The following is a 52,821-nucleotide window of genomic DNA, read 5'->3' as shown; positions in this document are numbered from 1 at the left end:
GTTTAAGCTTTATAAAGAAATAGATACAAAGTTTGAAAATCCTATAGCAACAGCTATAAGTGATGAAAGTGGAAAAGTACAATTTGAAAATGTAGAGTATGGAGAGTACACTATAAAAGAATCAAAAGCTCCGGAAGGATATCTTCTTTCAAGCGAAATACTAACTGCTATCATAACTGAAGATGGAAAGGTAGTAAAAGCGAACCCTGAAAGTATATCTAATACAAAAATTAGAGGAAGTATAGAGTTTACTAAGCTAGACGAAGATAAAAACCCATTACAAGGAGCAGAATTCAAGATTTATAAAGAAGTTGATACAAAGTTTGAAAATCCTATAGCAACAGCTATAAGTGATGAAAATGGAAAAGTACAATTTGAAAATGTAGAGTATGGCAAGTACACTATAAAGGAAACAAAAGCTCCAGAGGGATATGTTATTCTAGAGGAAGTACTAACTGCTAATATAACTGAAAATGATAAAACTGTAAAAGCAAATCCTGAAAGTGTGTCTAACACAAGAATTAGAGCTTCGATTCAAGTTAAAAAATTAGATCAAGATAAGAAGCCTTTAAAAGGAGCAGAATTTACATTATACGATTCAGAGGGTAAAGAAATTAAAACTTTTGTATCAGGAGAAGATGGTACTGTGTTGTTTAAAGATATTCTTTATGGAGAATATACAATAAAAGAAACAAAAGTTCCTGAAGGATATTTAGCTTCAGAAGGCACAATAAAGGTATTTGTAGACAAAGATGGTGAGATATACAGCTATGAGGTGGTAAACAACAGAATTAAGGGCAGTATTGTAATTACTAAAACTGATATGAATGGAAAAGTGCTTCAAGGTGCAGAATTTACCTTATATGACAGAGTGGGCAAAGAAGTAACGACTGTAGTTTCTGATAAGGATGGTATTGCAGCTTTTAATGATGTGGATTATGGTAGTTATACTATTAAAGAAACTAAAGCTCCTAAGGGATATATTTTAAGTAAGGAAGAATTACAAGTTAAGGTTAATTCTACGGAAATACAAAAATTCACTGTTAAAAATGAAGCAGAAAAGATTGTTGATAAAATAATAAATGTTTTGCCAAAGACTGGTGGGGTATTTGATTATAAACTTATAATTGGAGCATTAGCAATTATAGGTGGCGTTAGTCTAGTATCAAAAAGGAAAAAATAAAAGTAATAAAATTAAAATATAAAAATAGATATCTAACATGAAAAGTAAGACATATATTTTAAATTCTATGTATATGTAAAGAAGGCTATTGTAAAATACAACAGCCTTTTTACTTTAAACAAAAATTGCCTATTTAAATTTATTAATTATTTCCTATACACATATTAGCTAAATCATTACCAAATGAAATGGAATCCTTTGGTACCCAAACTTCTTCAGTTTTCTTACCAAAGTTCATTTTTACTTTTTCAAATTCAAAAGTAGTTGATTTAACATCAGTTGAAGGAGTTAATGCATTAATATTTTCAATTATTTTTTTGATGAAAATTTCTGATACTTTAGTCATATCAGAAATTTGTTTGCTTTGTACTTCAGAAATAGTGTCATCACCAGCTTTAGTACTTGCTTCAACCATATTAACATATGTAGTTGATATTTTAACTTGAGATATTTCTTTATCACTAGAAACAACTTCTATAGTAGGTTTTAATTTTCTTAAAGCTTCTATTTGAACATTATATATTTGATCTAACTGCTCATCAGTAATAGGTAGACCAGCTTGTACAAAACCAGCTTTAGTAACTTCATTCATTGATTTTTTTTGAATTTCTGCCATAGATGTAATTTCATCATTTGTCACACCAAGTTTTTCAAATTCGGCGCTATCTTGTAAAATAACTAAGTCATAAAAAGCTTTTGCAGTTTGTTCAATAGGAATAGTCTTTTTACTGCATCCTAAAAAAATTGATGAAAGACTTAATAACATAACGATACAAAGAATACTAGGTTTTATAAATTTTTTCATATGTAATTCCCCTTTGTTTTTAAAATCTGTAAATTGTTTTTATTTAGATAATTCTTATTTAAAGCAATTATATAATATAATAAAATTTACCAAATATCAATTATTTTTGAAATAAAGTTTTTTGAAATACATATATAATTATATTAAAAGAATATGATAATAGAGAAATAAAAAACTTTGATTACATCATCATGGCTTAATAAATTAAGAAAAGAAAGTAAACTTCTCACAAGTAATTCAGGATGCTTTAAAAAAGATAGTATATATCTAAAAGATAAAATAGAATAAAATTAAAAGCTAGTAGGGAATAAATCCTTACTAGCATCTTTCTCTTTTGTATAACACATAGTTGGAGAATAAATCTAATTAGATTATAATAAAGAGGTGTTAGAATGAAAGATAATAACTTAAAGAGCAGAAGTACAGCTAGAGGATTTATAAAAAATAAAGCTACACTAGAAGACTTGGAAGAAATAGAAAAGCTAATAGCAGAAAGAAAGGAACAATTAAAGGGATGTTGTTAGGTATGTGATATTAGTATAATATGTAGCAGTAATTTTTGAAATTTAATGTAGGGGTAGGGTTTAAATATGGAAAATGTTATTGTAAGCGAAAGGAAACCTTCAATTGAAGAATATATTTATTTAAGAAATTCTGTTGGTTGGAGGGTATTACAACATGACAAAATAGAAAAAGGATTGAATAACTCGATCTACTGTGTTTGTATAGAAGACCAAGACAAGATAATTGGATTTGGAAGAATTGTTGGAGATGGTGGAACGGTTTTTTATATACAAGATATAATAGTTATACCGTCCTATCAAAAACAGAAGATTGGTACACTAATTATGGAAAAAATAATGGACTATATTGACAAAAACTGTATAGATGGTGCTATTATTGGTTTGATTGCAAATAATGGACTGGATAATTTCTATAAAAAATTTGATTTTACATATAATCAGAACAATTGGTTTTACAGGTTCAATGCTTAATCCCTGTGATAAAAGATTTTATTATATGATAGATACAGTTGATATAGAAATTTCATATTATCTCAATAACTCTTTTGAGTTGATTAAAGACTCCATTGAGGAAGGGGTAGTTTTAGATGATGAAAGAATTTGTTATGGATTCTGGGAAGATAAGGTTATAAAAATATTTAAGGGAGCTTATTTCAAAAAGCTCCCTTGGTTTAATTTATTTTCTTTCCTTAATTATACCTTTTCTATAGGCATTTAAAAGCATTTGAAGGTAATGAATTTGACTTATAAGCTCCGTACCTATATCAGTATCTCTAACCTTTAGCCTTCTAGAGTTAAATTCTAAAATGAAGTTGGTAGATATGATATCTTTCCCCTCATCAATGGCTGTTTGAGTTGATTCAAAAGGCTCATGCTGAACTAATTGAAGGCCATAGGAATTATAAATTAAAGTATAGCCTGCAATGCCTGTCTCAGGTTGGTAAGCCTTAGAAAATCCCCCATCTATAACTAAAAGTTTCCCATTAGCCTTTATAGGATTTTCACCTTTAATAGTTTTAACAGGTACGTGTCCATTAATTATATGAGAATGTTTAGGAGAAAGACCAAATTCTAATAATATATTATTACAAACCTCTTCATTATCTCTAAGATTGAAGTAAGGGCATTTATTTTCCTTATGAGTAATCTTATCATTTATAAAATATCTTTCAAAAGTAGCCATTTTATCTTTACCAAAGAGAGGTGAATCAGGGCCACACCATAAATACCACATGTAATCTAAAGCATAATGAGCATTTTTGCTATCACATTCATTAAAATATGCTTCTCTAGTAATTCTATCTACCCTATCTAAATATTCTTTACCGCAGAATTCCTTGTTTCCAAGCTTAACATTCTTAAAAGTGCCATCTTCATTTAAAGGAATGGAGGCATGATATAAAAGATTAGAATTGCTCTTTAAATAAAGGCTACCCTTAGAGTAAAGACATCTAACATGTTTCTCAAGTTTTTCACTATTTAAGAAAGAACTATGAAGCTTAGACATTAATTCTTTTTCTTCATCTGTCAGTTTATAAGGATTATTAATATCTATAGTAGGGAAGTTAGTATCATTTAATGCATATTCTTTACCACCTATAACAATTGTTCCTTTTTCATAATTAATTTTATCAAGAAGTCTTCTATCATCCATATTAAATTCAGGGTGTCTTTTAATAATTTCACCTTCTAATTTAAACTGTATAATAGAAATTGCCTTATGCATTTGAGCCATAAGTTTTAAGTCTTTTTCTTTAAAGTAATCATTAGTAACCTTTGGTTTAAAGGATTTACATGGATCATTAGAGTATACATCCATAGCAAAACGAGCTAGAGGTAAAATGTTTATACCATAGCCATCCTCTAAGGTTTCTAGATTAGCGTATCTAGTACAAATTCTAATAACATTACATATGCAACTATGATTTCCAGCTGCTGCACCCATCCAAAGTATATCATGGTTTCCCCATTGAATATCATAGGAATGATAATTACATAGAATATCCATAATTATGTGAGCTCCAGGACCTCTATCATAGATATCACCTACTATGTGAAGAGAATCTATAGTCAACCTTTGAATAACATTACAAATTGCAGTTATAAAATCGCTAGCTCTACCAATGGAAATAATGGTATCTAATATTCCATTAAAATAATCTTGTTTATTTGGTCTCGCTTCAGATTCGTGAAGTAGCTCCTCTATAATATAGGAAAAGTCTGCAGGAAGAGCTTTTCTAACCTTAGAACGAGTATATTTAGATGATACATTTCTACATACCTGAATCAATTGATTAAGAGTAATCTTATACCAATCATCGGGGTCATCTTCTTTAGCAAGGGCAATATCTATATACTGTTCAGGGTAATATATAAGAGTGCATAAAGCTTTTTTTTCAGATTCTCTAAGGGTATTGCCAAAGATATCATTAACTTTTCTTTTTATCACACCTGAAGCATTTTTAAGTACATGTTGGAAAGCTTCATGTTCACCATGAAGATCCGTTAAAAAGTGCTCCGTACCTTTAGGTAAATTTAATATTGCCTCCAAGTTTATAATTTCAGTACAAGCATCTGATATTGTAGGAAAATTATGAGAAAGAAGTTCTAGGTATTTTAAATCCTTTTCAATTATATCAGCACTTATTTCACAAGTTCCGCTCATGATTATCTCCTTCTTAGCAAATAACTATTCAGATAGTTAAAGGTAAAATAGTTATCTATAGATAGTTATTAAAAATTGCTATCTATATAGTTATTTGAAAAATTACTATCTATATAGTTATATGTAATATGCTATATTATAATTATTATATATATGATATTATACATGAAATTTATATAATTTACTAATATCATAGACAAATAGGTTATCACATATCTATATTAGAATTGAAAAGATATATTCTACATGATAGGATTAAAGAATAGTAACTATGAAAAATAAACAAACTATATATAAAATAAGATTAGGAGTGATAAACATGAATAAAATGCTTAACTTAAAACGCTGGGCTTTACTTGGGGCTACCACTGATACTACAAGATTTGGATACAAGATTTTTAGAGAACTAGAGGATAGAGGATACACTGTTTATGGAATAAACCCTAAATATGATTCTATAGATGGAATAAAGTTATATAAATCTATAGAAGAGTTACCAGAATTAATAGATGGAATAAATGTAATAGTTAATCCTAAAATTACTTTAGAAGCTCTTCCTAAAATAAAAGCAAAAGGAATCAAAAATGTATGGTTCCAACCAGGTTCTTTTAATGAAGAAGTTATAGAAGAAGCTAAAAAATTAGGTTTTAACATAGAACTAGAAGACTGTATGCATGTAGAATTATTGAAATCATAGTCCTTGTTTCATATAGAAAATGTTAAAAACAAATGTGTAATCTATGGATTAGAAAGATCTAACTAATAAATAAACAATAAATAAACTCCAATCTCATTTTTAAATTTGGGTTGGAGTTTATTTATAGGGTAAGACATGGGGGAAGTTCTTATGGGTGAAGCTTTAAATGAAATACTAGATAATATTTCACAAGGAGTTATTGTTATTGATACAGAGGGAATAATAACAACTTACAATAAAAAGGCTAAGGAGATATTTGGAATATTTGAATCTACAAAAATTAGTCATAAGTCAGATAGACTTAAAAAAGATGATTTGGTTTTTATTGTAGATAATAAAGTTGGTGAGGACGATGGGGAACTAGATTATAAGTCATTTGAGAAGATCGGTATCTATGATAAAAACCTTAAAAAGGGAGATTCAATTTTAGCCTTTGGTACATATAAAAGTTCTAATAATCATGTTAATGAGAATTACAAAATTATAGAAGTAAGTGATCAAAGTGGGGAAGTATATCTTGATGGAGTATATAGGGGATTAAAGTATAGGTTAAGTATAGACTATAGTAAAAAAATATTAGGAATAAATATAAATGACACAATATATAGTATGAATTATAGATATGCTGTTGGACATATGGTGATAATTAGAAATAATGAACTGGTATTTTATCAAAGTAAGGGCTATACAGCTAGAAATGAAAGTTTAAGATACATATTAGAAGAGAGAGTTTTTAGAGAAAAAGGTAAGAATGCACAGGCTATAAATCCTATTGGAGATTTCATTTTTAATGTTCATGAAAGAAATAATGAAATGGATAAATTCTATAGGTGTGCTACTAAAGAAGATAATATAGTTACAAATGAATTTATGAATATTAATGGTATAGCTACATTATCATCAATTATACCGTTATATTCAGAAGAAAATAAAATTGGGGCTATATTAAGAGTTGAAGATATAACAGAATTGAAAGAGGTAATAGAAGAAAGAAACGTTTTATTAAAGAATCTTAAAAAAACAGAAAAATTATTAGAAGATGAAAATATAGCAAGATGTTTCAAAAAGTTTCAAGGGGTAAGCACCCATATAAATGATATTAAGAAAATAGCTTATAAATCATCAAAAACAGATTCAACGGTATTAATACTAGGGGAAAGTGGAACGGGCAAAAGTACTTTAGCAGAAGAAATTCATAATATCAGCAATAGGAAAAATAATAAGTTTCTTCACATAAATTGTGCATCTTTACCAGAAAGTCTTTTGGAAAGTGAGCTTTTTGGATATGAAGGTGGATCATTTACTAATTCAAGAAAGTCAGGTAAACCAGGATTATTTGAATTGGCTAATAATGGTACTGTATTTTTAGATGAAATAGGAGAAATGCCATTAAAGATTCAAGGTAAACTACTTAATTTTTTACAAAATAAAACCTTTTATAGAATTGGAGGAATAGAAGAAATTAAGGTAGACACCAGAATTATATGTGCTACAAATAAAAATCTTGAACAATTAATAAAGGAAAAGGAATTTAGAGAAGATTTATATTATAGAATCAATATTATACCTATATACATTGAGCCTCTTAGAAATAGAATTGAAGATATACCCATATTGGTGGACAAGTTAATTAAAAATTTATCTAAGAAATTAAAAAAAGAACCCATTACTATGACTAGAGAAGCAATGAACAAATTAATGTGCTTATCTTGGTTAGGAAATATAAGGGAATTAGAAAATGTTCTCGAGAGAACAATAAGTTTAAATGATTCTAACGTAATTTATTCTAAAGATATATTAGTATACAATACAAAGAATGAAACAAAAGAAATAAATGAAAGTTTAAAAGTTGGTTTAGAAGAAGCAGAAAAGAAAATAATAATTAACTGTTTAAGAGCTTATAAAGGAAATATTAAAGCTTGTTTAAACATATTAGAAGTTGGAAAAACCAGCTTTTATGATAAATTAAAAAAATATAATATCAATATAAATGATTATAGATAAAATTAAATATAAATATTCCGTTAATGCGGAATGGCGTTCGTAAAAATGAACTGTTTTAAATTCTTACATATTGAGCAAAATCAAAGTTTTAGAAAACAATATTTAGAATAGTTCGAAAATATGGAAAAACATATAAACTATATTTAAACACTAATAAAAAATGGCTATTTTAAAGGGATTAATTTAGTAAATATCTTTTAAAAATGTGGCATAGATATTGCTTTACTATTAAAGTAAGAAATTTAGTAGGAGGCAATAGATATGTTACAAAATAGCATTAAAGAAGGAAACTTATATTTTTATGGATGTAATGTTCAGGAATTAGCACAAAAGTACGATACACCTTTATATGTAATATCTGAGGATTGCATAAGAAACAAGTGTAAAGAGTTAAAGGAAAGTTTCATAGAAAAGTATCCTAATACTAAGGCATTTTATGCAAGTAAAGCTTTTTTGACTTTAGAAATGTGTAAAATAATGAAAGAAGAAGGCATGGGAATAGATGTAGTATCAGGGGGGGAACTTTTTGTAGCAATTAGAGCTGGCATTGACCCAAAGGACATAATGTTTCATGGTAATAACAAGACAACAGCAGAATTAAAAATGGCCATAGAGTATAGTGTAGGAAGAATAGTGGTTGATAGTTTAGATGAATTACAAGTGCTTGATGACCTTGCCAATGAAGCAAATAAAGTTGTAGATATCTTATTTAGAATAACTCCAAATATAGATTGCAATACTCATAAGTATATAAGTACTGGTCAAAAGGATTCTAAATTTGGTATTCCATTAGATGATGAAATTATAAAGGAAGCTATAACTATAGCAACAACATCAAGAAATATAAATTTCAGAGGGATCCATTTCCATGTAGGCTCACAATTATTTGATAACTCCTCTCATCTGAAAGCTATAGAAAACGCAATTAGATTGATGAAAAAGCTAAAAAATGATTTAGATATAGAAATAGAAGAGTTAAATGTTGGAGGAGGCTTTGGCATAAAATATTTAGAAAGCGATAAGCCAAAATCTCTAAGCTATTTTATCGATGCAATAATGGAAGCAATTAAGAAAAAAACCTATGAAAATGGACTTAAAATGCCTAAGATTTTTATTGAGCCAGGAAGATGGATGGTTGGAGAAGCTGGTATAACTCTTTACACTGTGGGAACTATTAAGGATATTCCAGGAGTAAGAACCTATGTCTCCATAGATGGAGGATTACCAGACAATCCAAGAACCGCATTATATACAGCAAAGTATCAAGCATATTTAGCAAATAAAATGGATAATGAAAGAAATAAAACAGTTACAATAGCTGGAAAATGCTGCGAATCAGGAGATATACTAATATGGGATTTAATGGTGCCTCATTCTATAGAAAGAGGAGATATTCTTTCAGTTATGAGTACAGGTGCATATAATTACTCCATGGCTAGCAATTATAATAAAATTCCGAAGCCTGCTGTAGTGATGATAAAAGATGGACAAGAAAGAATTATTGTAAGACGTGAAAGCTACGAGGATTTAATTTCCATGGATGTAATTTAATAATTCTAGTTTAAATATGGGTGATATGAGATAATAACTACACATTATAAAATTTCGGGGGGATATAACGATGGAAGGATTTTTTAACTCCATAAATAAAATATTTGAATTTATAGTACCAGTGGCAGACTTTTTATGGGATTTTCCAACTAATTTTCAATGGTATTCTAATATTCCTATAATAGGAAAGTTTTCTTTAGCCATCTTACTTTTAGTAGGATCAGGTATTTATTTCACATTTAAAATGGGCTTTGTTCAATGTACTAAGTTTAAAAAAGGGATTAAAATACTTGCAGAGAAGAAATCTCATGAAGCTGGTATTAGTCCTTTAGCATCATTTCTACTAAGTTCAGCCATGAGAATAGGACCTGGGAATATAGTAGGAGTTACAGGAGCAATTAGTGTAGGAGGACCAGGAGCTATATTTTGGATGTGGGTTTCTGCCTTCTTTGGAATGGCTACAGCCTTTGTAGAAGCAGTTTTAGCTCAAATTTTTAAAGAGAAAAAGGACGATGAGTTTGTTGGAGGACTACCTTTTTATGGGATGAAGATTTTAGGAAATAAAAGAGCAATAGGAATAGTACTAGCTGTTTTATTTATTGTATATGCAATGTTCTGTATACCAGCTCAAACCTTTAATATTGTAACTAGTTTAAGTTCAGTAGTAGAAACAATTACAGGAACAGTTTATGAAAGACAATCATTACTATACTATGCAATTACTATATTATTAATAGCTTCAGTTGTAGTTACTGTATTTAAAGGAATAAATGGTGTTACCAAGGTTACAGATAAATTAGTGCCTATAATGGCTATAGTTTATGTAGGAATAACATTAGTAATAATTATATTTAACTTAGATAAAGTACCTGTATTTTTCACATCAGTATTTGCGGGTGCCTTTAAACCACAAGCCATCTTTGGTGGGGCCTTTGGTGTAGCACTTGCTCAAGGAATAAAAAGAGGTCTTATGTCAAATGAAGCTGGACAAGGTACTATAACTATGGCCGCAGCTACTGCAGATACTGATCATCCAGTAGAACAAGGATTAGTACAAGCTCTAGGCGTATTTTTAGATACTATGGTAATTGCCACAATGACAGGAATAGTTGTAGTTATGGCAAGCCTTTGGGCAGCTGAATCCGGAGTGGCTTGGGAGAGTATAAAAGGTTCTAAGCTAACAGTTTATTTAACCTCTGTACAATATTTAATTCCAGGTACAGCCTTTGACTCAATTGCTACTATAATAATATCTTTATGCTATGGATTATTTGCATTTACAACATTGCTTGGAATGATTCTATTTGCAGAGATATCAGGAAACTTTATATCAAAAAGTAAGAAATGTATTAATACCATAAGAAGTTTAGGTGCCTTTATATTTGTACCTTTTGGTTGTTTAACAGTTTTATCAGGACTAGAACTAGGGAACCTATGGTATATATCTGACTTAGTAAACATACTTGTTGTATATGCCAATGTACCTATATTACTATTAGGATGTAAAATTGTATTTAAAGCTTTAGATAATTATAATAGCACTAAAGGCGCAAAGTTTAACTCTCTAGATATAGGAATTGAAACTCCTTGCTGGGGAAACTATGGAATTGATGATTATAAAGAAGAGAAAGAAGTATCTATGTAAATATTTAAATTATATAAAAAATAGGATAATAATGTATACTAAAATATTACCCATATGATATAATAAATTATATAAGAAAAAATGGAGGAAACAACTGTGAGATATCTTAATATAAAAAAAGGATATACCCCAATGAGCAGCAGTTCTATGACTAAAACTGCAATATTGAAAACCAAGGGGTTACTGTATCTTTTTTTAAGATGATTTTGCAGGAATGATAGTCCTTCAACTTCAAAAGTAACTCCAAGACTTTATTATAAGATTAAATTCTTAATAATAGAGTCTTTTATTATGCTAATTAACAGAGTTCTTAGCTTCTATGAAGCTTTACTTATAGAAATCATTAGGGGGAGTTACAATGAATAACGTAAAAGAAAGTTTAAATATAAATAAAATTAATAAAGGGAAGAGCATAGATTACTTAGATAGGATAAAGAAAAATATAAAAATTGATTATATGTATAAGTTTTTATCTTCCATAGATATAAGTTCTGCCATTTGGGTATTATATTTAGCTCATAAAGGCATGTCTCTTATAGAAATAGGACTTTTAGAATCAGTTCACCATATAACCAGTTTAATATGTGAAGTTCCAACAGGAGCTATTGCTGATATTGTTGGAAGAAAGAATACTATAATACTTGGAAGGATAATGTCCGCAATTGGGGCAATCTTAATGCTGTTTTGCAATAGTTTTTTAGGGTTCGCCATTGCCTTTGTAATATCCGCCATATCTTATAATTTAAACTCAGGTTCAGAGGAAGCTTTGGTTTATGACTCCTTAAAGGTTACAGGAGAAGAGGAAAAATACCTAAAGATAAATGGAAATTTAAATTTTATAATTGAAGTAGCTCAAGGAATAGCTGTACTAGTTGGAGGAATATTATCAGATTACTCCTTTACATATAGCTATGGATTAGCAGCCATTGTAAGTATATGTGCACTAGGAATTTCCTTTGGATTTAAAGAACCAGAATTTCATGAAGAAGCAAAGGAAAGAGTGACTATAGTAGGCCATTTTAAAAGCTGTTATGAAGTAATGAAATCTAATAAAAAAATCATACTAATAATGATGTTTTTTGAATTAATATTTATGACCGGCACAACTACTCATTTTTATACTCAACAGTATTTTAGTGAAATGGGATACTCTAGAAGTTTCATAGCGATAATCTATGTAATATCAAGTATAGGCTGTGCCATAGGAGCAAAGTTCGCCTATAAAGTAGAAAGAAAATTAAAAAAAGCTATGCTTTATATAGTTCCGATGTTAGGAGGAGCGTGGCTTATAGTTCTTATTAGCAGTAAGAATTTAATTGCTATCATAGGATTTATTATGTTTTCTGTAAGTATAAATATCCTATATCCTGTTAGCTCTGACTATATAAATAAGCTTATCCCATCAGCTCAAAGAGCAACCTTAATATCTGTTCAAAGTATATGCTTCAGTATATTTATGATTATGATATTTCCATTATTAGGTGTCATAGGACAAGTAACTTCATTAAGGGTAGCTTTTATAGTACTTGCAGTGATTCTTTTCATAATAAGCTTTGGGAGCAGAAGAGTCTTAAAGGGGAATAATTGTTTCAAAGTTTTGTAAATTATGTTAAGATTAATTATATTAGGTGGTGTAGAATAAATATGAAGATTCAAAACAAAAAGACAGGTATAGCAGTGCTTATTTTAGTAGCAATAGAGCAGGCTATTAAAATGGTAATTAATAATAATTTTCTTGACAAAAAACTTCCTATATTGCCTCCTTTATTATACTTTAAGCCTATGTTCAATAGGGACTATTCATGGTTTAATTCTATGTTGCAATTAGGTATCGGTAAATGGATTCATATTTCAATAGTAGCAACTATGAGTATATTAATATATCTGTTTTATAAATATCTAAATAAGCAATTTGGACCTAACAAAACTATTAATATTATGTATGCTTTCATATTTTCTGGTGCCATGTGTTCATTAATTGACAAGATTTTTTGGAATGGTAGTTTAGACTATATATTAGTAAATGGGTTTTTTACATTTGACTTAAAAGATGTATATATAAATATTTTTATGGGGTTGCTAATCTTAGCATTGCTCTTTAAAAACAAAGTTTTAAACCAAATTGATGATGATATAGTAAAAGATTTTACTAAACATATTTTACGAAAGTTATAAATATAAATTTAATCATCGAAAGAATAAGAATTAACGGTTGCAGTTAAGTAACATTGTTCTAAAATTATTTGCCAACTTCTAAATAAATAATGGAAACAAGAAAAGCCGCATGTGGAATTAATATTCAACATGTGGCTTATTTTTATATGGATGTAGGTTGTATCTATTCAATTAAATTTTTTTTATATTCGTGGACATAAGTATTGTAGAAGTTATATATCAATTAAAAGAGGTTAACACTATAAAGATATAAAATTTGTTATTTAATAAAATATATGATAATATAGTAAAAAATATACTAAAGAATTTATAAGAATTGAAGGTGAGATTTTGAAAAATAAACTTATAAAGATTGAATTGAGTAGAGCAATTAAAAGTAAAACTATGGCTCTTGTACTTTTTTAGGACTATTAATTACAGTGTCACAAATATTTACATATGTTATCCCAATAGCCAATTTTAATGAAAGGGTTGTGGTGGATAATTATCCAATGGCGTTCTCAACCACCGTATTTCAGGCGTGGATTGGTAATATTAATATACTTTCACAGAGATATATATTTTTTACTTATTCGGGGAGGATATTTCATGAAAGAAAGGCTTAAAATAATAAAATATTTTATAATTGCTCTATTAATTTTAATACCAGGAATAAAATTGTTTCTTGATTTACAATTTCGAATTACACTATTGAATGATGACAAAATCATTTATACATACATTGCTATCTATTCTATTTTAGCAATAGTTTCAATATTTATGATGAAAAAATTTTTTTACATGGTGATAGCAATTATATTTTTGTTCATTTATGTATTTACATTACATATTGGTAATGGTTTAGATGATAGATTTCGTACTTCAGAAGAATATACCTCACCAAATAATGAAAATATATTAATAGTAAATATTCAAACTTCATGGTACCCAAGTGCTAATGTAAGATTTTATAAAAAAGTAGGCTCTTTCTTTAAAAAAACAATTAAGGCACCTAAAATAGAAGGCGAGTTTAATGATGATCGCGTTATAAGAATGGACATTTCATGGGAAGATGATAATACTGCGGTAATAAGTGGATTTATTGTTAAAAGAAATAGGGATAAACTTGAAAAGATTAAGGGAAATTTTCCAGATAAATGTGACTATGAAATAATAGATAACAATCTGTATTTAAAATTGGAATAATTAAGGAACTCCACAGAAGTTATTCTATGGAGTTCCTTAGTGTTTATATTATTTTCTTTATAGAAGTCTTCTTAATTTACTTATAAAAGTAAATGGTATAAACTGAATTTATTTGAATGTTATAGCTTTATATGATTATATATTTTACTAGTTATATCTTATTTTAGTTAATTATACTCATCATTAAGTGGCTCTGCTGCTTTAGATTCTCTTATACAAACGATATATTGAAAAAAATCTAACATGTTTGCTTCTAGTTCTTCTCCATTATAAGTATAATACATTGGTGTTTCAGAAAAAGGTGAATCCTCACCTGTTAATTTATAAATATTCAAATTGCCTTCTAATAAATCATTAGTTTCCTTAACTTGTGGATAAACAACTGCGAACTTATGTGGGGAATATCTACCATTCCCTGATATATTAATTTTCTCACAATTATCATAGTTATATATTACTGTCAAAAGCTTATCTTTAAATATTGAGTCATCAGAATTTAGATAGGCAGCAAACCACATTTTATCTTTTTCTTTACTTTGAAATGTATGGTTAAGTCCCCATTGTCCATAATACTTTCCCTTAGGCAATTCCTTTTGAAGAATTTTAAAGTTTTCATATATCATTTTATCTCTAGTGTTATCCCAATCAATATGATTATCCTTATGCTTATAAGCTTCTATTCGATTTAATACGTTAAAATTTACAAGGTTAAAACTAGTGAATTTTTCTCCAAGATACTTTCTATATATATCTTCCTTCTTTTCTATATCCTCTTGCAATTCCTTTGAACATTGAGCAGAAGTTTCATCAAATTTATCTGAATCCATAATGGCTAAATCTTTAAATTCACTTTCATCTTCTAAATCTATAGAACTATAGTTTTCTTTTAAATACTCTTGCATGATTTTTTTATTCTCAGGTGATTGTTCTAAAATTTTATCAGAGAATTCAATTGAATGTTCCTCTTTCTATATAATAAGCTATATCAATAGTTCATTTACGTTCATTTGGCAATATTATATTTTGAAAATAATTTATATATTTTACAATTTAAGTTTCTTTTATAAATTAGCTATTAAAGTAAGTTTCACTTAAATTTACTTCTAAAAGTCTAAATAATTTTAAAATAAGAAACTTAAGTTAAGATTTAGACTTTTCAAGTATCTTTTATTTAATTAAAAGTTTATTTTGATATACTTTAAAGGTAACCATTTTAATATTTGCTTTCTGTAAGCAAACAAATAAATATGTATAAATTGACAGAAGTTAACGCTATAAATATATTAAATTTGTTATTTAATGAAAAATATAATAATATAGTAAAAAATATACTAAAGTGATTTATTAGAATTGAAGGTGAGATTTTGAAAAATAAACTTATAAAGATTGAATTGAGTAGAGCGATTAAAAGTAAAACTATGGCTCTTGTACTTTTTTTAGGGCTATTAATTACAGTGTCACAAATTTTTACATATGTTATCCCAATAGCCAATTTTAATGAAAGGGTTGTGGTGGATAATTATCCAATGGCGTCCCCAACCACCGTATTTCAGGCGTGGATTGGTAATATTAATATACTTCCACAGAGCTATATATTTTTTGCCTTATTGCCATTGTTAGCGGCAATACCATTTGCAGATACCTTTTTTACTGACAGAAAAAGTGGATATATAAAAAATGTTCTTATTAGAACGAAAAAGAAGGATTATTTTTTAGCAAAATATATAGCTACCTTCATTTCAGGTGGATTAGCTATAACTATACCACTACTTGTTAATTTGATTATTGCAGCTATGTTTTTACCCTCATTTGTACCTCAAGTAACTCAAAGCTTTGCAATAGGACCAACACATTTATGGAGTAAATTATTTTTTACACATCCTTATATATATTTAATTGGATTTTTAATGATAGATTTTATTTTTAGTGGATTGATAGCTACTATTGGGTTATCAGTGAGTTTCTTCATTGAATATAGGTTCATGGCGTTAATTACACCATTTATAGTATATATATTTGTTTACACAGTACTAGGTTCTTTTAATTTAGCTAAATATATTCCCTTCTATTTTTTGCAGCCAGGATTTGAAGTATGTAATGGATATGTAGTTTTAGGAGAAATTATTGGATTATCAATCATTACATTTGGTATGTTTTTCTTCAAGGGAGTGAAAGATGATATATACTAATTTAAAAAATTGGACAAAAGAGTTTTTAAGAAATATAAAATGTAACTATCTAATAATCATAGGATATATGATTATTTTAGCTATTATAATTTTATTTCATATTAGAAGTGGAGTGTTTACTCATAATGTTCAAAGTGTGGCAGATGCATTTATATACGTATCAGCATATTGGTTTTTTGGAATTGAAATTATGATTTTAGCAAATTTTATGCTTTTTAACATTATTAAAGATGACCTAAGGATAAATAGTATTATAAAACAAAAAAGTAGGACTTTATTATGGATAAAACAGGTATATAAAATAAGCTTATTATCTATATTTTCTTCAATATGGATTTCCCTTTGCACTTATTTCTTTGGGGGATTAATGACTACACACTTTATAAACTGGAATAATGTGAATAGTATTTACTTTAAAATAAATAAAACTGTATGTAGCTCTATAAGTTTAAACTATGTAATTACAATGTTTTTATTATGTTCCTTTATCAGAATTGTTCTAATATTAACTATTTCATTATTAATATATTGGATAACAAATAAGAAGATTATAAGCTGGTTGTTTGTTGTAACCTTGGGATTTTTAGAAATTTCAGTACCAATTGTATGTAAAGTGATAAATATTGATTACACAGCAATTAATAGCATCTATAAATTAATTATTGGGTTTTCATATGGCATAGTTCTTATATTAATAGCAATAATATTAGGAGTTATTCTGGGAAAAAGAAAGGAATTTTATTATGAATAATATAAAATTTGGTGATGAAAAGAAAAAAGGAAGTTTCTTTTTACAGATTAAACATGATTTTTATAAAGGTACTATAGAGGGATGGAAAAGATATGCAATAGCCCTATGTATATTTATATTTTTATGTTTTGTATTTCAAATAAGAGCTGAAAAAATTATACAATTTAATAAGATTAGTAAAGAAATCTCTTTTTCAGATTTTATATTATTTATGTTTAGAGGAATGAATGTTTTTGATGGAAATGCAGTTGAACTACAAGATAAGCTGCCTCAATGGTTTTTAGTAAATATATATTTAAGCATTATCATTGGATATTTTCCATTGAAGGATTTAAGTGAATCAGGAATTCAGGTATTAATTAGAACTAAAAGCAGAGTTTCATGGTGGCTTTCTAAGTGTCTATGGGTCATATATAATGTTCTAATCTATTATACGATTTTTATCATTGTCATAACAGTTTTTTCACTTTTCCACGGAGGATTATCACTGGAACTATCAAAGGAGCTAAATCTGATATTATCAAATCTAGACATTTCAAAGTTTAATTTTAAAGGAATACTCGTAGTCGGAATAATACTTCCACTTATTACATCCATTACTTTTTCATTAATACAATTATTAATTTCACTCTTTACTAATTCAATTATAAGTAACATGTTTATCATTACTGTTTTAACTCTAACACCTTTTTATTGTAATTCATTTTTTATAGGTAATTATTTAATGATATTACGTAGTAATTTAAACATTGGAGACAGTGGAGTAAGTATAGTATATGGAATAGTTATATGTGTAGTATTATCAATAGCAACCATATTTATAGGAGCAAATAAAATTAAAAGGTATGATATTTTAGAAAAGTAATTATTTAAATGAGAAAATAAGGAGCATGAATATGGAGATAGAAGTAAGAAACTTAACAAAAAGAATTTCAGGAAATTTAATTCTTGATAATATAAATATAAAAATGACCAATGGTAAAATATATGGATTAAAAGGAAAAAATGGTTCAGGGAAAACTATGTTAATGCGAGCTATTTGTGGTCTTATTTTACCAACTGAAGGTGAAGTTATAATTGATGGACAAGTTCTTGGAAAGGATATTTCTTTTCCAAACAGTTTGGGAGCCTTAATTGAAAGTCCAGGTTTTATTTCTAATTATTCCGGATTTAAAAATCTTAAAATATTATCAGAAATACAAGGTAAGATAGATGATAATAAAATTAATGAAGTATTAACTATGGTTGGACTTGATCCAAAGGAAAAAAAGAAGTTTAAAAAGTATTCATTAGGTATGAAACAAAAACTAGGAATAGCAGCTGCAATAATGGAAGAGCCTGAGATAATTATTCTAGATGAACCAACTAATGCCCTTGATGAAAGTAGTGTAATATCTTTAAGAAAAACATTACAAAAATATCGTGATGCAGGAGCATTAATAATTATTTCATGTCATGATAGTGAGGAACTAGAATTTTTATCTGATGAAATTTTCTTTATGGAAAATGGAAGGTTAAAACCATATAATAAACGCCAAAAGGAAGGTGATAGTTATGAAGAAGAAAAGTAAAGTAATATCACTGGCTATTATTTTTATTTTAGTTATAGTAATTGGACTAAGATATAATTACATAAACAATAAGTATCCTCAGGCACCTGTAGAAGCTTATAACCTAGGGGATACCTTTGAATATAGAGGAATTACAGTAAAGGTAGAAAAAGCTAAGTTTATATCTGACAATGAAATAAAAAATATGAATCTAGAAGAATCTACTTTTTTTGAGAATGATGAAAGAAAAGCTATTGTAGCAACAGTTAACTTCAAGAATACAAGTAGTAAAGAGCAAAGCATAGAATGTGATTTTTTTGAAGCGGAATCTATTGATTGGCATAATGGTTTAAATTATGAAATGTTTATTACAATTAATGGAGAAGAGGCAAGTCCAAGCTTAACTTTAGCCCCAAATGAAGAAATCACATTAGATTTACCCTATGAAATGTTTGATTTTCAATATGATAAAAGTAGTTGGAAAAGAATTGAGGAAGTAAAATTTCGTTTAACATTAGATATATATCCAATAAAAAAGTATGTTAAACTTGAGATTTAATAATATATAAGCTCTAAGTAGTTATTGTTAAAGTTAATAACAAAAAAACTAGGGGAGTTATCTTTGTAAATACTTTACGTATATAAGGTAAAATTTTCAAGATATAATAAAATGCATAGAACTTAAAATGATTAATCAAATTATATTTTAAAAGTTTAAGATAGGGTTAACGTACCCTATTAAATAAGGGGGAAGACAATTGAAAATTAAAAAAAATATTTTTAAAGGAATTATGTTAGGAATGACGCTTATGACCATTATGTCAGCTAAATTAACTATCGCAGAAGCAAATAACTATACAGACACTGGATTTGGAGGTTTTTACTCAGGATATAATACTGTGAATACGGAGTACAGACCTAAGGAAGATGACTCTTCGTCATATATAAATAATTCAGGGTCACCTTGTGGTGTTTATGTTGATGTATGGGGTGCTAGAGGTAAGTTTGAAATTGCTAGAGATGGCAGAGGAATGGTTTTTTATAAATATGACGGACAAGAAGCTTCTTGTAATGTTAGTCAGAATAATGTATTAGTAGGAAAAGGACAAGCTAAAAAGTTACCTAACTATGTAAATGAAAGAAATTATAATGCTGGATCACTTAGAATGACAGGAACTCAATTAAGGGTAAATTTATCAGGGTTATGGAGTCCAGATAGTATATAATAAAATATCGAAAATAAAATAGTATACTTATGATTTGATTAATTGTTTGAGTTATATTTATAAAAATTTATCAAGATAGGATTAAAGGACATCCTATTCTTAGAGGGGGAAGACAATTGAAAATTAAAAATAATATTTTTAAAGGAATTATGTTAGGAATGGTACTCATGACAATAATGACAGTAAAAGTACCTATTGCTGAAGCAAATAACTATGTAGATACTGATTTTAAAGAGTTTTATTCTGGATACAATATAGTGGAAACAAAATATAGATATAAGTCAGATGACTCATCAGCATATATATTTAATTTAGGTTCACCTTGTAGTGTTTACGTTGATGTATGGGGGGGCTATGCTGTCTTCGACGATGCTGGTAATGCTTCTGTTAGACCAACTCAGCAAGAATGCTGCAATTACAATGGAAATGTATTAGTAGGTAAGGGACAAGCTAAAAAGTTACTTAATAATGTAAATGAAAAAGGTTATAATGCTGCACAACTTCGTATGACAGGAAATCAATTAAGGGTATATTTATCTGGAAAATGGAGTCCAGATAGCATATAATTTAAGGATAAATTTAAGAAAGAAGATTGTAGGATATATATTTGTATTTTACAATCTTTTTTAACGAAAATCTTAAAAGTGTTCAAGTTGAAGGTTTTTAGTATACATTTTGACATGTTCAATATTATAAAAAAATATAATTTTATATTAGTATTGTGTTGGGAGATTAAAAAATGAAAGAAAAAATGGGGAGATTAATTTTAAAAATTATTATAGCAACCATGTTTATTTGCAGTGTCTATATACTTATAGTTAAAGGTATGCCTATTCCAGGAAAAAATGTTTGGAATAATGAAGAAGTAGCAGAGGAAGATGTAGGAAATCTTGAAAAAGAAGAAAGTGAATTAAGGCTATATGAAATAGGAGAAGAGATTACATTTGGACCCTATACATATAAAGTTAATTCGGCAATGGAATCAAAAGAAAAAGGAAACTTTCCTGCACCTACAGATTATTCAAAAAGATATACATTTGATGAAAATGGCAACATAACTGGAGATAATTCTTATGTAGTAGTCAATTTAACTATTGTGAATAATACAAAAGAAGTTAAGGTACTCTACTTAAACAGCATGGGATTAGCGGTATATAAAAATAATAATACTAATGAATGTGATTATAGTGAATGTTTATCTTCAAGTAAACTAGAAGGTTATGGAAGAAAAGATTATTTTAGTACACAGCTTGAGCCATCAGTAGAATATACCTATGATCTTGTATTTATAATTCCAGATGAATCATTAAAAACCAATGAAGGTCAGCTTGTAATTAGAAGACAAGATGCCTCAACAGAAAAAGAATATGAAGATAAGATGAGATGTGTAGAAGTAAAATTTCATTAAATGAATATTCATATAAGGAGGTAAAAAGTGAAAGGAAAAATGGGTAAAGTAATTTGCATAATAATTATAGCAGGAATGTTTATTTGCAGTATCTATATACTTATAGTTAAAGGTATGCCTATTCCAGGAGAAAATGTTTGGAAGAATGAAGAAGTAGCAGAAGATGAAGGAAATCTTGAAAAAGAAGAAGCAAAAGAAGAAAGTGAAAAAAGGATTTTTCAAGTAGGAGAAGAGTTTACCTTTGGACCTTATACATATAAGGTGAATTCAGCAATGGAATCAAAAGAAAAAGGAAACTTTCCTGCACCTACAAATTGGAGTGAACGATATACATTTGATGAAAGTGGAAACATAACTGGAGAGAATTCTTATGTAGTAGTTAATTTAACTATTGTGAATAATACAAAAGAAGTTAAGGAGCTCTACTTAAATAGTATGGGATTAGTAGTATATAAAAATAATAGTACTAATGAATGTGATTATAGTGAATGCGTCTCTTCAAGTAAATTAGATGGTTTTGAGAGAAAAGATTATTTTAGAACAGAGTTTGAGCCATCAGTAGAATATACTTATGATCTTATATTCATAATTCAAGATCAATCATTAAAAACTAATAAAGGGCGGCTTGTAATTGAAAGGCAAGATGCCACAACCAGAAAAGAAGACGAAGATAAGAAAAGACTTGTAGAAGTAAATTTTTAATTTTATTATTAAGCTTTAGAATAGAAAGATAAGAAAAGAAATCCAATGTTGAATTATTTATCAAATATTGTATAGTCAACTATATCAGGAGGTGATTTATATAGAATTTATTACAAAGTTTTTTTTGAAGTTCCAGCAGCTATAAATCTTTTAGTAATTAACATATTTTATATAGTTGGTAGCTTAGTGGCATTTCCTTTGATACAAAAGAGTAGCATGTTAGAAAAAGAAAAAAAATTAGCTACTATTTTAGATACAGTATTTTTGATTCTAAATATGTTTGCCTTATTTGCATTATTTGCAATAAGTATATTTTTTTCTACTTTTATTTTTGACTCTGTTTTAAAATAGTGTTGATAATATATTATAGGTATGTAATATATTTAATTTAAAAGTGCAGTGATTCGAAATCACTGGACTTTAGTTCGTAATAGTTTAAGGTTGTAAGCTTATTTTTGAGCCGAAAAATCTGATACTTTTAAATCTATTTAATTTTACTATGATTAATTCAGGTAATATTAAAGCAGATATTTTTTATGTTCAAGATCAAAATCTCTATTCATATTTTTACAATGCTTTTTTATGAAGCTTCTGAAAATTCCTCAGGTGTAATCCCGAAGCACATCAATGCATCGTTGTAGAACATCATAACATCAACCATTTCTTCAACAAAAGCAGCTCTAACTGTTTCATCATTCATAATATCATTTTCTCCACGTTTTTCAATTATCGCTATTACTTCTCCCATCTCTTCTATCATCCATAACAAGCTGTTACGACCATTCTCTGCACAAAGAGGAGTCCATTTTTCTTTATATTTTTCCTGTAGTTCCTTTTGCATGGCCATAATTTCTGAAAATTTTAAATCTGCCATTTTTCTACCTCCAATAGTTAATTTATAATTATTTGCTTATTAGACATATTATATCACGATATCTATTTTGTATTTACTTTTATTGGTGTACAATTAATTTATAATAATGAGGCTACAAAATAGGGCATGAAATATCGAGTGTAAATATATTTATAAAGATACTATTAAATTGGGAGTGAGAAGAATGGATTGGATAAAAAATTTAAATGAGTCTATAAATTATATAGAAGAAAACCTTCATGGGGAAATATCCTATGAAACTATTTCAAAAATTGCTGGATGTTCTGTCTACAATTTTCAAAGAATGTTCTCATATATAGCGGACAAGCCTTTATCGGAGTATATAAGAAACAGACGATTAACAATGGCAGTCTTTGATTTATTAAATAGCACAGAAAGAATAATTGATATTTCTTTAAAGTATGGATATGAATCTCAAGATTCATTTACCAGGGCATTTAAAAAGTTTCATGGAGTACTACCCTCAAGTGTTAGAAATGAAACTGTACAGTTGAAATCCTGTCCTAAGCTTTCCTTTCAAATTTCAATAAAAGGAGAAAATCATATGAATTATCAAATTGAACAATGGCCTGAATTTAGAGTAATGGGAGTATCACATAAAGTAAAAACAACCCAGGCCTTTGAAGTAATTCCTCAGATTTGGGAAAACTCATGGAAGGATGGAACTATGAAAATGTTCCTTGACAACTTTCCCGACTATAGACCTGCAGGTTTTTTAGGAATTGCTCAAGGAGGACAATGGGGAGAGTCGGAAGAAATGGAATACATCATAGCTGTGACAAATCATGTTGATGTACCAAATTGCAAACATGTTCCAGTACTTGAAGGAATGAAGGAGTTTACTTACCCTGCTGCAACATGGGCAATTTTTGAAGCTAATGGAGAACTGCCAGATGCGACTCAAAAGGTTTATAAGCAATTTTATAGTGAATGGCTTCCTAATTCAGGATATGAATTAGCTGATCTTCCTGTAGTTGAATGCTATATGCAAGAAAATCATCAAGAAGTTTGGATTGCTATTATTAAAAAGTAGAAAATATTAAATAATTGCAACTTATTAGAAAAACTTCTAAAATACTCTTGTAATTGACGTAGCGTCAAATGATATTATTTTCTTATGAGGACCTCATAGATTGAAAAAGGAGGTGGTTAAATGAGCCATTTTGAACCAATTCACCAGGTATCGGAACAATTTGGATTAACCAGTCGTACACTTCGTCACTGGGAAGACAAGGGGCTTTTCTATAGTACCCGAGATCCACAATCAGGCTGGCGTATGTACAATAGTGAAGCACTACAGAGAATACGTCTTGTAATATTGCTTAGGGAACTGGATATTCCTTTGAAATTTGTAAAAGTCATCATTGACAGTGCAGACACTAAAGTTACTTCAAAGATTATTAGAAATCAAATTAATAAGCTAAGTGAAGAAAATATTGTGATTACTAATCGAAAAAACTTGTTAAGTAAATGTCTTTCAATTATAAACTCCATGGAGCTTCCATCCAATGAGTCAGAATACCTTGTGAATATGGAAGAAACATTGGCACTTCAAATCATTTCTACAAATAATATGATAGAGCAATGGGAGGATATTATTATGACAAATAACGCAATTACTTCAGGAGCATTACGAATTGTTAGTTTACCTGATATGAGGGTAGCAGTATGTAATGTGATAAGCACTTCTCCAGAGGATGAAGCACTAAAAAAAGTATTGGATTGGGCAGAATCAGAACATTTAATGGGTACTGCTAGAATTTTTGGTTTTAATACCACAGCATATAGTCCAGGTTGTACAGAGTATGGATGGACAGCTTCTATTACTGTACCAGAACAGGTTGTAATTCCAGAATGTTTTGAAGAAAAAAGGTTGCCAGGTGGTCTATATGCATCACTAAATAGTACTAATGAAGTATACGATTCATGGCAAACATTAATGCGATTATTGAAAGATAATAATGCATATGCTGTTGATGAAAGCCGTTCATGTCTTGAGGAACACATACCTAGTGGTGAAGGAAATGATTTTTATTTAAATCTGCTTGAGCCAATAACTAAAAAATAACTTTTAGAATCATTAGCATTTATATAACTAGCTATGTCATCTTAGTTTAAAGTTTAATTTATTCAAAACGCTGCACATTCAGAAATGAATATGCAGTGTTTTTTAGCAATTTGAGGATATAAAATATTTAGATTATAAGTCAATGCAGAAATGCTAGTGTAAATCATCAGGATAATTACTAAGGTTGTCTATGGTAAAATTATTTTAAATTTACTTTTATTAGTGTATAATTAATTTTAGAGTTAATAATTAACTTTAAGAAAAAATATCAAAGGAGTATGCACAATTGAAGAAAATAAAAATATTATTAACTATTCTAGTTATTATTGTAGCTATATTAAACATTACAGGTAAGTGGAACAATATTCCTATTATGCTTTTACTAGTTGCCTTAATAAATATTTTTAATGGAATACAAAGTTATAAAGATAATAGAAAAATTGAAGCAGTTATGTTATTTATAGCTGTAATTTTTACAGGGGGAGTAGCTATTTATATGTTATTTTTATAATCAATAACATTTATAGAGGTGAAGTGCTTGATAAAAAATAAAAGAAGTAACAAGATATACACTCCAGGTATTTTTGCTCTTTTTGGAATGTCAATAGGATATTACATAGATAGAACCTTTTCTTCATACTCTTGGCGTGGATCGATAGGAGTGTGTTCTGGTCTTATTATTGGGTTTGCATTGGGGAAGCTAGTAGATTATGTAGCTACTAAAAAGGTAAAACACTAAATTAATTTTAGAGTTGATAATTAATTATAAACCATAGGGAACAAATAAAGGGGAGTATATTAAGTGGATTTAAAATCATGGAACGATGATATTAAGGAATTAAGAAAGATAATATTGAAACCAGATAAAATTCAAGAAAGTAAAAGCTTGGCTTTAAGTTTGCATTCAATGGTCCATTTATCCATTATGTCAGGAGTAGATAAAAAAACTTTTGAAGATGAATTATGGGAAGGGTTAGATGAAAATACATTTAGAACTTCACAAAATCAAAAGGGACGTACTATCGCCTATGGCATTTGGCATTGTACTAGGATAGAGGATATAACAATGAATTTATTAGTTGCAGGCGATAAACAGATATTTAATAGGGGAAAATGGCAAGAAAAAATCAACTCCAATATCACAGATACTGGTAATGCAATGTCAGAAGATAATATTATGGAATTTAGTAAAAATATAAATATGGAAGAATTAAAAAATTATAGAATTGAAGTAGGAAGAAGGACAAGAGACATAGTAGAGAATCTTTCCACTCAGGATATGAAAAGAAACTTTGATAAACATAGATTGCAACGTATATTAGATGAGAGAGCAGTATTGGATGTAAAGGCATCAAATTGGCTTATTGATTTTTGGGGCAGAAAGAATGTAGCGGGAATTATATTAATGCCAATGACTAGACATCAAGTGATACACATAAATGAATCTTTAAGTGCAAAAAAGAAGTCCAAATCAAAGGCTTTATAACAGGAGGATATAAATGAAGATTAATGATATTATTATTTCAGTGCTTCTTATTTTAATAATACTAAAGCAACTAAAATATATAAAAGCCTTAATAATACCAATAAGAAAAAGGCTTATAGAGATTGTTGTTGTATTGTTTGGTATTATTATTCTCATAGGCATTATGTATTTTTATGCTAATACTTGGATTCATTATGTAATAGGAATGTTATGTATTTTTACGTTTATAAGCAGCTGGATTAAGGGAGGAATTAGCTCCCAAGGCTTTATATCAATGTATAGATATAAAGAGATTATATTGTGGAATGAGATTGAGAAAATTCAACTAACTAATTCAAAGGATGTAAAAGTTAAACTATTTGGTGGTTTTATGGAGCAAACCTTTCATTTTAAAACCAGTGATTACCAGAAAGTTATTAATATTTTAAAGGAAAAATTACCTGTGGAAGTAGAGTTAGAAATAAATAATTATAAATAATTATGTAAAAATAAAAATACCTCATTATTCTATTTTGGATAATGGGGTATTTTGCAAGTAATCACTTAATTTTGATTATTACACCTTAATTTACTTATATATGCATTATGATTAATATCTGAAATTATAAATAATGTCATCCTTTATTTCTGGTTCCTCTGCTCCAATACTACTATATAATTTACATGCTGGTGAGTTGCTTATATTTGTTGGAATCCATATTTTCATTGAATTATTTAATTTTCCATCTTCAATAATTTTATTAATTAATCTTTTGCCAATACCATTTTTTCTACAGGACTTTAATGTACCTATTTCATATAAGCAAATCATACTTTGGGTGGTATCCAGACGACTTTGAACATAAGCAATTGCATATGAAACAACTTTTTCATCCATTGCTGCAACATAAAACAAATTATCGTCATTGGATAAAAATTTTTCTATAGCTTTCTTGTTAAAACAACATGGATCTTCTTCGCTTTTAACATTAATAATGGCATCTTTAATATATGAAATTTCATTGATACCGCATCTAAACATGTTTAAATTCATTTAGAATTCCTCCACAATATTTTATAAATAATTGTTGCTCATAGTATAATGCTAGAGGTAATACAAGTAAATTATAACATATAATACAAAATATCAATGAGTATTTTATATTTCATATTCTATAGGTTACTTATCTTTATATATTTCTAAATACTTTTTATAATTATAGTCCACTATATCAACATAATTTGCAGTTTCCTTATAAGGGATGTTATTTAGTGTTGCTCCATCACTTGAATAATTACTATCCTGTAACCATTCAGTGGTAATATTCATTCCCGCATTATAGGCTGCAACTACAGTATTTTGCTCAGAAAAGTTTTTCTGAAGGATAGAAATGAAAAACACACCATATCGAATATTAGTATCTGCATCAAACAAATCATCATAGGTGGTAGAACTTTCTCCTAACTGAGGTTTTAGCCAGTTAAAGGTATCTTCTGTTAGCTGCATTAAACCTCTTGCTTTAGCTGAAGAAATAGCCTGGTTATTAAAATTGCTTTCCTGTTTTATCATTGCATACACCAAATATTTATCAACATCAAACTCTTTACAATATTTATTTATAGAATCTTTATACTCAATCTGAAAGGTTTCTTGTTCATGAGGATTTTTACTGTTAAAAGAATAAATAAATAACATACCCCAACCAATAATAATTAAAATAAATAAAAGTTTTTTAAAACTAAATCTTTTTTTCTTCAAAAAAGTTCCTCCTCAAAGCTTATTTACCATAGGCGAAATAGTTATAGCCTTTTTTATATTTTAAAACTTATCTATAACTAGCTTATTTAATTTAATTATAGATTAAAACACTTAAGGAATTCATTACAAATTTCTTAAGTGTTTAATATATTTATATTATTTAATTTACATTTAAGGAAAGTGTGAAATATACATAAATATTTATGCACAATTATTAAACAGATGTAGCAAACTTACATATCCTCGTATACTGGTTCTCCTTCAATAAAAGTAGAAACAAGCCCAAACCTTTCAAAGTAAGTACACATCTTTTGACATGCAAATTTTTCAGTAGAATAATGGGTTCCACCCAAAACATTAATATGATTTTTTTGTTCAAGCTCATGAACTTCTAAATAATTTTTGTTATTCACTGAAATACCTGTAATAAGAACATCCACCTTATTTTCAATCATTTCAGAAGCAGTAGCTATATTATTACCTCCACCTGCTACAATGGCTACTCTCCCATCTTTTATATTATTATTTCCATATAAATAGCATTTTTTATATTGCATGTTTACTTATATGTCGCAGTGTGATATAGTTTTAATATGATATATCACACCGTGACATATAGACATATAGAAAAATAGTAATACTAGAAAGAAGGTATTTTAATGAGTGAGGATAAAATTTTAAAAGCATTCATGCCTATGACAGAAACAGCTTTCTACATTCTTCTTTCACTTACAGAACCAAGACATGGTTATGGAATAATACAACATGTAGATAAAATTACTAATGGAAGAATAAAGTTAGGTTCTGGTACAGTTTATGGAACATTAGGTAAAATGGAAAAAAGTCAAATTATATCAATTTACTCTGATGAAAATAGGAAAACAATATATGAAATTACAGAACTGGGGAAGAGATTAATAAAAGCAGATATAGAGAGGATTAAAGAATTACATGATAATGCAATAAAATATGAGGGGGATTTTTCATGAGAATTTTTAAACCATTTTGGAGCTTAAATATTAAAAATATAGAAAACTGGTTAAGTAAAAAAGCTTTAGAGGGTTATATTTTGAAAGATGTTAACCTTCTTCTAAAACTATTTATCTTTGAAAAGGGAGAAGAAAGCAATATTAACTATAGAATTTCATTTGAGAAAAGGGGGATTACAGAGTTACAACCTTCTTTAATAAAAAATGGATGGTACAAAGCTTGTAGAAAAGGTAGATGGTTTTTCTTAGCAAATGAAAAGAATCTAGAAGATATAAAAGCTGAGCCATCTCGAGAGCCTTTACTAAGTAGATTTAAAATAGCTCAAATTCTTTTATCATTAATTCCAATTTATCTTGCTGCAAATATTGGCATTTTCCTAATATTTTTGATTCCAATGATAATTTTTTATTTTTTAGGTATTGGAGATATCACCTTCATAAAAGAAGTGTCTCCTGAGAAAATACAACATATAGAAACTTCTTATTTTACTTTGTTAGATATTTTAAATGTTGTAAAAGCGCTAGGTATTATAGCTCTGTTCATATATCCACTATATAGATTAAGGAAGAATGAATCGCAGATAAAAGAGGAATTAGGCTCTGATTATGTTAAATTTGATGGGGAATATGTATCTGAAAAGGAAGGTTCACTACAAGAACATAGGAAGTTAATAGAGAAAAGATGCCCTAGTTTTTTAGAACCAGATAAATTAGAAAAATGGTTAGAAGATATGGAAGCAAAAGGCTTTAATCTTTATAAAGTTAAAAAAGGGAATATGAAATTTTATTTTACTAAGGGAGCTCCTAGAAAAATTAGATATATATTAGATTTTCAAAATAACCCTACAGCTGCATATTATGAAATATTTAAACTGGATCAATGGGAACTTGCATATACTGTTGGAACATTACCAGTTAAATGGAGTCTATGGAGTAAAGAATACACAGGCGAAAGACCTAATATATATACAAATAGGGAGGAACAAGCTTCTAATGCTAAGAAAATGGCTTTAACTTATTCAGCATTTTACCTACCTATTATAGCTATTATTTCTTATAGCATTATAAAAGTATTTATTCTTTTAATTAATGATATTTCAAGGACAATAGAAGTTTTACCATATATGATTTTCATAGTATTATTTCTTGTGTCTATATTATTCTTATTTTGTTTCCCTTATTCAAAAATAATTTCATTCTATATTAGGGCCAAAGTGAGGGAATACTAGTATTATAAGGTGAATTATTTCATTGCATTCCCTCTCAATGAACATATTAGGTCTAAGCCAATATTTTTATAAGGTCGTAATGCTATGTTGAAAAAACATAGCATTTTTATATTATATGAATTAAGATGCTACAATCTTAACTTTTACTTCATCAAAGCCGCAATTCAAGAAAATGTTTTTAAGAAGGTCTATAGTGTCCACAGTAACCTTATCAAGGAAGCCGTTTTTTATTACCTTTTCTTCAGTCTTAGATTTTTCTGCTACAATTTCACTTAACATATCATCCATAGTTAATTTATTAAATATGGAGTTTTTTTCATCAAATATAAAAACCTCATCTTCATTTACATTATGAGTAAGGATAGAACAAGGTGGAATAGTTATGGTAAGTATATTTTTATCTATAGAAAAAGTAGCAGCACTAAAATCTAATCCAGCAGTAATATAGCCATTATATTTAATTACAAAGGATTTTTCAGTAAAAGGAATAGTAATATCCTTAAAACTTAAGCTATTCTTCACAGAAATCACATTAGAGTAATCATAACGGGAAGTAGCCAGCTCGGATATGGATATAAGTTTTTCAGATACAAAATCACTCTTTTTCTCTAAATTATTTTTAGTAGTTAAAGAATTTATAAATAAACAAGCAACAATTATAGCTATTATAAAAATCATAATCTTAATCTTCTTAAAAAAGGAAAAGAACTTTTTAATCTTGGATTTTTTCAAAATAATCACTCCGCAAAATTATCTTTTTAATGTTTATGCTATGGGAGTATATATTATGAATGTAATGAGATATAATGGTATAAAGTAAAATATTATCCAGGGGGTCAGACCCCGTGACAAAATTTGGGATAGTACAAAGTAGGGGGAAAAGGCATGGGAGTTATAGGTATTTTAGGTACAATTCATGGAGATGATGATTTTAGACAGGAAAAGGGATACACATTAGAAATGATAAAAGAAGCAATAGTGGGATTTAAACCTGATATTATATGTGGGGAAGTACGACCAGAGGATTGGTCCCAATATTGTGATGATAATACATATTCAGGGTATCTTGGACCAAGTGAATATAGAAGATTGATTATACCTTACTGTAAGAGTGAAGGAATTGAATTTAAACCAGTAGATTGGTTTGAAGATGATTTGGTTGATTTTGATTATCTACAAAGCTATAGTGAAACTGAAAAAGAAGCCATTATTAAAGAGTTAGATAAAAAATATGAAAAAATATGGGAAGTTGGAAAAAAAAGCATATTGCCACTTAATTCATTTGAATTAGATGCATTAATAATGCAAAAGCAAGAATGGTTAAATACAATAGACCCTATAGTTTATAATGTAAATTGGATAGCTAGAAATCAAATAATGGTAGAACGTATTAGAAAAGTCATAGAGAAAAATAGTGATAAAAGAATTTTATGTACAGTTGGTGCTGAGCATAACTATTATTATTATAAGGAATTGAAAAAATTAAACTTGAATTTAGTATATCCTTTGAAATAAGTATAAAATATCCAGGGGGTCAGACCCCGTGACAAAATTTGGGATATAATCTCCCTTAAAAAAGAAAGGAAGTTTAGTATGTTTGAGTATATTAATGAAGAACTTATAGCTACTAAGGAAAAAGTGTGGAGAAAAGAGAAGTTTGAGGGTATGATTAGGCATACAGAAGAAGCTCTTGAAAAAGAAGTGAATAGAAAGATAGAACTTGAAAAAGCTCTTAAAGATGAGGATAAAGATGTAAAAAAGCTTGAATCATTAAGTATTGCTAACATATTTTATTCTATACTTGGAAGTAAGGATCAGCAGCTTGATAAAGAGAGACAAGAGTTCCTTGCTGCAAAGTTAAAGTATGATGAATGTTGCAACTCAGTTCTTATGTTAGAAAAGGATCTTGAATCCTATAAAGTGTCATTTAACAATTTACTTGATGCAGAGGCTGAATATGAAGCAGTATTAAAGAAAAAAGAAGCGTTTATATTAGGTTTAAATAATGAGAACTCTAAAAAGTTACTTGAAATTATGGACAAGATTCCTTCTATTGAAGCTCAGAAGAAAGAGTTACAGGAAGCAATAGCTGCTGGTGATGCTGCTAGAAATGAACTTCAATTTGTAGTAGATTCTCTTGAAAGTGCTGATGGATGGGGAACCTGGGATATACTAGGGGGAGGCCTTTTAGCTACAGCAGCCAAACACTCTGAAATTGATAAAGCTAAAGAGTATGCACAGAATACAAAAATTGCACTGATGAAATTTCAAAATGAATTAGCAGATGTGGATTTAGCAATGGATATAGATATAAATATTGGTTCTTTTGAAACCTTTGCAGATTACTTTTTTGATGGATTAATATCTGACTGGATTGTACAATCAAAAATCAGTGATTCTTTAAAAAGTGTATGCAACGTTGTATATAATGTAGAGGACATAATAAAATCCCTTAGATCAAAGCTTACTACTGTAGAAAATGAATTATCTTCAATAAAAGAGAATATGAAATCACTTATTGAAGAAGTGTAAATATTTGTAATGGGGTCAGACCCCGAGGAAAAAATTTCCTCAGGTCTGACCCCGTTATTTTTGTTATTTTAGGCAAGACTGAACTTAGTAGTTTGTCTTTGGGTAAGCTGTGCTCCGTATTTAGAAGCTAGAGAGCCTCCCTTACTAAGAAAAACATCCTTAGCAATTATGGTATCCATAAGAGTTGATACCTGAGGTTCAGTGATATCTTGCTTAACCCCTGAAATTGATAAATTAACTTTATCTCCACTAGCATTAATAAAAGTCATTAATAATGAATATTCCATAGTTTAATTTCCTCCTTTCTCTAGGGTAAGTCACAGTTAATACTATTAAGCATTAACTAATTTTGAAGTTTCATTTAAGTAACTATCTCTAGTAGAAGCATTTAATACATCCTTGATAGCCTCAGCTACATCAAAAACATTTTGAGGGTCAACACTAGGTTTTACTCCAGAAAAAGTTTTTTTCTTATAAATTGTAGCTCCAGTCTTATCAGTTCCGTTTTCAACTTCAATATGAAAAGAAGTGGTGTTTAAAACTTTATCTACTGCCATTAAATTCACCTCCTTATCAGTGGTTTCAATGATTATATATGCATTTTGAAAAATAAGTGGAAAGTATAGATGATGAATAATTATAAAGTATTAATTCCATCTCTATTGAAAATAAAGTCATAGTAATTTCTAATTGCTGCATCCACAATGGTATTCATATAAACATTAACGTTGGGATGAACAGCTTTAATTTCATTTAGCATTCTAGCAGTGGAATTTCTTATTTTATAACATCTCTGAGTATCAAAGAATTCACCATCTATGGGTGGAGTTATTCCAAGAGCTTCAGTTTTAACCTTGCGATTATCAGTAAAACTATCAACAGAAGGTGGTAGAGAAGTTAGGTTAGCTGTGGATAAATTCTCCCTAGAGGGAGTATCTTTTTCAAAATTAAAGGATGATATGGAAATACCAGTGATGGCCTCACAGATGCCATTAAATTCTTCCAAGTTTTCTTCAGAATTAAATTCATCTATGGAATCATTAATTTTATTTTCTTTTTTCATGAGAAACCTCCTTATAAATTATTTAACACTAACTATATATGCTTTTATTAAGAAAATTCACTAGAGATAAGGGTTTTAAAAGTTTTTGGATAATATTTACTGGGATTTCAATATATAAAATTGTAATCTTATGCAATAAAATCATACTTTCATGTATTTTTATGGAATGTAAAACATTAAATGCATTATAATAAATTTAAGGCATATGAAACCAAGAGGTTGTGCTAAAAAATATTGAAGGTTTGAATTTTGATTTTAAAGGGAAGAATAAAATAGTTGATATTAGTGAGTTGAGGAGAATTAAGTATGAAAGATATAAGGAAAAAGAAATCCAAAGGAATTCAATTAAGTAGGAATATTTTCATTTTAGTTATAGCTATATTACATCAACCTATTAGTAAAGTTATTGAAAATAGAAACCTATTAGTTGCTTTTAATTTAGCTTATTTATTGCTTGCGATATATTTTATTACATTACTTTTGAAAGATATGGGGTATTGTAAAAGTAAAACTCAGTAAGTTATTTTAGCAAAGTTTAAGAAAGTATTATAATTAGTAATTAACATACAGTGCTTATTAGAGAAAGCCTTGAAACCCCCATGAACACAACAAATAGTTAACTATTTTACTATTTAACTAGGTCTATATATTACAATTTAACTATTTTTATATATCCATATTTATATATTTTTATAGGTATATAGTTTTCTAGCTATCTAGTTTCCTAGGTAAAATGTGGTGTAATTTAAGGTGAGATTTTAATAATATAACTTAATGAAAATAAGATTTTTATAATTTGGTTTCGGCCACGTTATTAAAAATAAAAGGCTGTGTATTTCACTAGAATCTTTATGGGATGTCCATCAATATCCACATAGCTTGTATATTCTATCACTGTAATCTTCAACAGAGCCAAAAAAATAATATTGTATAAGTATTTTAGACAGTTCAGGATTAACTTCTGGATTGTCTTTTTCAATGTATAGGAAAGTATAGATTTTTACGTTTTATTGGTTTTATCGTTAGGAATGTGGTGTATGCCACTTTTTTTATTTTTAATAAAATAATTTTCCACTTTTCGTCTAAATTGCTTATTTAGTATATAGAGAGTTAATTAAGCAAGGATAGGAGAGAGAAGATTATGAAACATACAATTATGGGTTTTAGGCAGGATAAATTAATAAAGTTTGGACTAGATATTATTGATGCAAGTATTCTTAGGTATTTCATTGATTTTAAAGAAAGTAATGGAATGAACACAAGGGAGGTAGAGGGACATATTTATTATTGGCTTCGTTATGATGCAGTTTTAAGAGAGTTTCCTATTTTTAGAATGAAGAAATGTACAGTTCAATCTAGATTTTTTAAATTGAGAGATGCAGGAATGCTTACTCATCTGGTTGTGAGGGAAAAGGGAACATACTCCTTTTTTGGCATAGGTGAAAATTATAAGGAGCTTATAACTAGAGAAGGAGCAGAGGAGGAAAAATCTAAGGGTATGGATGAAGAGTCTAAAGGGTGTGGATTTAAATCTACAACAAATAATCCCTCTACTAAAGATTCATCTACTAAAATAAATAAAAATCTTCTTTTGGATAAAAGTACCTTTGAAATAATAGAGTATCTGAATTTGAAAACAGGAAAAAACTTTAGAAGCTCAACAAAGATAACTATTAGGCTTATTAAAGCAAGGCTTAGTGAAGGCTTTACCATAGAGGACTTTAAAACCGTTATTGATAATATGAAATATAAATGGACAGGCACCAAGTTTCAGCAATATTTAGTTCCTACTACTCTCTTTGGCAATAAATTTGAGACCTATCTAAATCAAGAAAGAAAACAAGAGAAGGAAAGTGACGGGAAATTTAAGAGGGGAAATATGGTCCTTAGTGATGAAAAAAATAAAGCTGAGTTAAAGGAAAAGTTAAAGAATATAGTTTTGAAGGAGGACATGTAGCATGGATATGGTGATGCCACATAGTCTAGAAGCAGAACAGGTAGTCCTTGGGGTGTTAATTAACGATAAGGATAAAATTTATGAAGTGGAGGATATTTTAAACTTAGAAGATTTTTATTATGAAAATCATAAGGTGATTTATAGGGGGATTTTAAATCTTAGAGCTAGGGAGATTAATATAGATTTAATAACCCTTTCCGAGGAACTAAAATCTAGGGAGGTTCTAGAAAAATGCAACGGTATAACATACCTTTCTAAGCTTTCTAGTTCTGCTGTGTACCTAAGTAATATAAGAAATTACTGTGAAATTATCATAGATAAAGCAAGCAGAAGAAGGGTTATAAAAGCTTGCAGAAAAGCCATTGATGAGAGTCATGGAGAGTTCCTTGTAGACCAAGTGGTGGAAGAGTTAGAGGATAATATTCATAAAGCCTATAGCAGTGTAGCCATGGAAGATATGGAACCCATTATGGATACACTGGAGAGTACCATAAGTCACATTGAAAAAAGATACCTGAATAAAAAGGCCCTTGAAGGTATTTCCACGGGGTATAAGGACTTAGATGAAGTGACCTCAGGCTTAAAATCTGGAGAACTAGTTATTATAGCTGCAAGACCCTCCATGGGAAAGACAGCCTTTGCTTTAAACCTTGCCCAACATGTTTCCAAAGAGGCAAAGGTGGGCTTATTCTCCTTAGAAATGCCAAAGAACCAACTAATGCAAAGAATGCTTTCTGCTAGATGCTTGATTTCTTTAAAAAATATACAGAGTGGAAATCTAGAAGAAGATCACCTAAATAAGCTTATCATAGGAGCCTCAGAACTTTCAAAGAGAAAAATTTTCATAGATGACACATCAACTACACTTCCAACCATAAGAGGAAAGGCAAAGACTTTAAAGCAAAAGGAAGGTTTAGATGTGATAATAATAGATTATCTTCAGCTCATAGAATCTGTTGGCGTAAGTTCATCTAGAGAACAAGAAGTTGCAAAGATATCAAGGGAGCTAAAGGCAATGGCAAAATCCTTGAAAATCACCGTCATAGCATTAGCTCAACTCTCCAGGGCAGCAGAAAGCAGAAATGATCCAAGACCAATGCTATCAGACCTAAGAGAATCTGGCTCCATAGAACAAGATGCAGATATGGTGCTCTTTCCTTACAGGGAAAGTTATTATGACACTGAAAATAAAGATAAAAATAAAGAGGAAGAGGGGAGGCACCTAAGGAAATCATGGAAATTATCATAGGTAAAAATAGAAATGGTGAAGTTAGAAATATAAATCTAGGATGGATTGGAAAGTATCAGAGAGTGTTGGGGCTTCAGTAGAGGTCTAATAGATAATTTCATGTATTGAATTTATACTTTTAAGTAAAATTAATGATATATAATATAATTTATGTTAAAATTTTAAGTATAATATAAAAAATATAATGTTTTTACATAGTTATTATAAAAACTATGTTAAAGAACATAAAAATAAGGCTATAATTAGCTAAATATGGGGGTAAAAATCTATGAAGAAGAGAATTTTAGCATTACTACTTGTAACTACAATGGCAATTACAATGGTAGGCTGTGGTGTAAAGGACTCAGACCATGGAGATAAGGCAGAAAAGAAAACAGAAAGTAACGGGGGAGAGATGTCTTCACAAAAAAATTTATTTGATGTAAAAGTAACATTGCCTGCAGCATTTTTTGACGGAAGTGATAAGACTACTATAGAGACAGAAGCAAAAGCAAAAGGGGTACATGAAGTCAAAGTCAATGGAGACGGTTCTGTAACCTACATTATGGATAAGAAAACTCACAAAGAGTTATTAGCAAGTATGAAACAGGCAGTAGACGACAGTATTAAGGAGACTTTAGATGATAAAGAAAATTATCCTTCTTTTGCAGAGATAAAATATAATGATGATTTGACACAATTTGATATTATGGTTGATAAAGCATCCTATGGTGGACTTCAACCTTTTGTAGCAGTAGGATTTTATATGTCTGGAAATATGTATCAAGCTATGAATGGAAAATCTTTTGATACAGCAAAAACCATAGTGAACTTTAAAGATAAAGCAACTGGAGAAGTCATTGAAAGTGGGGATTCTTCAGCGCTGGGTAAGGGTGGAGAATAGGTTATAAATTTAAAGGGGAGTTACATTAATATATGAAGAATAGCTATTGATGAAATAAAAATAATAGGGGTTTTCTTAAAGTAAAATAACTTAAATAAATGGTGAGCATGCACTTGTATTAAAGTACATGCTCACCATTTTTAATAAGATTAGTAATATGCTTTTGGAAAGTCTTATTTGTCTTTTAATCATTTTGCAATAAACTTATTATAAACTTAAGGAATGAAAAATATAAGAATATATATAAAGTATATTATAATTTACATAGTAACTTTATATATAAAAAATATAAAGGCAAGGGTTATTATAATGGTAAGTGTACAAATTGTATAGCCTATTTTTTTAGAATTTTTCTTATAAATATAATCTAAGCCATCTAAAAATCCAAGTGTAGCAGCTGAGATTAAACAGAATATAGATACTATCCTAAAGGTAATATCATTTTTATTAGAGGAATAATAAACAATGTAAAATAAATAAAAAAGTGACATGAGAGATACAGTAGTTAGTAATGTCTTTATTTTTTTCATAGTGCCTCCTGAGTTTTATATTCTTTGAAGTTTTCATGATTATTTCTAGTTTATATATAAAGTATATACTAATAAGTGGTAATTTTGAAGGGGAGGTATCATGCATATATGAAGAATAGCTATGGAAGAAATAAAAATAAGGAATATTAATAAGAATATATTGTATACACCATAAACAAAAAATTACTTATGGTGTATTTTTTAATGTGCAGATATAGTTCCTAATTGACATTTATAATTAAATTAAAGAATAGTAAATTGATATTTGGCAATAATGATCATGTATACAGAGTTAATCATTAATATATATAAATAATATATAAAGCTAATATAATAAGAAAGGAAGCTGCAAATGAGTAAAACATCTAATGCGTTAATGGTTTTAAAAATATTATCCGATGGAAGAATTCACAGTGGAAAAGAGTTAGCGAATAAAGTAGAGGTAGAGAAGAGAATGATTAGAACTTATATACAGGATTTAGAATTAGCGGGATATTATATTAGTTCCATAAGAGGAAGATATGGTGGCTATAAGTTAATAACCAAGATTTAAGATAAAAAGAAAATTAATTTAATATTAGTATAAGATAAACATAGAAACACAGGGTGTATTTAAACTTAATTTATATAAAGAATATATAGCTTATATAAATGCATTAACCATAACATGAGATGTGATACTATATTACAAATATCCATATATAAAATCATGGAAATATAGTATAATTAAGTAATAAAAGGAGGGGATTTGGTGAATGTATATGAAATAACTCAAAAAGTGTATCTTCTTAGAAATATTACAGTTGAAGAGTCACAACAGAGAATAGCAGAATTAATTGATAAGTCGTTAGCTAGTGATAAAAAATTTTTAGATTTTCATAGTAGAAATAGTTATAAAAACTATTGTTTCAATTCATTCTTTCCATTAGAAAAAGATGGAGTATATAAAGCTGGTAATATATATGACATTAAGATTAGAACAATAGATAAAGAGCTGTCAGATTATTTTAATAACGATTTAGCTAATGAATATACGGATTTTATCAAAGGACTGGTTACTGACATTAGGGTTATTCCTAAAAAGCATATAGAAAAGCTTTACAACATAACTCCATTAGTTATTAAAAACCATGATGGATATTGGAAAAACTCTTTGACATTTGAAGACTTTGAAAGGAGAATAAAAGAAAATCTTATAAAGAAATATAATGCTATTAATGATGTAAGGATTGATGAGGACTTTCAATTATATACAGCTATAGAGATAAAAAATAATAAACCGATTGCCATAATGTACAAAGGGAAACGACTGTTAGGAGATAAGATCAGCTTAGTTCTTTCAGAAGATCCTATATCTCAGGAGTTGTCATACATGAGTTTGGGTACTGGTCTTGCTGAAATGAATAGCAGGGGCTGTGGATTTGCTAACTATCGTTGGATGTAATGGAGGTGAATAGATGTTAAATCAAGCATTAGATACCTTTAAAAGGATGTATGAAGAAGAAGGCGATAGGATAATTACAGAGTCATACATTCCTAGTGATGGAGAGTATATAGTTGTTAAAGAAATTAATGATGAGTTAAAAGAAGTATGTAGAGTCAAGGTTAAGATGGATAAAAAAACTAGGACAATTGATAGGATTCAAGAGGGATTTGACTTTATAGCTAAGGCTGATTATATGAGTAGAGTGATAGATACTGATAAGTCTCTTGATCGTAAAAAACTTATCCTTAGTAATAATTACTTGGGTTTCATTGTAAAAAAAGAAAATTTAGTACCAGATAAGAAAACTGGTGAGATTAAACTTACAAATGAAATTATAGATAATTATTATGAAATATTAAGTAATCCTAGGAAGAAATATGACAAATCTAAGAAAGCCATAGAATTGTATGATTTAGTAGAAGAAAAAAATGGAAAGGTTAATCTAGAAAGATTAGATAAAATAAGGTTATGGATTAAAAATAATATATTTTCATTAGTAGATAAAAGTAGTAATAAAGGCTATTTAAAAGTGTTTTTTAAATATAACTTAGATGAGTTTAAGAAAGAAAGCGAGAGGTATTTAATACCTAATATATATAATAAATCTAAATATAATTTAACAATAAATAATGTTATTTATGGACTTCCAAATGATAATATGGGGTTCAATGCAGATAAAACTTATTTAGAAAATAAAACAAGAAAAAATAAGGTTCCATATTTACTTAGTCTAGAAGAAGTATTATTACAAAAAAAGTTTTTTGATTATTTGATGAATCAAGTAGCTGCTGGAAAGAACGATATCTATATAAATGAGAAAACTATTATTTCTAAAAAAAATGGCGAATTAGTAGATGAAAAATTCAAAGGAATATATTTAAGAATTAAGAAAAGTAAAGAAGTAGAAATCCATGATGTAGATACTATAACAAGTTATAATCCTAAGATTAATAATTTGAATTTTGATAATATTCTTGATGTAGATGTTAATATTTTAGAACATCAATATGGAAAAATAAGGAGTCTAGCTATTATACAAAAATTAGTTGATGATATATTTTTTAAAAATAAATTAATTTTAAATTATTTTACGGAGGCTAAAGATATAGCTCTTAATGATGCAAATTTAAAAAGAAATCTATTATTAGCTAGGAATGCATTATTTACGTGGTTTTATAAAGGTTCAAATATTACGGTGTGGAAACATTTGGATGAAGCATCTTTAAGTTTATTAAAAGACTCAATTTATAATGGATATTACTCAAGGTCAGTAGAACAATTAAATTTAAGAGTTGCACTACAAGAATATTTTGAAGGAGGAGAAAAAATGGCAGATATATTACAAAGTGTAAAAGAAAATTTGAGAAAAAAGATATCTATGGAATATACTGGAGAAATAGAAAGTGATAGGGAGTATTTTTTTGCAGTTGGTCAACTTGCGAATTTTTTCATCTCTAGAAGTAAGGGGAAGAAAAAGCCGCAATCATTAATAAACCCTATAATAAATGTGAAAAGTGATGACGTATTAAAAGAACAATTAACAAGGCTATACAAAAGATATAATTATGATATAGACCATAATTATATAAAGTTCAAAAATATGTTTGCACTAGTTAAATCATATGAACCAGAAGGTAAAATAAATGAAGATTTAATCATTGCTGGATATTTACACAGTAGTTTGATATATGAAAATAAAAATAAGGAAGGTGCATAAAATGGATAAAAGAGTATATGGTGTTTTAGGAATAGTTTCAATAATGAGTAATTGGAATGCAGATTTTACAGGATATCCAAAGACTACGTCTTCTAAAGATATATTTGGAAGTGATAAAGCTTTAAAGTATCCAATGAAAAAAATGTGGAATGACATAGGAGAAAAAGTTTTATATATAAAATCAATGAAACTATCAGAAGGAAAAAAAGGTGAAGTCACAATTGTACCTCGATCATTAAAAGAAAGGTATGAGTATATATTTAATGAAGAGGATTTAAAGAAAAATAAGGATAGTAGAGTTGTTCTTACAAATCTATTTAAAGCTGTAGATGTTAAAAACTTTGGAGCTACATTCGCTGAAGTAGGAAATAATATATCTATAACAGGAGCAGTACAAATAGGTCAAGGATTTAATAAATATGAAAATTCTAGAGCAGAAGAGCAGCAGATACTATCACCGTTTAGAAATCCAACTAATAAAGCTAATAAAGGTAAAAACACAAATGAAGAAGACCATGATTCTGATGAAGAAGCTAAAAATTCATCATTAGGAACTAAAATTGTCAGTGATGAAGCTCATTATTTCTACCCATTTAGCATTAATTCTAAGGCCTATGATGAATTTGTGTCCATGGACGTTACTGAAGGGTATACAGATGAAGATTATAATAATTTTAAAGAAACTTCATTAGTTTCAGCAACATCATTTGCTACCAATGCTAAGGTGGGATGTGAAAATGAATTTGCAATGTTTGTAGAGACAGAAGAAAATTTATATCTTCCAGACCTTTCAAGATATATAAATTTTGAAAAAGGAAATATGAAAAATAAAATTACTATTAAGTGTGGAGACTTATTAAACAAACTAGAAGGAAGAATATTAAGTGTAGAGATTTACTATAATCCATATACAACGGAAATTGTATCAGATATAAAAAAGGTGAAAATATTTAATATATTTACAAAAGAAGAGGCATAGATATGGATGCCATCAAGTTTACTTTAAGAGGAGATACAGCATTCTTTAAGAAGCCAGATGTTAATAGTTATTATTATTTTACCTATGGATGTATTCATAAGATAGCTTTACTTGGAATATTTGGAGCTATATGTGGATATAGAGGATATAATTCAATGAAAAAAGAAGATATATATCCTGAATTTTATAGTAAATTAAAGGATTTAAAAGTAGGGATTGTGCCACTAAATACTAAAGGATATATAAATAAAAAAGTACAAACTTTTAATAATTCAGTAGGATATGCATCAAAGGAACAAGGTGGAAATTTGATAGTAAAGGAGCAATGGTTAGAAAACCCTAGATGGGATATATATATATTACTTCAAAACCATAATGAAGTTGAAGGAGAGTTAGCAGAGGTAGTGTCTACACTAAAATCTAGACTATTAGAATCTCAGTTCCAATATATTCCGTATTTGGGTAAAAATGATCACATTGCAAATATAGAAGATGTAATCTTAGTAGAACATATCGAGAAAATAAATAGTGCTGTTGATATTAGAAGTATATTTAAGAAAAACAACTTTCTCTTAGATAATTGTGAAGATCCATTTGAAGATGAAGATGATTATCAAGAACCAATATGGAAATATGAAGAGAAGTTACCTTGTTCCCTTGAAGAGACAACTAATAAATATGAATTAGAAAGCTTTGTATGTACTAATTCTAAGGTGAAACAAGTTAAAGAAGGATTAGTTTATAGGGTTAACAAAGAAAATATATTTTTCTTTTAATAAGTACTTTTGTATTAGTATAAAACTTTGGATATTAAAGGAGGGGGAACCCTCCTTTAATAATATAAATAACAGCAATGGAATAAAATAAAAAGTTAGGAGAATTGAGATTGTGTATTTTAATAAGGATAAGAGGTTTAAGTTAGAAGACTATGTAAATTCTTCTTATAAGTTTTACGCTCACATTAAGAAGGAAGAAGGAAATTTAAAGAAAAAAGAAACTTTAGAGGAGCATTTAACTTTAGCAGAAGAGAATTTATATAGAATAGTTAGGGAAAAGAAATTAAAGAGTATCTTTATAAATATGGAAGATAAAATTTTAGGTAGAGATATATCTTATGAATTAAGAGAACTTTTTAGAGAAATGATATTAAATTTAGTGTTTATCCATGATATAGGAAAGATAAATCCATGTTTTCAATTAAAAAAGATGAATAATAATTTAGGACTTAAGGAAGCGGTGGCATCAAATTATTCTAATCATTCTATGCTATCAGCAATTATTTATATGGACTATTATTATAAAGTAATAAAGAAATTAGGTAGAGAAAATCAAAAGGTATTTATACCTATTATGCTAATGAATAGTTATATTATATCTAAGCACCATGGAAATCTAGATTCTTTTAAGGCATTTTCAGATAGGCTTACAGGTGTAGATGGCGAAGGGTGGAAGTTAATAGAAGATAAGTTCACTATAATAAAGGATGTACATTTAACAGATATAACTATTACAGAAAGTAAAATAAAGAATTCATTTAAAATTTATGATATTTACAGAAATGAAATAAATAATGAAGGTAAAATAATTAACTTTATCTATGAAAAGGTAATATTTTCATTATTGCTTGCTTGTGATTTTTACTCAACAACTGAATTCATGACAGGTAACAATATAAATTCTTTAGGTGAGATGAATGATATAGATAAGTTCTATGATGTTTATAAGCATACTGAAGTTATGGGGTGGATAAGAAAATATGAGAAAGAAGAATTTGGAAAATTAATGGATTTCTCACAGGTCAAGGATATAAATATTTTAAGAAATGAAATATTTTTAGAAGCAGAGAGAGTTTTAGAGGGAAATTTAGATAGTGGTATTTTTTATTTAGAGGCTCCAACAGGTGGGGGCAAGAGTAATATCTCAATGAATTTGAGTTTTAAACTTATAAAAGAGAATACGAACCTTAACAAAATATTTTATGTATATCCTTTTAATACATTAGTAGAACAAAATATTAATAATATTAATAAAACCTTTGGAGAAAATTCTGACCTTATTAAGCAAGTGTCTGTTATAAATTCATTAGTTCCTATAAAGAAAGTATATAAGAATCAAGATGAAGAAAAGGTGAATTATGATGAGTCAGTATTAAATAGACAGTTTCTTCATTATCCAATGGTATTAACAACACATGTTAGTATATTCAACTATTTGTTTGGAACTGGAAAGGAAGACTCATTTCCACTAATTCACATGACTAATAGTGTAATAGTCCTAGATGAGATCCAAAGTTATAAAAATATACTATGGAAAGAAATAATAATGTTTCTAAAAACTTACTCTGAATTATTAAATATTAAGTTTATTATAATGTCTGCAACTCTCCCAAATCTTAATAAGCTTGTAAAAACAGAAGAAAATACAGTTAGACTTATAAAAAATTCATTTAGATACTTTCAAAGTCCAGTATTTAAAAATAGAGTAGATCTTGACTATAGTTTATTAAGATCTGTAGATATTAAAGAGGAGCTATATAAAAAGGTAAAAGAGATATCAAGTTCTAATAATAAGAAAATAGTAGTTGAGTTTATAAGTAAGAAAAGTGCTTATGATTTTTATGAGAGATTAAAAGAAGACTTTGAAATACTTCCAGAGATACTATTAATAACAGGGGATGATAACTCCATAGATAGAGAGTTAGTGCTAAATAAAATTAAATCTAGGGATAGTGTAATATTGATTGCTACTCAAGTAATAGAGGCTGGAGTAGATATTGATATGGATATTGGATTTAAGGATATATCAATTTTAGATGGGGATGAACAATTTCTAGGTAGAATAAATAGATCTTGTAAAAAGGATGGATCAAAAGTATATTTCTTTAATTTAGATAAAGCAGACACAATATATAAGGGGGATGTAAGAAAGTATGAGAAATATACTTTAATTAATGATGAGATGAGAGAAATACTTAAAAATAAAGAGTTTAGTAAGTTTTATGATAACATTCTCAAGGAAATTATAACAAATACATCACAATGTAATGATGGTAATATAGAGCGTTTCTTAAATGAAAAGGTTGGAAACCTTGAGTTTAGTGAAATAGAGAAAAGGATGAAATTAATAGATGATGATAAAGATGAAATAACATTATTTTTGAGCAGAGTAATTGAAGACAAAGATGGGACTTTAATTTACGGAGATGAATTGTGGTGTAAGTATAAAGATTTACTTAAAAATGAGGAAATGGAATTCTCTGAAAAAAAGGTGAAACTATCTGAAATGAGAGCTAAATTAAATTATTTTATATATAAAATAAGAGGGACTAAGGATTTTACTTATGGAGATAAAATTGGCAGTAAAGTAGGTGAAATATATTTCATAGGAGATGGAGAGCGATTTTTCAAAGATGATAAGTTTAATAAAGAATTGTTCAAAATGGGTATTGGTGATTTTATATAGGAGAAAGATATGAAAGTTAATGGAACATTGATTAATTATTATTTTCATTGTAAGAGGCAATGCTGGCTTCATGGTAATAGATTAAATTTAGAAGACAATAGCGAAGTAGTAAAGATAGGAAAAGCTATCCATGAAGAAAAGGCAGAACAAGGGAAAAATACAGAGTTAACAATAGATAATGTAAAGATTGATAAATTAACTAATGAATATCTAGTAGAAGTTAAAAAGTCAGATGCAGATGTAGAAGCATCAAAGTGGCAGCTATTACTTTATCTAAAAATACTAAAAGGAAAGGGTATAGATAGAAAAGGAAAATTGGAGTTTGTTGAAAAGAACAAAAGCAAAAATAAAACCTTATATGTGGAACTGGATGAAGAATCAGAAATTAAGTTAGATAATGTTGTAAAAACTATAGAAGATTTGATTTATAAGGAAGAAATACCAAGTGCAATTAATAAGTCTACTTGCAAAAAATGTGCTTATTATGAGTATTGTTATATTTAGGAGGGGGAAATGGGAAGTACACGATATATAACATCTATGGGGGAGCTAACAAGAAAAGATAACTCACTTTGTTTTAGAAAGAATGGAAAGAACGTCTATATTCCAGTGGAAAATACCACTGAGATATATTGTTTATCCGAAGTAACTATTAATACTAAATTATTAGACTTTATTTCAAGTAATAACATAGTAATTCACTTTTTTAATTATTATGAAGGATATAGCGGCACCTTCTATCCAAAAGATAAATACAATAGCGGGAAACTACTTATAAAACAGGTAGAAGCTTTTAATAATAATAGACTTACTATAGCTAAATCCATAGTAAGAACTATTGGAGTAAATATAAGTGAAGTATTATATCATTATTATAAACATGATAAAAAAGAAGTAAAAGGTACCATTGATTGGATAAGAGGTGATTTTAAGGTTAGAGTAGATAATGCTCCAGGAATAAAAGAACTCATGGCTGTAGAAGGAGAAGTATGGCAAAGATTTTATGGTGAATTTAAAAATATATTACCAGAAGATTTTATACTGAATAAACGTGTGAAGAGACCGCCAGATAATCCTATAAATGCCCTTATATCCTTCGGTAATTCTCTTCTTTATACTAAAACTATTTCTGGAATTTATAGAACTCACCTTGATCAAAGGATAAGTTTTTTACATGAACCTTCAGAAGGAAGATTCTCCTTAAGCTTGGATTTAAGTGAAGTATTTAAACCGGTTATAGTATATAAAACTATTTTTGAACTTGTTAATAATAAAAAACTGCAGGTATCTAAGCATTTTGATAAAAAGGTTAATTATTGTTTACTAAATGAAGAGGGAAGAAACATTTTTATCAAGGCCTTTGAGGAAAGACTAGAAAGTGTATTTATTCATCCAAAACTTAAAAGAAAGGTAAGTTATAGAACTGCAATAAAATTGGATGCTTATAAACTAATAAAGTTTATAATGGAGGATAAAGAATTTACTCCATTTAATCTAAAGGAAGGTGTTTAATATAGCTAAAAATTTAAATTACAATTATGCATTTTTATTTTATGATGTAAATGAGAAAAGGGTAAATAAAGTCTTTAAGGTGTGTAAGAAATATCTATCACACTTTCAAAACTCTGTTTTTAGGGGAGAACTTACACCATCTAAATTGATATTATTAAAAAAGGATTTAAATAAGATAATAGATGAGGATGAGGATTTCATATGCATAATAAAACTTATGAATGACAATGTATATGGAGAAGAAATATTGGGTAATCAAAGAAATAATACGGGAGAAGACCTAATCATATAATTTACCAGGTAAATTACCGTATTAATTTCTAAAGGTCTAGTGATTTCAATAGCTTATACTAATTTTAAAAAAATATATCAATAAAACAATTTTGGTTGGTAAAATATTTTAGAACCTTGATTTTACAAGGAGTTTAGAATATATTTATTTTAGAGAATGGCTTAATTACAATGGATTAACCTTAACATGAGATGTATTTAAATTGAGAAGATTAGTACAATCACAAGAGAGTATAACTAGATTAACCTTAACATGAGATGTATTTAAATATTACAAAACTATCTAATTGAGAAACTTTAATATTTGATTAACCTTAACATGAGATGTATTTAAATACTCTATTATTTCAAAGGTACTTTTATCCAAAAGAGATTAACCTTAACATGAGATGTATTTAAATTTTACAACTGTAAAAGATACTATTCCTATATCTGGATTAACCTTAACATGAGATGTATTTAAATGCTTCTGCTTGTTCTTTTTCTAATCCACTCATACGATTAACCTTAACATGAGATGTATTTAAATTAATTGAGAATGTAAATTTTAAAAAGGGTATACTGGATTAACCTTAACATGAGATGTATTTAAATTAGATTCTTTCTGGAATAGGATTGGCTGGTATTTTCGATTAACCTTAACATGAGATGTATTTAAATGAGATAACAAAGCCAGAAGTAATTAAAGTTATAGGATTAACCTTAACATGAGATGTATTTAAATCAAGTTAGATTCGGTTCAGTCCCTACCCATGCAGTAGATTAACCTTAACATGAGATGTATTTAAATATGGATGTAAAAGGGATATATGGAGTAATAGAGAGAGATTAACCTTAACATGAGATGTATTTAAATTGGTCTATATATCAATTATATAATACATATACAAGATTAACCTTAACATGAGATGTATTTAAATAGAAATGTTCAAGTATATGGTTAAAGATAAAGTAAGATTAACCTTAACATGAGATGTATTTAAATGAGAAGTTAAAGAAAAGTACTAAATATACATTTTCGGATTAACCTTAACATGAGATGTATTTAAATGCCATTCAATGATGCAGTTGAAAATTTGAAAACTAGGATTAACCTTAACATGAGATGTATTTAAATTATATTTCTTTCTTCAGGAATGTTATATCAAAGCCAGATTAACCTTAACATGAGATGTATTTAAATATATACTGAAGATGAGTGTAGGGAAATAATAGATTGATTAACCTTAACATGAGATGTATTTAAATTCCGTTAAGAGTTCAATATACTGAAGAATGGGTTAAGATTAACCTTAACATGAGATGTATTTAAATGAATAATTGTTGGATGGATTTTCTAATCTCGAATATGATTAACCTTAACATGAGATGTATTTAAATGAAGATATTAAATCAATAGTTTCTGGTGGAACAGGATTAACCTTAACATGAGATGTATTTAAATACAGATGTCAGTTTTGCAAGGTAATTTTAATAATGATTAACCTTAACATGAGATGTATTTAAATAGATATGCAAGATGTTGCGACTTATTTAAGACGTAGATTAACCTTAACATGAGATGTATTTAAATTGAAGAGATTAGCACATTCACAAGAGTGTATAATGATTAACCTTAACATGAGATGTATTTAAATTATTTTAGATATAATATATAATATTCTTATCGGATTAACCTTAACATGAGATGTATTTAAATAACCTCACAAAAGTAAATTAATAGAGGTTTACAGTGATTAACCTTAACATGAGATGTATTTAAATAGTGTTAGAGACAATGGAAAATGATAATGATTTTGATTAACCTTAACATGAGATGTATTTAAATGTAAAGAAAGATACAATACTATTCCATCCATCAACAGATTAACCTTAACATGAGATGTATTTAAATATTCTAAACCACTAGAGGTTATATTGTCCAAATCTTGATTAACCTTAACATGAGATGTATTTAAATATAGGAACATCAACAGTATCCGGTGGCGGTTTTATGATTAACCTTAACATGAGATGTATTTAAATGAATTAATAATGCTTTCTTTAGAGCCATATTTAAAGATTAACCTTAACATGAGATGTATTTAAATATTCCAAACCACTAGAGGTTATATTGTCCAAATCTTGATTAACCTTAACATGAGATGTATTTAAATTAAGCCATTCCGTATTTCTCATCATTTGAAACTGGATTAACCTTAACATGAGATGTATTTAAATTTATCATCATCACTTATGGTATTTTCAATTGTTAGATTAACCTTAACATGAGATGTATTTAAATGAAACACTAACTACTACACCAGTAGGTATCCTTTATGATTAACCTTAACATGAGATGTATTTAAATTTTTATTTTTAAAGGCATGGATGATCCAGAGAAGATGATTAACCTTAACATGAGATGTATTTAAATCTTTTGCTAGTGATGGGGACAAGATAGTTAAAGGGGGGATTAACCTTAACATGAGATGTATTTAAATATTTCTTTACATATCTTAATAAGATTATTAACGTCTGATTAACCTTAACATGAGATGTATTTAAATATCTCTTGGCTATTAGTTCCTTTGTAATCCACGGGATTAACCTTAACATGAGATGTATTTAAATATAAAAAACCTAATAATAATATAAATTTTGTTGATGGATTAACCTTAACATGAGATGTATTTAAATTCATATTTCCATAAGATATTTTTTATCAATGAAATCGATTAACCTTAACATGAGATGTATTTAAATGATTATTTCTTAGTACATGGAACATTAATTTCATCGATTAACCTTAACATGAGATGTATTTAAATCTAGTACAGATGTTCTAATATATCAAGAGAGGAGCGGATTAACCTTAACATGAGATGTATTTAAATTTCTGTTAGTATCCTTGAAGTCTACAAAATATCTGATTAACCTTAACATGAGATGTATTTAAATAAGGATAAAACAAGGAAATTTAACAATGCAGTTACAGGATTAACCTTAACATGAGATGTATTTAAATGATATAAAATGTCCTTTGGGCATAGAAGTGCCTTGATTAACCTTAACATGAGATGTATTTAAATGGTGTAATAGGGTTCTTTAAGGATTTTAGTAGCTTGATTAACCTTAACATGAGATGTATTTAAATTCATTTATGCTCTTTAATACGCCATAACTTTCTAGGATTAACCTTAACATGAGATGTATTTAAATAGTAATGAAATATGCAAATAATGCATATAAGACAGCGATTAACCTTAACATGAGATGTATTTAAATATGATTAAGAATTTTAAGCACTTACTTATGTAGGGATTAACCTTAACATGAGATGTATTTAAATGAAAGAAATGTATCTATTTTATTAAGAACACGCCGATTAACCTTAACATGAGATGTATTTAAATTTGGTTAACTTCTCACTCTCCCCTGTATTTGAACTGATTAACCTTAACATGAGATGTATTTAAATGAACCTACTAGTGTACAATATTTTGGGCACTCTTAGATTAACCTTAACATGAGATGTATTTAAATAGCTTATACGGATAGCATAAATAATCTTAAAAATACGATTAACCTTAACATGAGATGTATTTAAATCGCTTTTATAGAAGAGAGTGGCTTGGCTGAATGTTGTGATTAACCTTAACATGAGATGTATTTAAATCTTATAGGAATAGTGGCAATAGGAGGGGCTTTCGTAGATTAACCTTAACATGAGATGTATTTAAATTTAAAAGAGAACACATTGTTTGATGAAAATAATAGCGATTAACCTTAACATGAGATGTATTTAAATTCATGACCTTTGCTAACATATACAACATTAAAATCGATTAACCTTAACATGAGATGTATTTAAATCTATACTTAATCTTTCCACTTATTACTCCTGTAGGGATTAACCTTAACATGAGATGTATTTAAATAGTGTCATAAACGTAAAATACAAGTATTGAAATGGATTAACCTTAACATGAGATGTATTTAAATCCTACAATACAAACAAAATCAGCTCCATGTATTTTAGATTAACCTTAACATGAGATGTATTTAAATAAGCAATTAAAGGCACTTCTATGTCCAAAGGACATTGATTAACCTTAACATGAGATGTATTTAAATTAAATTTGGCTTAATTCTTTTCTGTAATAATTAGGATTAACCTTAACATGAGATGTATTTAAATTATAGAACAGTTAACTTAATGTGTTTAGCTTGTTAGGATTAACCTTAACATGAGATGTATTTAAATGTATATATTACATTAAAAAGCTCTGTTGTAAATTGATTAACCTTAACATGAGATGTATTTAAATATATACTTCTTCATTTACACAACCGCAGGCGGAACAGATTAACCTTAACATGAGATGTATTTAAATTTGAAGCAGAAAATAAATATATTAAAAAAGAAAGAAGATTAACCTTAACATGAGATGTATTTAAATCAAACTTCCCAACCCAATAAACCATTCTCTAATTTAGATTAACCTTAACATGA

Annotated in this window: 54 protein-coding genes and 1 CRISPR repeat array; of the genes, 42 read left to right on the top strand and 12 right to left on the bottom strand. The window is 28.2% G+C overall.

Features of this window, described 5'->3' with window-relative positions:
- Positions 1–1,183 (top strand): MSCRAMM family protein (locus B2P65_RS10430; RefSeq protein ID WP_346880140.1); only part of this gene is annotated, 1,183 nt, incomplete at its 5' end.
- A gap of 142 nt (positions 1,184–1,325) precedes the next feature.
- On the opposite strand, the gene B2P65_RS10425 is transcribed toward B2P65_RS10430, so the two are convergent.
- Positions 1,326–1,988, bottom strand: a complete 663-nt coding sequence (locus B2P65_RS10425) for a hypothetical protein (RefSeq protein ID WP_346847090.1) — start codon at positions 1,986–1,988, stop codon at positions 1,326–1,328.
- A 392-nt stretch (positions 1,989–2,380) separates the two neighbouring features.
- Between B2P65_RS10425 and B2P65_RS10420 the strand changes: the two genes are divergently transcribed.
- Together B2P65_RS10420 and B2P65_RS10415 are read left to right on the top strand one after the other, a co-directional pair.
- Entirely contained in the window at positions 2,381–2,512 is a 132-nt protein-coding gene (locus B2P65_RS10420) for a hypothetical protein (protein WP_346847435.1), read from the top strand.
- 66 nt (positions 2,513–2,578) lie between these two features.
- Positions 2,579–2,983, top strand: coding sequence for a GNAT family N-acetyltransferase (locus B2P65_RS10415; protein WP_346847091.1), 405 nt, complete (start codon positions 2,579–2,581; stop codon positions 2,981–2,983).
- A gap of 205 nt (positions 2,984–3,188) precedes the next feature.
- Here B2P65_RS10415 and B2P65_RS10410 read toward each other — a convergent pair whose 3' ends face one another.
- Positions 3,189–5,177, bottom strand: a complete 1,989-nt coding sequence (locus B2P65_RS10410; protein ID WP_346847093.1) for a fructose-1,6-bisphosphatase — start codon at positions 5,175–5,177, stop codon at positions 3,189–3,191.
- 319 nt (positions 5,178–5,496) lie between these two features.
- Between B2P65_RS10410 and B2P65_RS10405 the strand changes: the two genes are divergently transcribed.
- From B2P65_RS10405 to B2P65_RS10375, 7 genes are all read left to right on the top strand, one after another.
- Positions 5,497–5,874, top strand: coding sequence for a CoA-binding protein (locus B2P65_RS10405; protein WP_346847094.1), 378 nt, complete (start codon positions 5,497–5,499; stop codon positions 5,872–5,874).
- A gap of 150 nt (positions 5,875–6,024) precedes the next feature.
- Positions 6,025–7,878 (top strand): sigma-54 interaction domain-containing protein, encoded by a 1,854-nt coding sequence (locus B2P65_RS10400; protein ID WP_346880139.1) that lies wholly within the window; start codon positions 6,025–6,027, stop codon positions 7,876–7,878.
- Between the two features lie 261 nt (positions 7,879–8,139).
- Complete coding sequence (gene lysA / locus B2P65_RS10395) at positions 8,140–9,429, top strand: diaminopimelate decarboxylase (RefSeq protein WP_346880138.1); 1,290 nt, start codon at positions 8,140–8,142, stop codon at positions 9,427–9,429.
- Between the two features lie 70 nt (positions 9,430–9,499).
- Positions 9,500–11,074, top strand: coding sequence for an amino acid carrier protein (locus B2P65_RS10390; protein ID WP_346880137.1), 1,575 nt, complete (start codon positions 9,500–9,502; stop codon positions 11,072–11,074).
- A gap of 358 nt (positions 11,075–11,432) precedes the next feature.
- Positions 11,433–12,677: an MFS transporter gene (locus B2P65_RS10385; protein ID WP_346847098.1), complete on the top strand. Its 1,245-nt coding sequence runs from the start codon at positions 11,433–11,435 to the stop codon at positions 12,675–12,677.
- Between the two features lie 41 nt (positions 12,678–12,718).
- Complete coding sequence (locus tag B2P65_RS10380; protein WP_346847099.1) at positions 12,719–13,249, top strand: signal peptidase II; 531 nt, start codon at positions 12,719–12,721, stop codon at positions 13,247–13,249.
- A 588-nt stretch (positions 13,250–13,837) separates the two neighbouring features.
- Positions 13,838–14,434, top strand: coding sequence for a hypothetical protein (locus tag B2P65_RS10375; RefSeq protein ID WP_346880136.1), 597 nt, complete (start codon positions 13,838–13,840; stop codon positions 14,432–14,434).
- Positions 14,435–14,601: 167 nt separating this feature from the next.
- On the opposite strand, the gene B2P65_RS10370 is transcribed toward B2P65_RS10375, so the two are convergent.
- Complete coding sequence (locus tag B2P65_RS10370; RefSeq protein WP_346878089.1) at positions 14,602–15,336, bottom strand: hypothetical protein; 735 nt, start codon at positions 15,334–15,336, stop codon at positions 14,602–14,604.
- A 462-nt stretch (positions 15,337–15,798) separates the two neighbouring features.
- Here B2P65_RS10370 and B2P65_RS10365 point away from each other — a divergent pair, with 462 nt between their 5' ends.
- From B2P65_RS10365 to B2P65_RS10325, 9 genes are all read left to right on the top strand, one after another.
- Positions 15,799–16,623, top strand: coding sequence for a hypothetical protein (locus B2P65_RS10365; RefSeq protein WP_346847103.1), 825 nt, complete (start codon positions 15,799–15,801; stop codon positions 16,621–16,623).
- Positions 16,610–17,374: a hypothetical protein gene (locus B2P65_RS10360; protein ID WP_346880135.1), complete on the top strand. Its 765-nt coding sequence runs from the start codon at positions 16,610–16,612 to the stop codon at positions 17,372–17,374. Before B2P65_RS10365 ends, B2P65_RS10360 begins: the two co-directional genes overlap by 14 nt.
- Entirely contained in the window at positions 17,367–18,239 is an 873-nt protein-coding gene (locus tag B2P65_RS10355) for a hypothetical protein (RefSeq protein WP_346847105.1), read from the top strand. Before B2P65_RS10360 ends, B2P65_RS10355 begins: the two co-directional genes overlap by 8 nt.
- A 31-nt stretch (positions 18,240–18,270) precedes the next feature.
- Complete coding sequence (locus B2P65_RS10350; protein WP_346847106.1) at positions 18,271–18,945, top strand: ATP-binding cassette domain-containing protein; 675 nt, start codon at positions 18,271–18,273, stop codon at positions 18,943–18,945.
- Positions 18,929–19,483: a hypothetical protein gene (locus B2P65_RS10345; protein WP_346877647.1), complete on the top strand. Its 555-nt coding sequence runs from the start codon at positions 18,929–18,931 to the stop codon at positions 19,481–19,483. The genes B2P65_RS10350 and B2P65_RS10345 overlap by 17 nt, the downstream gene beginning before the upstream one ends.
- A gap of 199 nt (positions 19,484–19,682) precedes the next feature.
- The gene (locus B2P65_RS10340) at positions 19,683–20,150 is read left to right on the top strand and encodes a DUF2712 domain-containing protein (protein ID WP_346847108.1); all 468 of its coding nucleotides are present in this window, start codon (positions 19,683–19,685) and stop codon (positions 20,148–20,150) included.
- 116 nt (positions 20,151–20,266) lie between these two features.
- Entirely contained in the window at positions 20,267–20,716 is a 450-nt protein-coding gene (locus B2P65_RS10335; RefSeq protein ID WP_346847109.1) for a DUF2712 domain-containing protein, read from the top strand.
- Positions 20,717–20,889: 173 nt separating this feature from the next.
- Positions 20,890–21,558 carry a DUF4352 domain-containing protein gene (locus B2P65_RS10330; RefSeq protein ID WP_346847110.1) on the top strand — a complete coding sequence of 223 codons (669 nt, stop codon included), beginning with the start codon at positions 20,890–20,892 and terminating at the stop codon, positions 21,556–21,558.
- A 27-nt stretch (positions 21,559–21,585) separates the two neighbouring features.
- Positions 21,586–22,260 (top strand): hypothetical protein, encoded by a 675-nt coding sequence (locus B2P65_RS10325; protein ID WP_346880134.1) that lies wholly within the window; start codon positions 21,586–21,588, stop codon positions 22,258–22,260.
- Between the two features lie 580 nt (positions 22,261–22,840).
- Here the strand turns inward: B2P65_RS10325 and B2P65_RS10320 are convergent.
- Entirely contained in the window at positions 22,841–23,134 is a 294-nt protein-coding gene (locus tag B2P65_RS10320) for a nucleotide pyrophosphohydrolase (RefSeq protein ID WP_346880133.1), read from the bottom strand.
- Between the two features lie 184 nt (positions 23,135–23,318).
- On the opposite strand from B2P65_RS10320, the gene B2P65_RS10315 reads away from it, so the two are divergent.
- The 6 genes from B2P65_RS10315 (at position 23,319) to B2P65_RS10290 (ending at position 27,187) form a co-directional block, all read left to right on the top strand.
- On the top strand, positions 23,319–24,188 hold the full coding sequence (locus B2P65_RS10315) for an AraC family transcriptional regulator (protein ID WP_346880132.1): 870 nt from the start codon (positions 23,319–23,321) through the stop codon (positions 24,186–24,188).
- Between the two features lie 120 nt (positions 24,189–24,308).
- Positions 24,309–25,223 carry a MerR family transcriptional regulator gene (locus B2P65_RS10310; protein ID WP_346880131.1) on the top strand — a complete coding sequence of 305 codons (915 nt, stop codon included), beginning with the start codon at positions 24,309–24,311 and terminating at the stop codon, positions 25,221–25,223.
- A 286-nt stretch (positions 25,224–25,509) separates the two neighbouring features.
- On the top strand, positions 25,510–25,734 hold the full coding sequence (locus B2P65_RS10305) for a hypothetical protein (protein WP_346877651.1): 225 nt from the start codon (positions 25,510–25,512) through the stop codon (positions 25,732–25,734).
- A 27-nt stretch (positions 25,735–25,761) separates the two neighbouring features.
- Positions 25,762–25,962 (top strand): hypothetical protein, encoded by a 201-nt coding sequence (locus B2P65_RS10300; protein ID WP_346877652.1) that lies wholly within the window; start codon positions 25,762–25,764, stop codon positions 25,960–25,962.
- 63 nt (positions 25,963–26,025) lie between these two features.
- On the top strand, positions 26,026–26,709 hold the full coding sequence (locus tag B2P65_RS10295; RefSeq protein WP_346880130.1) for a DinB family protein: 684 nt from the start codon (positions 26,026–26,028) through the stop codon (positions 26,707–26,709).
- A 13-nt stretch (positions 26,710–26,722) separates the two neighbouring features.
- Positions 26,723–27,187, top strand: coding sequence for a hypothetical protein (locus B2P65_RS10290; protein ID WP_346880129.1), 465 nt, complete (start codon positions 26,723–26,725; stop codon positions 27,185–27,187).
- Positions 27,188–27,298: 111 nt separating this feature from the next.
- Here B2P65_RS10290 and B2P65_RS10285 read toward each other — a convergent pair whose 3' ends face one another.
- The 3 genes from B2P65_RS10285 to B2P65_RS10275 all read right to left on the bottom strand — a co-directional run bounded on the left by B2P65_RS10285 (position 27,299) and on the right by B2P65_RS10275 (position 29,004).
- The gene (locus tag B2P65_RS10285) at positions 27,299–27,742 is read right to left on the bottom strand and encodes a GNAT family N-acetyltransferase (protein WP_346847119.1); all 444 of its coding nucleotides are present in this window, start codon (positions 27,740–27,742) and stop codon (positions 27,299–27,301) included.
- Positions 27,743–27,868: 126 nt separating this feature from the next.
- Positions 27,869–28,447 (bottom strand): transglycosylase SLT domain-containing protein, encoded by a 579-nt coding sequence (locus B2P65_RS10280; protein ID WP_150844570.1) that lies wholly within the window; start codon positions 28,445–28,447, stop codon positions 27,869–27,871.
- Positions 28,448–28,680: 233 nt separating this feature from the next.
- Positions 28,681–29,004 carry a Nif3-like dinuclear metal center hexameric protein gene (locus tag B2P65_RS10275; RefSeq protein WP_346880128.1) on the bottom strand — a complete coding sequence of 108 codons (324 nt, stop codon included), beginning with the start codon at positions 29,002–29,004 and terminating at the stop codon, positions 28,681–28,683.
- Positions 29,005–29,106: 102 nt separating this feature from the next.
- Between B2P65_RS10275 and B2P65_RS10270 the strand changes: the two genes are divergently transcribed.
- Together B2P65_RS10270 and B2P65_RS10265 are read left to right on the top strand one after the other, a co-directional pair.
- The gene (locus B2P65_RS10270; protein WP_346880127.1) at positions 29,107–29,436 is read left to right on the top strand and encodes a PadR family transcriptional regulator; all 330 of its coding nucleotides are present in this window, start codon (positions 29,107–29,109) and stop codon (positions 29,434–29,436) included.
- Positions 29,433–30,665 (top strand): DUF2812 domain-containing protein, encoded by a 1,233-nt coding sequence (locus tag B2P65_RS10265; RefSeq protein WP_346880126.1) that lies wholly within the window; start codon positions 29,433–29,435, stop codon positions 30,663–30,665. Before B2P65_RS10270 ends, B2P65_RS10265 begins: the two co-directional genes overlap by 4 nt.
- 120 nt (positions 30,666–30,785) lie before the next feature.
- On the opposite strand, the gene B2P65_RS10260 is transcribed toward B2P65_RS10265, so the two are convergent.
- Positions 30,786–31,397, bottom strand: a complete 612-nt coding sequence (locus B2P65_RS10260; RefSeq protein WP_346880125.1) for a DUF4230 domain-containing protein — start codon at positions 31,395–31,397, stop codon at positions 30,786–30,788.
- Positions 31,398–31,550: 153 nt separating this feature from the next.
- Here B2P65_RS10260 and B2P65_RS10255 point away from each other — a divergent pair, with 153 nt between their 5' ends.
- Together B2P65_RS10255 and B2P65_RS10250 are read left to right on the top strand one after the other, a co-directional pair.
- Complete coding sequence (locus B2P65_RS10255; protein ID WP_346877656.1) at positions 31,551–32,180, top strand: hypothetical protein; 630 nt, start codon at positions 31,551–31,553, stop codon at positions 32,178–32,180.
- Positions 32,181–32,258: 78 nt separating this feature from the next.
- The gene (locus B2P65_RS10250) at positions 32,259–33,197 is read left to right on the top strand and encodes a hypothetical protein (RefSeq protein ID WP_346880124.1); all 939 of its coding nucleotides are present in this window, start codon (positions 32,259–32,261) and stop codon (positions 33,195–33,197) included.
- Positions 33,198–33,265: 68 nt separating this feature from the next.
- Here B2P65_RS10250 and B2P65_RS10245 read toward each other — a convergent pair whose 3' ends face one another.
- The 3 genes from B2P65_RS10245 to B2P65_RS10235 all read right to left on the bottom strand — a co-directional run bounded on the left by B2P65_RS10245 (position 33,266) and on the right by B2P65_RS10235 (position 34,260).
- On the bottom strand, positions 33,266–33,484 hold the full coding sequence (locus B2P65_RS10245) for a DUF2922 domain-containing protein (RefSeq protein ID WP_035131026.1): 219 nt from the start codon (positions 33,482–33,484) through the stop codon (positions 33,266–33,268).
- A gap of 45 nt (positions 33,485–33,529) precedes the next feature.
- Complete coding sequence (locus B2P65_RS10240; RefSeq protein ID WP_346878093.1) at positions 33,530–33,754, bottom strand: DUF1659 domain-containing protein; 225 nt, start codon at positions 33,752–33,754, stop codon at positions 33,530–33,532.
- 80 nt (positions 33,755–33,834) lie between these two features.
- A complete protein-coding gene (locus B2P65_RS10235) occupies positions 33,835–34,260 on the bottom strand; it encodes a hypothetical protein (RefSeq protein WP_346880123.1) in 426 nt (141 codons plus the stop codon).
- 306 nt (positions 34,261–34,566) lie between these two features.
- Here B2P65_RS10235 and B2P65_RS10230 point away from each other — a divergent pair, with 306 nt between their 5' ends.
- The 4 genes from B2P65_RS10230 (at position 34,567) to B2P65_RS10215 (ending at position 38,349) form a co-directional block, all read left to right on the top strand.
- A complete protein-coding gene (locus B2P65_RS10230) occupies positions 34,567–34,779 on the top strand; it encodes a hypothetical protein (protein WP_346878095.1) in 213 nt (70 codons plus the stop codon).
- Between the two features lie 622 nt (positions 34,780–35,401).
- The gene (locus tag B2P65_RS10225) at positions 35,402–36,217 is read left to right on the top strand and encodes a conserved phage C-terminal domain-containing protein (RefSeq protein ID WP_346880122.1); all 816 of its coding nucleotides are present in this window, start codon (positions 35,402–35,404) and stop codon (positions 36,215–36,217) included.
- A 1-nt stretch (position 36,218) separates the two neighbouring features.
- Positions 36,219–37,466 (top strand): replicative DNA helicase, encoded by a 1,248-nt coding sequence (gene dnaB, locus B2P65_RS10220; RefSeq protein ID WP_346880121.1) that lies wholly within the window; start codon positions 36,219–36,221, stop codon positions 37,464–37,466.
- Positions 37,467–37,734: 268 nt separating this feature from the next.
- Positions 37,735–38,349: a hypothetical protein gene (locus B2P65_RS10215; protein ID WP_346880120.1), complete on the top strand. Its 615-nt coding sequence runs from the start codon at positions 37,735–37,737 to the stop codon at positions 38,347–38,349.
- Positions 38,350–38,609: 260 nt separating this feature from the next.
- Here the strand turns inward: B2P65_RS10215 and B2P65_RS10210 are convergent, their stop codons facing one another.
- Entirely contained in the window at positions 38,610–38,879 is a 270-nt protein-coding gene (locus tag B2P65_RS10210) for a hypothetical protein (protein WP_346880119.1), read from the bottom strand.
- A 352-nt stretch (positions 38,880–39,231) separates the two neighbouring features.
- On the opposite strand from B2P65_RS10210, the gene B2P65_RS10205 reads away from it, so the two are divergent.
- The 9 genes from B2P65_RS10205 (at position 39,232) to cas2 (ending at position 48,327) form a co-directional block, all read left to right on the top strand.
- Positions 39,232–39,432 (top strand): HTH domain-containing protein, encoded by a 201-nt coding sequence (locus tag B2P65_RS10205; RefSeq protein WP_346880118.1) that lies wholly within the window; start codon positions 39,232–39,234, stop codon positions 39,430–39,432.
- Positions 39,433–39,630: 198 nt separating this feature from the next.
- Positions 39,631–40,323, top strand: a complete 693-nt coding sequence (locus tag B2P65_RS10200) for a CRISPR-associated endoribonuclease Cas6 (RefSeq protein WP_346880117.1) — start codon at positions 39,631–39,633, stop codon at positions 40,321–40,323.
- A gap of 13 nt (positions 40,324–40,336) precedes the next feature.
- On the top strand, positions 40,337–42,082 hold the full coding sequence (gene cas8b, locus B2P65_RS10195; protein ID WP_346880116.1) for a type I-B CRISPR-associated protein Cas8b/Csh1: 1,746 nt from the start codon (positions 40,337–40,339) through the stop codon (positions 42,080–42,082).
- A 1-nt stretch (position 42,083) separates the two neighbouring features.
- Positions 42,084–43,061, top strand: coding sequence for a type I CRISPR-associated protein Cas7 (locus B2P65_RS10190; RefSeq protein ID WP_346880115.1), 978 nt, complete (start codon positions 42,084–42,086; stop codon positions 43,059–43,061).
- A 2-nt stretch (positions 43,062–43,063) separates the two neighbouring features.
- On the top strand, positions 43,064–43,837 hold the full coding sequence (gene cas5b, locus B2P65_RS10185) for a type I-B CRISPR-associated protein Cas5b (protein ID WP_346880114.1): 774 nt from the start codon (positions 43,064–43,066) through the stop codon (positions 43,835–43,837).
- A gap of 112 nt (positions 43,838–43,949) precedes the next feature.
- Positions 43,950–46,523, top strand: coding sequence for a CRISPR-associated helicase Cas3' (gene cas3 / locus B2P65_RS10180; protein WP_346880113.1), 2,574 nt, complete (start codon positions 43,950–43,952; stop codon positions 46,521–46,523).
- A gap of 9 nt (positions 46,524–46,532) precedes the next feature.
- Positions 46,533–47,027, top strand: a complete 495-nt coding sequence (locus B2P65_RS10175; RefSeq protein ID WP_346878115.1) for a CRISPR-associated protein Cas4 — start codon at positions 46,533–46,535, stop codon at positions 47,025–47,027.
- A gap of 9 nt (positions 47,028–47,036) precedes the next feature.
- Complete coding sequence (gene cas1b, locus B2P65_RS10170; RefSeq protein WP_346878116.1) at positions 47,037–48,035, top strand: type I-B CRISPR-associated endonuclease Cas1b; 999 nt, start codon at positions 47,037–47,039, stop codon at positions 48,033–48,035.
- A gap of 1 nt (position 48,036) precedes the next feature.
- Entirely contained in the window at positions 48,037–48,327 is a 291-nt protein-coding gene (cas2, locus tag B2P65_RS10165; protein WP_343825127.1) for a CRISPR-associated endonuclease Cas2, read from the top strand.
- 173 nt (positions 48,328–48,500) lie between these two features.
- Positions 48,501–52,768: a CRISPR direct-repeat array (repeat unit 30 nt; unit sequence GATTAACCTTAACATGAGATGTATTTAAAT).
- Positions 52,769–52,821: the final 53 nt, after the last annotated feature.

Origin of the sequence: Clostridium sp. UBA3061 (assembly GCF_002367465.1) — a bacterium.
GTDB classification, from domain to species: Bacteria; Bacillota; Clostridia; order Clostridiales; family Clostridiaceae; genus Clostridium_J; species Clostridium_J sulfidigenes.
This window is presented reverse-complemented; position numbering and strand designations above follow the sequence as displayed.

Bases quoted from the DNA above. Each gene is read 5' to 3' on its own strand.
- B2P65_RS10425 (WP_346847090.1), bottom strand. From the start codon at position 1,988: ATGAAAAAATTTATAAAACCTAGTATTCTTTGTATCGTTATGTTATTA.
- B2P65_RS10420 (WP_346847435.1), top strand. From the start codon at position 2,381: ATGAAAGATAATAACTTAAAGAGCAGAAGTACAGCTAGAGGATTTATA.
- B2P65_RS10415 (WP_346847091.1), top strand. From the start codon at position 2,579: ATGGAAAATGTTATTGTAAGCGAAAGGAAACCTTCAATTGAAGAATAT.
- B2P65_RS10410 (WP_346847093.1), bottom strand. From the start codon at position 5,177: ATGAGCGGAACTTGTGAAATAAGTGCTGATATAATTGAAAAGGATTTA.
- B2P65_RS10405 (WP_346847094.1), top strand. From the start codon at position 5,497: ATGAATAAAATGCTTAACTTAAAACGCTGGGCTTTACTTGGGGCTACC.
- B2P65_RS10400 (WP_346880139.1), top strand. From the start codon at position 6,025: ATGGGTGAAGCTTTAAATGAAATACTAGATAATATTTCACAAGGAGTT.
- lysA (WP_346880138.1), top strand. From the start codon at position 8,140: ATGTTACAAAATAGCATTAAAGAAGGAAACTTATATTTTTATGGATGT.
- B2P65_RS10390 (WP_346880137.1), top strand. From the start codon at position 9,500: ATGGAAGGATTTTTTAACTCCATAAATAAAATATTTGAATTTATAGTA.
- B2P65_RS10385 (WP_346847098.1), top strand. From the start codon at position 11,433: ATGAATAACGTAAAAGAAAGTTTAAATATAAATAAAATTAATAAAGGG.
- B2P65_RS10380 (WP_346847099.1), top strand. From the start codon at position 12,719: ATGAAGATTCAAAACAAAAAGACAGGTATAGCAGTGCTTATTTTAGTA.
- B2P65_RS10375 (WP_346880136.1), top strand. From the start codon at position 13,838: ATGAAAGAAAGGCTTAAAATAATAAAATATTTTATAATTGCTCTATTA.
- B2P65_RS10370 (WP_346878089.1), bottom strand. From the start codon at position 15,336: ATGCAAGAGTATTTAAAAGAAAACTATAGTTCTATAGATTTAGAAGAT.
- B2P65_RS10360 (WP_346880135.1), top strand. From the start codon at position 16,610: ATGATATATACTAATTTAAAAAATTGGACAAAAGAGTTTTTAAGAAAT.
- B2P65_RS10355 (WP_346847105.1), top strand. From the start codon at position 17,367: ATGAATAATATAAAATTTGGTGATGAAAAGAAAAAAGGAAGTTTCTTT.
- B2P65_RS10350 (WP_346847106.1), top strand. From the start codon at position 18,271: ATGGAGATAGAAGTAAGAAACTTAACAAAAAGAATTTCAGGAAATTTA.
- B2P65_RS10345 (WP_346877647.1), top strand. From the start codon at position 18,929: ATGAAGAAGAAAAGTAAAGTAATATCACTGGCTATTATTTTTATTTTA.
- B2P65_RS10330 (WP_346847110.1), top strand. From the start codon at position 20,890: ATGAAAGAAAAAATGGGGAGATTAATTTTAAAAATTATTATAGCAACC.
- B2P65_RS10320 (WP_346880133.1), bottom strand. From the start codon at position 23,134: ATGGCAGATTTAAAATTTTCAGAAATTATGGCCATGCAAAAGGAACTA.
- B2P65_RS10315 (WP_346880132.1), top strand. From the start codon at position 23,319: ATGGATTGGATAAAAAATTTAAATGAGTCTATAAATTATATAGAAGAA.
- B2P65_RS10310 (WP_346880131.1), top strand. From the start codon at position 24,309: ATGAGCCATTTTGAACCAATTCACCAGGTATCGGAACAATTTGGATTA.
- B2P65_RS10290 (WP_346880129.1), top strand. From the start codon at position 26,723: ATGAAGATTAATGATATTATTATTTCAGTGCTTCTTATTTTAATAATA.
- B2P65_RS10285 (WP_346847119.1), bottom strand. From the start codon at position 27,742: ATGAATTTAAACATGTTTAGATGCGGTATCAATGAAATTTCATATATT.
- B2P65_RS10275 (WP_346880128.1), bottom strand. From the start codon at position 29,004: ATGCAATATAAAAAATGCTATTTATATGGAAATAATAATATAAAAGAT.
- B2P65_RS10270 (WP_346880127.1), top strand. From the start codon at position 29,107: ATGAGTGAGGATAAAATTTTAAAAGCATTCATGCCTATGACAGAAACA.
- B2P65_RS10265 (WP_346880126.1), top strand. From the start codon at position 29,433: ATGAGAATTTTTAAACCATTTTGGAGCTTAAATATTAAAAATATAGAA.
- B2P65_RS10255 (WP_346877656.1), top strand. From the start codon at position 31,551: ATGGGAGTTATAGGTATTTTAGGTACAATTCATGGAGATGATGATTTT.
- B2P65_RS10250 (WP_346880124.1), top strand. From the start codon at position 32,259: ATGTTTGAGTATATTAATGAAGAACTTATAGCTACTAAGGAAAAAGTG.
- B2P65_RS10245 (WP_035131026.1), bottom strand. From the start codon at position 33,484: ATGGAATATTCATTATTAATGACTTTTATTAATGCTAGTGGAGATAAA.
- B2P65_RS10240 (WP_346878093.1), bottom strand. From the start codon at position 33,754: ATGGCAGTAGATAAAGTTTTAAACACCACTTCTTTTCATATTGAAGTT.
- B2P65_RS10235 (WP_346880123.1), bottom strand. From the start codon at position 34,260: ATGAAAAAAGAAAATAAAATTAATGATTCCATAGATGAATTTAATTCT.
- B2P65_RS10230 (WP_346878095.1), top strand. From the start codon at position 34,567: ATGAAAGATATAAGGAAAAAGAAATCCAAAGGAATTCAATTAAGTAGG.
- B2P65_RS10225 (WP_346880122.1), top strand. From the start codon at position 35,402: ATGAAACATACAATTATGGGTTTTAGGCAGGATAAATTAATAAAGTTT.
- dnaB (WP_346880121.1), top strand. From the start codon at position 36,219: ATGGATATGGTGATGCCACATAGTCTAGAAGCAGAACAGGTAGTCCTT.
- B2P65_RS10215 (WP_346880120.1), top strand. From the start codon at position 37,735: ATGAAGAAGAGAATTTTAGCATTACTACTTGTAACTACAATGGCAATT.
- B2P65_RS10210 (WP_346880119.1), bottom strand. From the start codon at position 38,879: ATGAAAAAAATAAAGACATTACTAACTACTGTATCTCTCATGTCACTT.
- B2P65_RS10205 (WP_346880118.1), top strand. From the start codon at position 39,232: ATGAGTAAAACATCTAATGCGTTAATGGTTTTAAAAATATTATCCGAT.
- cas8b (WP_346880116.1), top strand. From the start codon at position 40,337: ATGTTAAATCAAGCATTAGATACCTTTAAAAGGATGTATGAAGAAGAA.
- B2P65_RS10190 (WP_346880115.1), top strand. From the start codon at position 42,084: ATGGATAAAAGAGTATATGGTGTTTTAGGAATAGTTTCAATAATGAGT.
- cas5b (WP_346880114.1), top strand. From the start codon at position 43,064: ATGGATGCCATCAAGTTTACTTTAAGAGGAGATACAGCATTCTTTAAG.
- B2P65_RS10175 (WP_346878115.1), top strand. From the start codon at position 46,533: ATGAAAGTTAATGGAACATTGATTAATTATTATTTTCATTGTAAGAGG.
- cas1b (WP_346878116.1), top strand. From the start codon at position 47,037: ATGGGAAGTACACGATATATAACATCTATGGGGGAGCTAACAAGAAAA.